The 56,404-nt window shown below is 67.9% G+C and carries 56 protein-coding genes, 2 pseudogenes and 1 CRISPR repeat array (2 of these 59 only partly in view); of the genes and pseudogenes, 28 read left to right on the top strand and 30 right to left on the bottom strand.

Features of this window, described 5'->3' with window-relative positions; genetic code table 11:
- From EDC82_RS04015 to typA, 5 genes are all read right to left on the bottom strand, one after another.
- A protein-coding gene (locus EDC82_RS04015) for a VanW family protein (protein WP_062255819.1) crosses the window boundary here: on the bottom strand, nt 1–962 show its 5' portion. Its footprint begins 793 nt before the window's first position; 962 of the gene's 1,755 nt are visible here — the first part of the coding sequence; it begins with the start codon at nt 960–962; the stop codon falls past the left edge of the window.
- A gap of 87 nt (nt 963–1,049) precedes the next feature.
- Complete coding sequence (locus tag EDC82_RS04010) at nt 1,050–1,553, bottom strand: flavin reductase family protein (protein WP_131940680.1); 504 nt, start codon at nt 1,551–1,553, stop codon at nt 1,050–1,052.
- Complete coding sequence (locus EDC82_RS04005) at nt 1,550–2,479, bottom strand: PIG-L family deacetylase (protein ID WP_131940678.1); 930 nt, start codon at nt 2,477–2,479, stop codon at nt 1,550–1,552. Before EDC82_RS04005 ends, EDC82_RS04010 begins: the two co-directional genes overlap by 4 nt.
- A 70-nt stretch (nt 2,480–2,549) precedes the next feature.
- Entirely contained in the window at nt 2,550–2,750 is a 201-nt protein-coding gene (locus EDC82_RS04000) for a hypothetical protein (protein WP_062255822.1), read from the bottom strand.
- A gap of 82 nt (nt 2,751–2,832) precedes the next feature.
- Entirely contained in the window at nt 2,833–4,746 is a 1,914-nt protein-coding gene (typA, locus tag EDC82_RS03995; protein ID WP_040015152.1) for a translational GTPase TypA, read from the bottom strand.
- A 212-nt stretch (nt 4,747–4,958) separates the two neighbouring features.
- Between typA and EDC82_RS03990 the strand changes: the two genes are divergently transcribed.
- A complete protein-coding gene (locus EDC82_RS03990) occupies nt 4,959–5,684 on the top strand; it encodes a VIT family protein (RefSeq protein WP_131941992.1) in 726 nt (241 codons plus the stop codon).
- 145 nt (nt 5,685–5,829) lie between these two features.
- Here EDC82_RS03990 and panD read toward each other — a convergent pair whose 3' ends face one another.
- Nucleotides 5,830–6,240 (bottom strand): aspartate 1-decarboxylase, encoded by a 411-nt coding sequence (gene panD, locus EDC82_RS03985; RefSeq protein ID WP_006947480.1) that lies wholly within the window; start codon nt 6,238–6,240, stop codon nt 5,830–5,832.
- A gap of 171 nt (nt 6,241–6,411) precedes the next feature.
- On the opposite strand from panD, the gene EDC82_RS03980 reads away from it, so the two are divergent.
- Together EDC82_RS03980 and EDC82_RS03975 are read left to right on the top strand one after the other, a co-directional pair.
- Nucleotides 6,412–7,101 (top strand): HAD family phosphatase, encoded by a 690-nt coding sequence (locus tag EDC82_RS03980; protein WP_074040382.1) that lies wholly within the window; start codon nt 6,412–6,414, stop codon nt 7,099–7,101.
- A gap of 264 nt (nt 7,102–7,365) precedes the next feature.
- Entirely contained in the window at nt 7,366–8,307 is a 942-nt protein-coding gene (locus EDC82_RS03975) for an L-lactate dehydrogenase (protein WP_006947407.1), read from the top strand.
- Between the two features lie 97 nt (nt 8,308–8,404).
- On the opposite strand, the gene fumC is transcribed toward EDC82_RS03975, so the two are convergent.
- Both fumC and EDC82_RS03965 read right to left on the bottom strand, forming a co-directional pair.
- Complete coding sequence (gene fumC, locus EDC82_RS03970) at nt 8,405–9,802, bottom strand: class II fumarate hydratase (RefSeq protein WP_006947470.1); 1,398 nt, start codon at nt 9,800–9,802, stop codon at nt 8,405–8,407.
- Nucleotides 9,803–9,944: 142 nt separating this feature from the next.
- Complete coding sequence (locus tag EDC82_RS03965; protein ID WP_006947435.1) at nt 9,945–10,967, bottom strand: magnesium transporter CorA family protein; 1,023 nt, start codon at nt 10,965–10,967, stop codon at nt 9,945–9,947.
- A 221-nt stretch (nt 10,968–11,188) separates the two neighbouring features.
- Between EDC82_RS03965 and EDC82_RS03960 the strand changes: the two genes are divergently transcribed.
- Nucleotides 11,189–11,590: an SMI1/KNR4 family protein gene (locus tag EDC82_RS03960; RefSeq protein WP_006947443.1), complete on the top strand. Its 402-nt coding sequence runs from the start codon at nt 11,189–11,191 to the stop codon at nt 11,588–11,590.
- Nucleotides 11,591–11,820: 230 nt separating this feature from the next.
- Here the strand turns inward: EDC82_RS03960 and EDC82_RS14480 are convergent, their stop codons facing one another.
- On the bottom strand, nt 11,821–12,795 hold the full coding sequence (locus tag EDC82_RS14480) for a DUF664 domain-containing protein (protein ID WP_074046208.1): 975 nt from the start codon (nt 12,793–12,795) through the stop codon (nt 11,821–11,823).
- A gap of 37 nt (nt 12,796–12,832) precedes the next feature.
- Between EDC82_RS14480 and EDC82_RS03950 the strand changes: the two genes are divergently transcribed.
- Nucleotides 12,833–14,053 carry an MFS transporter gene (locus EDC82_RS03950; protein WP_231729349.1) on the top strand — a complete coding sequence of 407 codons (1,221 nt, stop codon included), beginning with the start codon at nt 12,833–12,835 and terminating at the stop codon, nt 14,051–14,053.
- Nucleotides 14,054–14,071: 18 nt separating this feature from the next.
- On the opposite strand, the gene EDC82_RS03945 is transcribed toward EDC82_RS03950, so the two are convergent.
- Both EDC82_RS03945 and EDC82_RS14475 read right to left on the bottom strand, forming a co-directional pair.
- A complete protein-coding gene (locus EDC82_RS03945) occupies nt 14,072–15,454 on the bottom strand; it encodes an MFS transporter (RefSeq protein WP_062255834.1) in 1,383 nt (460 codons plus the stop codon).
- 81 nt (nt 15,455–15,535) lie between these two features.
- Nucleotides 15,536–15,685: a hypothetical protein gene (locus EDC82_RS14475; RefSeq protein WP_156444873.1), complete on the bottom strand. Its 150-nt coding sequence runs from the start codon at nt 15,683–15,685 to the stop codon at nt 15,536–15,538.
- Between the two features lie 340 nt (nt 15,686–16,025).
- Between EDC82_RS14475 and EDC82_RS03940 the strand changes: the two genes are divergently transcribed.
- The 8 genes and pseudogenes from EDC82_RS03940 to EDC82_RS03905 all read left to right on the top strand — a co-directional run bounded on the left by EDC82_RS03940 (nt 16,026) and on the right by EDC82_RS03905 (nt 22,118).
- The gene (locus EDC82_RS03940; protein ID WP_062256098.1) at nt 16,026–16,319 is read left to right on the top strand and encodes a transposase; all 294 of its coding nucleotides are present in this window, start codon (nt 16,026–16,028) and stop codon (nt 16,317–16,319) included.
- On the top strand, nt 16,316–17,278 hold the full coding sequence (locus EDC82_RS15235) for a DDE-type integrase/transposase/recombinase (RefSeq protein ID WP_131940465.1): 963 nt from the start codon (nt 16,316–16,318) through the stop codon (nt 17,276–17,278). Before EDC82_RS03940 ends, EDC82_RS15235 begins: the two co-directional genes overlap by 4 nt.
- Nucleotides 17,220–18,419, top strand: coding sequence for an IS30-like element ISPfr14 family transposase (locus EDC82_RS03930; protein WP_083803176.1), 1,200 nt, complete (start codon nt 17,220–17,222; stop codon nt 18,417–18,419). Before EDC82_RS15235 ends, EDC82_RS03930 begins: the two co-directional genes overlap by 59 nt.
- Before the next feature lie 4 nt (nt 18,420–18,423).
- Nucleotides 18,424–18,717: pseudogene (locus EDC82_RS03925) on the top strand (IS3 family transposase); the annotation flags it as partial.
- A gap of 30 nt (nt 18,718–18,747) precedes the next feature.
- A pseudogene (locus EDC82_RS03920) lies at nt 18,748–19,716 on the top strand (IS21 family transposase); the annotation flags it as partial.
- Complete coding sequence (gene istB, locus EDC82_RS03915; RefSeq protein ID WP_131940676.1) at nt 19,713–20,534, top strand: IS21-like element helper ATPase IstB; 822 nt, start codon at nt 19,713–19,715, stop codon at nt 20,532–20,534. The pseudogene EDC82_RS03920 and the gene istB, both read left to right, overlap by 4 nt.
- A 106-nt stretch (nt 20,535–20,640) precedes the next feature.
- A complete protein-coding gene (locus EDC82_RS03910; protein ID WP_006945485.1) occupies nt 20,641–21,099 on the top strand; it encodes a MerR family transcriptional regulator in 459 nt (152 codons plus the stop codon).
- Complete coding sequence (locus tag EDC82_RS03905; RefSeq protein WP_006945543.1) at nt 21,096–22,118, top strand: aldo/keto reductase; 1,023 nt, start codon at nt 21,096–21,098, stop codon at nt 22,116–22,118. Before EDC82_RS03910 ends, EDC82_RS03905 begins: the two co-directional genes overlap by 4 nt.
- 52 nt (nt 22,119–22,170) lie before the next feature.
- Here the strand turns inward: EDC82_RS03905 and EDC82_RS03900 are convergent, their stop codons facing one another.
- The 7 genes from EDC82_RS03900 to EDC82_RS03865 form a co-directional block, all read right to left on the bottom strand.
- Nucleotides 22,171–22,707, bottom strand: coding sequence for a DinB family protein (locus tag EDC82_RS03900; RefSeq protein WP_006945548.1), 537 nt, complete (start codon nt 22,705–22,707; stop codon nt 22,171–22,173).
- Between the two features lie 1,522 nt (nt 22,708–24,229).
- Nucleotides 24,230–25,237 carry a cytochrome d ubiquinol oxidase subunit II gene (locus tag EDC82_RS03890; RefSeq protein WP_006945483.1) on the bottom strand — a complete coding sequence of 336 codons (1,008 nt, stop codon included), beginning with the start codon at nt 25,235–25,237 and terminating at the stop codon, nt 24,230–24,232.
- Complete coding sequence (locus EDC82_RS03885) at nt 25,234–26,634, bottom strand: cytochrome ubiquinol oxidase subunit I (RefSeq protein WP_006945486.1); 1,401 nt, start codon at nt 26,632–26,634, stop codon at nt 25,234–25,236. Before EDC82_RS03885 ends, EDC82_RS03890 begins: the two co-directional genes overlap by 4 nt.
- A gap of 248 nt (nt 26,635–26,882) precedes the next feature.
- Complete coding sequence (locus EDC82_RS14865; RefSeq protein ID WP_040014686.1) at nt 26,883–27,248, bottom strand: DUF3817 domain-containing protein; 366 nt, start codon at nt 27,246–27,248, stop codon at nt 26,883–26,885.
- Nucleotides 27,249–27,501: 253 nt separating this feature from the next.
- A complete protein-coding gene (locus EDC82_RS03875; protein WP_006945531.1) occupies nt 27,502–28,230 on the bottom strand; it encodes a DUF305 domain-containing protein in 729 nt (242 codons plus the stop codon).
- Nucleotides 28,231–28,243: 13 nt separating this feature from the next.
- Nucleotides 28,244–28,909 carry a DUF3105 domain-containing protein gene (locus EDC82_RS03870; RefSeq protein WP_006945497.1) on the bottom strand — a complete coding sequence of 222 codons (666 nt, stop codon included), beginning with the start codon at nt 28,907–28,909 and terminating at the stop codon, nt 28,244–28,246.
- 238 nt (nt 28,910–29,147) lie between these two features.
- Nucleotides 29,148–29,465: a zf-TFIIB domain-containing protein gene (locus EDC82_RS03865; RefSeq protein ID WP_040014676.1), complete on the bottom strand. Its 318-nt coding sequence runs from the start codon at nt 29,463–29,465 to the stop codon at nt 29,148–29,150.
- Between the two features lie 85 nt (nt 29,466–29,550).
- On the opposite strand from EDC82_RS03865, the gene EDC82_RS03860 reads away from it, so the two are divergent.
- Both EDC82_RS03860 and EDC82_RS03855 read left to right on the top strand, forming a co-directional pair.
- Entirely contained in the window at nt 29,551–29,955 is a 405-nt protein-coding gene (locus tag EDC82_RS03860; protein WP_231729517.1) for a helix-turn-helix transcriptional regulator, read from the top strand.
- A 3-nt stretch (nt 29,956–29,958) separates the two neighbouring features.
- Nucleotides 29,959–30,867: a cation diffusion facilitator family transporter gene (locus tag EDC82_RS03855; protein WP_006945553.1), complete on the top strand. Its 909-nt coding sequence runs from the start codon at nt 29,959–29,961 to the stop codon at nt 30,865–30,867.
- 45 nt (nt 30,868–30,912) lie between these two features.
- Here EDC82_RS03855 and EDC82_RS03850 read toward each other — a convergent pair.
- A protein-coding gene (locus tag EDC82_RS03850) for an IS3 family transposase (protein ID WP_131940674.1) occupies nt 30,913–32,099 on the bottom strand; the annotation gives its coding sequence in 2 pieces (ribosomal slippage) (nt 30,913–31,812 and nt 31,815–32,099; 1,185 coding nt in all).
- Between the two features lie 152 nt (nt 32,100–32,251).
- Between EDC82_RS03850 and EDC82_RS03845 the strand changes: the two genes are divergently transcribed.
- Nucleotides 32,252–32,734: a hypothetical protein gene (locus EDC82_RS03845; protein ID WP_160126184.1), complete on the top strand. Its 483-nt coding sequence runs from the start codon at nt 32,252–32,254 to the stop codon at nt 32,732–32,734.
- Nucleotides 32,731–33,309 carry a recombinase family protein gene (locus tag EDC82_RS03840; protein ID WP_131940669.1) on the top strand — a complete coding sequence of 193 codons (579 nt, stop codon included), beginning with the start codon at nt 32,731–32,733 and terminating at the stop codon, nt 33,307–33,309. The genes EDC82_RS03845 and EDC82_RS03840 overlap by 4 nt, the downstream gene beginning before the upstream one ends.
- A gap of 6 nt (nt 33,310–33,315) precedes the next feature.
- Nucleotides 33,316–33,646: a CRISPR direct-repeat array (repeat unit 29 nt; unit sequence GGGCTCATCTCCGCGTGCGCGGGGCCGAC).
- A 29-nt stretch (nt 33,647–33,675) separates the two neighbouring features.
- On the opposite strand, the gene EDC82_RS03835 is transcribed toward EDC82_RS03840, so the two are convergent.
- The gene (locus EDC82_RS03835) at nt 33,676–34,647 is read right to left on the bottom strand and encodes an RNA-guided endonuclease TnpB family protein (RefSeq protein WP_131940667.1); all 972 of its coding nucleotides are present in this window, start codon (nt 34,645–34,647) and stop codon (nt 33,676–33,678) included.
- Nucleotides 34,644–35,432 (bottom strand): NAD-dependent deacylase, encoded by a 789-nt coding sequence (locus EDC82_RS03830; protein ID WP_131940665.1) that lies wholly within the window; start codon nt 35,430–35,432, stop codon nt 34,644–34,646. Before EDC82_RS03830 ends, EDC82_RS03835 begins: the two co-directional genes overlap by 4 nt.
- A gap of 130 nt (nt 35,433–35,562) precedes the next feature.
- Between EDC82_RS03830 and EDC82_RS03825 the strand changes: the two genes are divergently transcribed.
- From EDC82_RS03825 to EDC82_RS03800, 6 genes are all read left to right on the top strand, one after another.
- Complete coding sequence (locus EDC82_RS03825) at nt 35,563–36,441, top strand: siderophore-interacting protein (protein WP_131940663.1); 879 nt, start codon at nt 35,563–35,565, stop codon at nt 36,439–36,441.
- A gap of 116 nt (nt 36,442–36,557) precedes the next feature.
- On the top strand, nt 36,558–36,842 hold the full coding sequence (locus tag EDC82_RS03820) for a hypothetical protein (protein WP_062258653.1): 285 nt from the start codon (nt 36,558–36,560) through the stop codon (nt 36,840–36,842).
- Nucleotides 36,843–36,863: 21 nt separating this feature from the next.
- A complete protein-coding gene (locus EDC82_RS03815) occupies nt 36,864–37,175 on the top strand; it encodes an MBL fold metallo-hydrolase (protein WP_062258651.1) in 312 nt (103 codons plus the stop codon).
- 17 nt (nt 37,176–37,192) lie between these two features.
- A complete protein-coding gene (locus EDC82_RS03810; RefSeq protein ID WP_156445010.1) occupies nt 37,193–37,366 on the top strand; it encodes a hypothetical protein in 174 nt (57 codons plus the stop codon).
- A 121-nt stretch (nt 37,367–37,487) separates the two neighbouring features.
- Nucleotides 37,488–38,648: an acyl-CoA dehydrogenase family protein gene (locus EDC82_RS03805; RefSeq protein ID WP_006946290.1), complete on the top strand. Its 1,161-nt coding sequence runs from the start codon at nt 37,488–37,490 to the stop codon at nt 38,646–38,648.
- A 3-nt stretch (nt 38,649–38,651) separates the two neighbouring features.
- Entirely contained in the window at nt 38,652–39,716 is a 1,065-nt protein-coding gene (locus tag EDC82_RS03800) for an acyl-CoA dehydrogenase family protein (protein ID WP_131940661.1), read from the top strand.
- 133 nt (nt 39,717–39,849) lie between these two features.
- On the opposite strand, the gene EDC82_RS03795 is transcribed toward EDC82_RS03800, so the two are convergent.
- From EDC82_RS03795 to EDC82_RS03770, 6 genes are all read right to left on the bottom strand, one after another.
- A complete protein-coding gene (locus tag EDC82_RS03795; RefSeq protein WP_083603929.1) occupies nt 39,850–41,130 on the bottom strand; it encodes an amidohydrolase in 1,281 nt (426 codons plus the stop codon).
- Entirely contained in the window at nt 41,123–43,222 is a 2,100-nt protein-coding gene (locus EDC82_RS03790) for a prolyl oligopeptidase family serine peptidase (protein ID WP_062258645.1), read from the bottom strand. The genes EDC82_RS03795 and EDC82_RS03790 overlap by 8 nt, the downstream gene beginning before the upstream one ends.
- Nucleotides 43,223–43,311: 89 nt before the next feature.
- On the bottom strand, nt 43,312–45,081 hold the full coding sequence (locus EDC82_RS03785) for a circularly permuted type 2 ATP-grasp protein (RefSeq protein WP_131940659.1): 1,770 nt from the start codon (nt 45,079–45,081) through the stop codon (nt 43,312–43,314).
- Nucleotides 45,082–45,171: 90 nt separating this feature from the next.
- Complete coding sequence (gdhA, locus tag EDC82_RS03780; protein ID WP_131940657.1) at nt 45,172–46,521, bottom strand: NADP-specific glutamate dehydrogenase; 1,350 nt, start codon at nt 46,519–46,521, stop codon at nt 45,172–45,174.
- A 100-nt stretch (nt 46,522–46,621) separates the two neighbouring features.
- Nucleotides 46,622–46,741 carry a HepT-like ribonuclease domain-containing protein gene (locus tag EDC82_RS15230; protein WP_131940655.1) on the bottom strand — a complete coding sequence of 40 codons (120 nt, stop codon included), beginning with the start codon at nt 46,739–46,741 and terminating at the stop codon, nt 46,622–46,624.
- 14 nt (nt 46,742–46,755) lie between these two features.
- Nucleotides 46,756–47,064 (bottom strand): nucleotidyltransferase family protein, encoded by a 309-nt coding sequence (locus tag EDC82_RS03770; RefSeq protein ID WP_131940653.1) that lies wholly within the window; start codon nt 47,062–47,064, stop codon nt 46,756–46,758.
- 457 nt (nt 47,065–47,521) lie between these two features.
- On the opposite strand from EDC82_RS03770, the gene EDC82_RS03765 reads away from it, so the two are divergent.
- Nucleotides 47,522–47,821, top strand: a complete 300-nt coding sequence (locus EDC82_RS03765; RefSeq protein WP_006946179.1) for a hypothetical protein — start codon at nt 47,522–47,524, stop codon at nt 47,819–47,821.
- 13 nt (nt 47,822–47,834) lie between these two features.
- A complete protein-coding gene (locus tag EDC82_RS03760; protein WP_131940651.1) occupies nt 47,835–48,995 on the top strand; it encodes a cation:proton antiporter in 1,161 nt (386 codons plus the stop codon).
- 153 nt (nt 48,996–49,148) lie between these two features.
- Here EDC82_RS03760 and EDC82_RS03755 read toward each other — a convergent pair whose 3' ends face one another.
- Nucleotides 49,149–51,194 carry a DUF262 domain-containing protein gene (locus EDC82_RS03755; protein ID WP_006946302.1) on the bottom strand — a complete coding sequence of 682 codons (2,046 nt, stop codon included), beginning with the start codon at nt 51,192–51,194 and terminating at the stop codon, nt 49,149–49,151.
- Nucleotide 51,195: 1 nt separating this feature from the next.
- Nucleotides 51,196–52,536 (bottom strand): DUF262 domain-containing protein, encoded by a 1,341-nt coding sequence (locus EDC82_RS03750; RefSeq protein ID WP_160126183.1) that lies wholly within the window; start codon nt 52,534–52,536, stop codon nt 51,196–51,198.
- 428 nt (nt 52,537–52,964) lie between these two features.
- On the opposite strand from EDC82_RS03750, the gene EDC82_RS03745 reads away from it, so the two are divergent.
- Both EDC82_RS03745 and EDC82_RS03740 read left to right on the top strand, forming a co-directional pair.
- Nucleotides 52,965–53,531, top strand: coding sequence for a TetR/AcrR family transcriptional regulator (locus EDC82_RS03745; RefSeq protein ID WP_006946191.1), 567 nt, complete (start codon nt 52,965–52,967; stop codon nt 53,529–53,531).
- The gene (locus EDC82_RS03740) at nt 53,528–54,472 is read left to right on the top strand and encodes a DMT family transporter (RefSeq protein ID WP_131940647.1); all 945 of its coding nucleotides are present in this window, start codon (nt 53,528–53,530) and stop codon (nt 54,470–54,472) included. The genes EDC82_RS03745 and EDC82_RS03740 overlap by 4 nt, the downstream gene beginning before the upstream one ends.
- A 97-nt stretch (nt 54,473–54,569) precedes the next feature.
- Here the strand turns inward: EDC82_RS03740 and ychF are convergent, their stop codons facing one another.
- Complete coding sequence (gene ychF, locus EDC82_RS03735; protein ID WP_006946293.1) at nt 54,570–55,643, bottom strand: redox-regulated ATPase YchF; 1,074 nt, start codon at nt 55,641–55,643, stop codon at nt 54,570–54,572.
- A gap of 84 nt (nt 55,644–55,727) precedes the next feature.
- Between ychF and EDC82_RS03730 the strand changes: the two genes are divergently transcribed.
- Nucleotides 55,728–56,404: the 5' portion of a DUF389 domain-containing protein gene (locus EDC82_RS03730; RefSeq protein ID WP_062258639.1), read on the top strand. It continues 340 nt past the right edge of the window; 677 of the gene's 1,017 nt are visible here — the first part of the coding sequence; the start codon lies at nt 55,728–55,730; its stop codon lies off the right edge, out of view.

The following is a 56,404-nucleotide window of genomic DNA, read 5'->3' as shown; positions in this document are numbered from 1 at the left end:
ACCTTCGAGGCGTCGATCTGCTGGCCGGCCTTGCCCGGCTGCACGCTCGGCTTCCCGTCCTTCCACACGACCTTCGCGTCCGTCGCGATGTCGTTCTGCATGTCGGTGCTGCGCTCGAGGACGTGGGCGAGCAGTGCGTCCGCGTCGACCTTGATGGAGGGCTTTCCGTGCGCGTCCGTGTCGGAGGAGATGACCTCGGAGACATCGGAGGGTTTCATCGTCACGGTCTCGCCATTGGCCTTGACCTGCAGCGGCTCGGACATCGCCTTCTTCGCATCGCCCGCCGCGAACGCGGTGACGGCGTCCTGCGTCGCGTCGGCCTGCTTGTCGACGAGCTTCGTGGTGTAGGCCGTGGTGCCCGGCCAGTGCTCGGCGACGTCCTTCGCGACCGCCTTCTCGTCGACGCTCTTGCCCGGCGCGCCCTTGACGACGACGACCTCACCGTTGATGAACTTCACCTTGCCCTGCGTGGGCGCGCCCTTGATCGAGGTGCCCGCCGAGCTTTTGACGAGACGCGCCAGCGCCGCTTCGTCGACCGTGTACCGCGGCGTGACGGCGCCGCCGTCACCGCTGATGTGATGGATGAGGCGGGTAGGCGACAGGCTGAACCCGGTGACGCCGTCGAGCGTGCGCGCCACGTCCGGCTTCCATGCGCTGGACGGCTCGAACGCGAACTTCTGCCCGTCGGCCGTGACGGTGGCCTGCTGCTGCGCCCCCGGGCCCGGCAGGCCGGAGACCTGACGCGAGGCCTGTTCCATCGTCATCCCGCCGATGCTGCGGCCCGCGACGGTGGTACCGCCCGCGATCGTGTCCTTGTAGTGGTAGCAGGCCCCGACGTAGCCGATCGCCGCCACGGCGAGTACACCGGCGCCCCCGAACCAGGCCAGATGCCTGCGCCGACGCGTGCCGTCCGGCTGCGTCGCCTGCACCTGCTCGTCGTCCGCCACGGTGACCTCCTGCATGTCTCGAACCCGCGAAAACCCCGCGCCACGGGTCGCACCATTGCACCACGAACGGCGGCGTCCGACGATCTGGGCACGAGCGACGCGTCAGCGCAACCGGCCGAATGCGCCCCGGTAATACGTGAGGGCGTCCTCGGGAGCGTCGCCGACGGCGAGCGTCAGCACCTCACCGACGACGATCGTGTGGTCGCCCGCGTCGAGGGTCGAGACCGTGCGGCACTCGAACTCCGCGAGGGCGTCGTCGACGAGGGCGAGGCCCGTCGCGTCACCGCGGTGGTGCGGCACGCGGTCGAGCTGGCCGTGCAGCGGACGCCCGCGCGTCGCGAGGCACGACGCGATCGGCTTCGCACTGGCACCGAGCAGGGAGACCGCCCATTCGCCGCGCTCCATGACCGCCTCGAAGAAGCGGGCCTCGCGTTCGACGCTGATGAGCATGAGAACAGGGTCGAGCGAGACGCTCGTCAACGAGTTGATCGTCATGGCGTGGTCGATGTCGCCGACGCGCGTGGTCACGACGCTGACGCCCGTCGCGAGACGACCGATGGCCTTGCGGTAGTGGTCGGGGTCGACCGGTTCGTGGTGGGAGGTCATGCGATCAGCTCCGGGCGGGTCGCGCTCGGCGTGGCGTTCTCGGCGCCGACGATGCGGCGGCGAGCGCGGGCGTCGTACTCGGTGAACCCCTCACGTCCCGAAAGACGTGAGGCGACGTCGTTGGAGAGCGCGTAGACCTCGTCGGCGACGCTGACCTGCGTGCGGTGCTCGCGCAGCGCCTTGATCTGGAGGCTGACGGCCGCGTCATCGACGACCGCGTGCGTCACCTCGTCGTCGGGCACGACGGACGGCGGGTAGGCGTCGTCGCGCTCGGGGACGACGAAGCCCGTCTCGTGGAGGAACTCGGGCGAGCACATCGCGTGCAGCCAGGCGCGATCCTCCTGTGCCCACGACTGCGGCGTCAGGGTGATGAACAGCCTCGGACGCGCGGTCGATGCGGCGAGCGCGGCGACCGTCACCTCGTGCGTGCGGATGTGGTCGGGATGGCCGTAGCCACCCTGCTCGTCATACGTGACGACGACGTCGGGCGCGAGCGCGTCGACGTACGCGGCGACGTCGGCAGCGACGGCCTCGATGTCGGCGCCCGTGAACGCCCGGGGGTGGGATGCCGACGGCGTGCCTGCCATGCCCGAATCGCGGTACGTGCGCGCCTCAGGGCGGTTCGCGAGGGCGCGGAAGGCGTCGTCACCGAGGACGACCGACGACGTCACCCCCATCGCCGTCATCGCGCGGCGCAGTTCCTCGCGACGCACCGGAGCGAGCTCGTCCGCGACGTCGTCGGGACGCGCTGCGCCGGCGGGCAGTTCGAGGTGCTTGAGGTCGTCAGGGATGACCTCGCCCTCCTCCCCCAGCGTGCACGTGAGCACGTGCACCTCGTCACCCCGCGCGACGTGATGCGCCATCGTCACACCCGTCCACAGCGATTCGTCATCAGGATGCGCATGCGCGAAGAGAAGCCGAGCCATGAGGTCAACCTTCGTCCTCCACGCGCCGAAACGCAAAGAGCGCAGTGGCTGCAGGCCTGGGGTCGAAGGCTCAGCGGCGGTACCGCACCGCCCCGTCCTCGAACCGGAACCCGATCGGAAACTCCGTGGTGATGACGCCGTCGGCGTCGTTCACATGCACCGCGTCGGCGTACTCTGCCGCCTCCTCGGCCGTCGCGAACACCCCGAGGACGGTGTTGTGGGGCGTCTCGTCGTGCTGAACGATCCAGACGCTCTCCCGGTTCTTCTTCATGGCCCTACTCTGCCGCACGCGAAACGGCCGGCCACCCTCGTTCGAGAGTGGCCGGCCGTTCGTCGATCGTCAGCTGATCAGGTCAGCTCTTGTTCGCGTTGCGAACACGCGACGCGGTGCGCGCGCGCTCACCGGCGTTGAGCACGACCTTGCGGATGCGCACGGCGGTCGGGGTGACCTCGCAGCACTCGTCCTCACGGCAGAACTCGAGGCTCTGCTCGAGGGAGAGCTGACGCGGCGGGATGACCTTCTCGAAGTTGTCGGCGGACGACGCGCGAACGTTCGTCAGCTTCTTCTCCTTGGTGATGTTGACGTCCATGTCGTCGGCGCGGCTGTTCTCGCCGACGATCATGCCCTCGTACACCTCGGTGCCCGGCTCGACGAACAGCGTGCCGCGCTCCTGCAGGTTGACCATCGCGTACGACGTGACGGGGCCCGTGCGGTCGGCGACGAGCGACCCGGCGACGCGCGTCGTGATGGTGCCCGCCCACGGCTCGTAACCCTCGGACGTCGAGTGCGCGATACCCGTACCGCGCGTCTCGGTGAGGAACTCGGTGCGGAAGCCGATGAGGCCACGCGCCGGGACGACGAACTCCATGCGGATCCAACCGGTGCCGTGGTTCGTCATCTGCTCCATGCGGCCCTTGCGGGCAGCGAGCAGCTGCGTGATGGCGCCGAGGTACTCCTCGGGCGTGTCGACCGTAAGGCGCTCGAACGGCTCGTGCAGCTTGCCGTCGATCTCACGCGTGACGACCTGCGGCTTGCCGACGGTCAGCTCGAAGCCCTCGCGGCGCATCTGCTCGACGAGGATGGCGAGCGCCAGCTCACCGCGGCCCTGCACCTCCCAGGCGTCGGGACGCTCGGTCGGCAGGACGCGCAGCGACACGTTGCCGATGAGCTCCTTGTCGAGGCGGTCCTTGACGAGACGCGCGGTCACCTTCGTGCCGCGCTCCTTGCCGACGAGCGGCGAGGTGTTCGTTCCGATCGTCATCGAGATCGCGGGCTCGTCGACCGTGATGAGCGGCAGCGGCTCCGGGTTCTCGGCGTCGGCGAGGGTCTCGCCGATCGTGATGTCGGGGATGCCGGCGACGGCGATGATGTCGCCGGGGCCCGCGGCCTTCTCGGACGGCTTGCGCTCGAGGCCCTCCGTCATGAGCAGTTCGGTGATCTTCACCTTCTGCTGCGTGCCGTCGGCCTTGCACCACGTCACCTGCTGGCCCTTGGCGATCTCACCGTTGAACACGCGCAGCAGCGCGAGTCGGCCGAGGAAGTTGTCCGAGTCGAGGTTCGTCACGTGCGCCTGCAGCGGCGTGCCCTCCTCGTACGTCGGGGCGGGGATCGTCTCGAGAATCGTCTTGAACAGCGGCTCGACGGAGTCACCCTCGGGCAGGCCACCGTCGTCGGGACGCACGGTCGAGGCGATGCCGTTCTTCGCCGACGCGTAGACGATCGGGAACTCGATCTGGTCCTCGTCCGCGTCGAGATCCATGAACAGTTCGTAGACCTCGTCGATGACCTCGGCGATGCGGCTGTCGGGACGGTCGACCTTGTTGATGCACAGGATGACGGGCATCTTCGCGTCGAGGGCCTTGCGCAGCACGAAGCGCGTCTGCGGCAGCGGACCCTCGGAGGCGTCGACGAGCAGGACGACACCGTCGACCATCGACAGACCGCGCTCGACCTCACCACCGAAGTCGGCGTGACCGGGGGTGTCGATGATGTTGATCGTGACGAACTCACCGTCGTCGAGGCCCGCGACCTCCTTCGCGGCGGGGCCCGCGTAGTGGATCGCGGTGTTCTTCGCGAGGATCGTGATTCCCTTCTCACGCTCGAGGTCACCGGAGTCCATGACTCGCTCTCCGGTGGTCTCGACGGTGGCGCGCTCGGCGAACACGCCGGCCTGCCAGAGCATCTTGTCGACGAGGGTGGTCTTGCCGTGGTCGACGTGGGCGACAATGGCGACGTTGCGAACGTCGTTACGAGACTTCAAAGCCATGCTTGCCATTGTCGCAGGGTTTTCGACCTGCCGGGGACGCGGTCCATCCGAGGGTCCGCAAGGCCGCGCCCTCGGGGTGCGGATGATGGACGCACCTGATGGTTCGACCGGCCGCAAGGCCGCGCCCTCGGGGTACGGGCCGAGCCGAAGCCAACGTGACCGGACTCATCGAAGCCTCACCTACGTGGCGCTCGCATCGTCGATCGCGCACGATGCGCGTCATGACGACCACGACTCCCCACAGCGGCGAGGCCCACGATGCCGGGCATGCCGCGAAGCTCAACTGGCTGCGCGCCGGCGTTCTCGGAGCCAACGACGGCATCGTCTCCGTCGCCGGCCTCGTCATGGGTGTCGCCGGAGCGACGGCTGAGCGCACCCCCATCATCATCGCGGGTGTCGCGGGCATCGTCTCTGGTGCGCTGTCGATGGCCGTCGGCGAGTACGTCTCCGTCTCGACGCAGCTCGACAGCGAGAAGGCGCTCCTCGCCAAGGAGAAGCTCGAGCTCGCCACGATGCCCGACGAGGAACTCGCCGAACTGACGCAGATCTACGTCGACAAGGGTCTCGATGAGACCCTCGCTCGCGAGGTCGCCGTCCAGCTCACCGAGAAGGACGCGCTGCGTGCGCACGCCGACGCCGAGCTCAACCTCGACCCCGACGACCTCGCGAACCCGTGGACGGCCGCCGGTGCGTCGTTCGTGTCGTTCGCCCTCGGTGCTCTCATCCCGCTACTCGCGATCCTGCTGCCGTCGCCGTCGCTCAGGGTGCCGGTGACGGTCGTCGCCGTCGTCATCGCGCTCGCGATCACCGGCTTCGTCAGCGCCCGCATCGGCGGGGCGAAGCGTGGACGCGCCGTCGCCCGCAACGTCGGCGGCGGCGTACTCGCCATGGCCATCACCTTCGGCGTCGGTTCGCTCGTCGGCACGGGCGTCGCCTGAGCTGTCTGACCTGAGCGGCTGTCTGACCTGTACGACCGGCGGGTCTGCCCGGGTGTCCGCATCTGCCCGGCTGACGCTGCAGCTGCAGCTGCTCGGCCCGCCGGCCGCACGTCAGGGTCGGGCCTATGTACCGGCCGCGGGGGCTTCAGCCGTCGCGCGGGTCGACGAGACCGGAGCCCTCGGGCGCGTGGGCGGGGTCGGTGCCGCGTTCGACGATACGGTTGTCGCCGTCGACGAACACGACACGCGGCTCGTGCGTCGCGACCTCGTCGGGACCGAACATTCCGTACGCGATGAGGATGACGGTGTCCCCCACCCCGACGAGGTGAGCGGCGGCACCGTTGATGCCGATGCGCCCCTCACCCGCAGGGCCGGCGATGACGTAGGTAGTGAGTCGGTGGCCGTTGTCGACGTCGACGATGTCGATCTGCTCGCCCTCGACGAGGTCGGCGGCCTCCATGAGGTCGGACGAGATGGTGCACGAGCCGACGTAGTGCAGGTCGGCGTGCGTGACGGTCGCGCGGTGAATCTTGGCTCGCATCAGGGTGCGCAGCATGAGGGCCTCCTCCTCGAAAACGGCCTCAAGCGTACGTCCACGAGGCGTCGTCCCCCAGGAAGCGGAGGACCGCCACCCTGCGGCAGGCGATCACCGACGTCTCGACAGGTCACCCCAGAGGCGGAGGCCTACGGACTCGCACGTCGCGTGGCGGCGTGATGGGATCGAGGCATGCCCCGACTCGGTGACCTCTCCGCCCTGGCCGGCCGCTCGTTCGCGGCCGTGCTGTTCGACAACGACGGCACGCTCGTCGACTCGACGCCCGCCGTCATCCGCTCATGGGTCGCGTGGGCGCGCGAGTACGACATCGACCCGCACCTGCTCGGCCAGCATCACGGGGTGCCGGCGTCGGGCATCATCGCGCAGATCGCGCCGCATCTGAGCCCCGGCGAGGCGGAGGTCGCGCTGGCCCGCATCACGGCGATGGAACTCGCAGACACGGACGGGGTCGTCGCGCTGCCCGGAGCCGTCGACGCGGTCGCGGCGCTGCTGCCCCGTCGGTGTGCGGTCGTGACGTCGGCGACGCATGAACTTGGGTTGGCGCGCCTGCAGGCCGCGGGCATCCCGCTCCCGGACGTGGTCGTGACGTTCGACGACGTCGAGCACGGCAAGCCGCACCCCGACCCGTTCCTCGTGGCTGCCGAGCGTCTCGGGGTCGCCGCCGAAGAATGCCTTGTCGTCGAGGACGCACCAAGCGGTCTGCGCGCGGCGAAGGCCGCAGGATGCGCGACGCTCGCGCTGACGTCGACGACGAACGTCGCCAACCTCGACGCGACAACGGACGCCGACGCAATCGTCGATTCCCTTGCTGCTGTTCGCTTTTCAGTGACGAACTCTACGGTGCAGATCGCGACACCTTGACCCTGCGGGGCGGCGCGGCACCGCACCCCCGCGGGCTCCTGTCGAGGCAGTACAGCCTGAATACACGCGGCGGAAACTCCCAAGCTCGGGCCCCGGAGGCCCGCGGGGTCGCGGGTCGGCTGCCAAACTCCCAAGCTCGGGCCTCTGAGGCCAGCGGTCACGTGACGAGCCCTCCCCGCCTGTCATTCGATGTTCATGTTCACTGCACCGGCAAGGTGCTCCACACGACGGAACAGACCGGGCCGGCGGCGTAGCGTTGAGGTCATGAGCGATCGCGTTGTTCTCATCGGTGCCGGTGACGTCGGGGTGGCGTACGCGTACGCCCTCGTCAACCAGGGTCTCGTCCACGAGTTGTCCATCATCGACATCAACACTCAGAAGGTGACGGGCGAGGTGATGGACCTCAACCACGGCGTCGTGTGGGCGCCGTCGCCGACGCGCGTGACGGTGGGGTCATACGACGACTGCGCCGACGCCGACCTCGTCGTCATCACCGCGGGTGCGGCGCAGCGCCCGGGTGAGACGCGGCTCGACCTCGTCGGGCGCAACGTCGAGATCTTCCGCTCGATCGTCGGCTCCGTGATGGATACGGGTTTCGACGGCATCTTCCTCGTCGCCAGCAACCCGGTCGACGTGATGGCCTACGCCACCTGGAAGTTGAGCGGTCTGCCGTCCGAGCGTGTCATCGGTTCGGGCACGACGCTCGACTCGGCGCGCCTGCGTTTCATGCTCGGCGAGCTGTACGACGTCGCACCGTCGAGCGTGCACGCGTCGATCATCGGTGAGCACGGCGACACCGAGGTGGCCGCACTGTCGTCCGCGAACGTCGCGGGCGCGCCGCTGTCACGTGACCTCGAGAGCGTGCCGGGGCGCCGTGAGGAGATCGAGCGTGTCTTCACCGACACGCGTGAGGCGGCCTACCGCATCATCGACGCGAAGGGTTCGACGTCGTACGGCATCGGCATGGCCCTCGCGCGCATCACCCGCGCCATCCTGCGCGACGAGTACACCGCGCTGCCGGTCTCGACGAAGCTGCACGGCACGTACGGCATCGACGACCTGTTCATCGGTGTGCCGACGGTGCTGGGGCGCAGCGGAGTCAAGAGCGTCGTCGAACTCGACCTGAACGACGCCGAACGCGACGCCCTCGCCCACTCCGCCAAGGTACTCAGCGGCGTCGTCGACTCGACGGGGCTACGCGACTGAACGCTCCGAGACGACGACAGACGACGAAAGGGGTTGTGGAGGTTTGCGCGTCTGAGCGCACGAACCTCCACAACCCCTTCGCCGGTGGGAGGGCTCGTCAGGCGGACGGGTGCGTCATGTCGGCGGGCACGACCCAGCGGTCGAAGTCCTCGCCCGTCACGTCGCCGGACGCGAGCGCCGCTTCGCGCAGCGTCGTGCCCTCCTTGTGCGCCTTCTTAGCGATGGCGGCGGCCTTGTCGTAGCCGATGTGACGGTTGAGCGCCGTCACGACCATGAGGTTCGAGGCGAGGTTGGCGTCGATGCGCTCCCGGTTCGGCTCGATGCCACGTGCGCAGTGCGCGGTGAACGAACGACACGCATCCGAGATGAGGCGGATGCTCTCCAGCACGGCGTGCGCCATGACGGGCTTGAACACGTTGAGCTGGAAGTTGCCCTGCGAGCCGGCGAAACCGACCGTCGCGTCGTTGCCGAACACGCGGGTGGCGACCATCGTCATCGCCTCGCACTGCGTCGGGTTGACCTTCCCCGGCATGATCGAGCTGCCCGGCTCGTTCTCCGGGATGACGAGTTCGCCGATGCCGTTGCGCGGCCCGGACGCGAGCCAACGCACGTCGTTCGCGATCTTCATGAGCGCCCCGCCGAGCAGCCTGAGCGACGAGCTGACGGCGACGAGCTCGTCGTGCGCCGACAGCGACGCGAACAGGTTGTCGGCCTGGTGGAAGCTCTCGCCCGTGATCTCGGAGATCTTCTGCGCGGCGAGCATGCCGAAGTCGGGGTGCGCGTTGAGCCCCGTACCGACGGCGGTGCCACCGATCGCGAGCGCCCGCGTCGCCTGCTCGGCCTGACGCACCTGCGACAGCGCGAAGTCGAGCTGCGCGACCCAGCCGCCGATCTCCTGACCGAGACGGATCGGCGTCGCGTCCTGCAGGTGGGTGCGCCCGACACAGATGACGTCGTCGAACTCCTTCGCCTTGGCGTCGAGCACGTCACGCAGCTCGGTGACGGCCGGATAGAGGCGCTCGACGAGGTCGAGGACGACGGCGATGTGCATCGCCGTCGGGAACGTGTCGTTCGACGACTGACCGCGGTTGACGTGATCGTTGGGGTGAACGGGCTTCTTCGAGCCGCGCTCTCCGCCGGCGAGTTCGATCGCGCGGTTGGAGATGACCTCGTTGGCGTTCATGTTCGACTGCGTGCCGGAGCCTGTCTGGAACACGACGAGCGGGAACTGATCGTTCAGCTTGCCGTCGATGACGTCGTCCGCGGCCTTCTCGATGAGCTCCGCGACGTCCTTCGGGAGCTGCTCGAGATCGGCGTTCGCCTGCGCGGCGGCCTTCTTGAGGATGCCGAGTGCCCGCACCATGACGGGCCCCCACACGAACGTGTCACGGCCGATGTCGAAGTTCTCGATGCTTCGCTGCGTCTGCGCGCCCCAGTAGGCGTTCTCGTCGACCTCGATCTGACCCATGCTGTCGGTTTCGATGCGCTTGACCATGCCTCCAGCTTAGGCACGCCTCACCACGATCGCGAACGCCCGGAGGGGTGCGCGGCGAGGCCACCCTCGTCGTCAGCGCCCAGCCGTAACCCTCTGCGTCCTGATGCACCCGGGTGCACTTGGACGCAGGTGGGCGGGGAGGTCACAACCAGTCGTTGTGGCGGAAGATCGCGTAGAGCCCGCCCGACAACGCGACGATGACGACGACGCTCATGACGAGCCCCGAATGCGCCTGGAAACCGGGGTAGGGCACGTTCTGGCCGAACCAGCCCGTCACGGCCGTCGGCACCGAGATGATCGCGGCCCACGCTGCGAGTTTCTTCATGATCGTGTTGAGCCGCGCGTCCTGCAGCGACAGGTTCGTCTCGAAGACGGTGCTCACCATGTCCCGCAGCGACTCGGTCCACTCCGAGGCACGCAGCACGTGGTCGTACAGGTCGTCGTACCAGGCGTCGAGCGGCCCGCCCGTGCGCCCGCGGTGACGCATGAGCGCGTTGACGACCTCACGCATCGGCAGGACGACGCGGCGCAGCGCGACGAGATCCTTGCGGATCGCGTACGTCGTGCGGACGAACTCGCTGCCGGTGCGCCGCTCCGCGAACAACGTCTCCTCGAGGCCCTCGAGAGCGTCGTCGAGCGACTGGATTGTGTCGAAATGGCCGTCGACGACGTAGTCGAGCAACCCGTGCACGAGCGCGCCGCTGCCCTGCGTCATGAGTGAGGCGGAATCATCCCAGCGCTTCACGACCTCACCCATGTCGAACGCTTCGCAGTGCGGCGAGCTGACCCTGATCGTGATGAGCGCCCGCGGCAGCACGATGCCGCTGATGCGCGTGACGCTGAGGTGGCTGCGCCCGTCAGCGTGCTCGGCGAGGGTGTCGGTCGCGAGCTGCGTGGCGTACACGGTGAAGAACAGATGGTCGGCGTGAGCCGTCACCTTGGCGCGCTCGTGCGGAGCGAGAGCATCCTCGACCACAGTCCCGCTCACGCCCAACCGCAGGACGAGCTGACGCAGTTGCTCCGGCGACGGGTCGAGCAGGTCGACCCAGACGAGGTTCTCCTCGTCGCGCATCGCGTCGGCGAGCGCACCCGCCTCGATGGAGCGCGCCTTCGTCTCTTTCCTGCGCCACACCCGCGCGTCAGCGATATCGAGACCCTCGATCATGACGGCTCACCGGCGCGCGGGGGGTTCGAGCGAAGCGGAGCAGGACGAATCATGAGCGCATTGTGACGCATCGCCCCGACAAGACGCTGTGGATCGCGCCGACAGGACGCTGGGATCGTCGCGGCCCGGTTCACGGGGCGGAAGCACCCACGGACCATCGCGCTACTCGCTTCGTCGTTCGTCGCGGCCCGCTCACGGGTCGCAGGCCCTAGGCTGACGGCATGTCCTTCACGGAGTACTTCAGCCCTGACCGTTTCGACTCCCCCGCCACCGAGGACGACCTCACGCACGCCGAGAAGAAGCTCGGCGTTACCTTTCCCGACGACCTGCGCGCCTTCTGGCTGACGACGGCGACGTACAACGGCAACGTCCACATGGCCGACGGCACCGACGGGCCCTACCTGCGCGTGCTGCACCCGAGTTCGGTGACCAAGACCGGCGACATCGTCGTCTTCGGCCGCGGCGAGGACTGGGACTTCGGCGTCGTCCCCGGTCACCCGACGCGCTGGGTCGACGTCGAGCGCGACAGCGGCGAGGAGCTCAGCGAGCTCGGCGCCACGTTCGTCGGCTTCCTCGAGTCGCTTCGCAACGAGCACGCCGAGCAGGACGACCTGTTCGCCTGAGGGCGGCGATCAGGGCGCTATGACGCGCCCACGCTGACCATGACAACCGGGCGTCAGGCGTGATGACGGCGCCGGGCGCGGCGCGTGGTGCGTCATCACGACGCATCGGCGGGGCGCTGCTCCGTCGTCACTGCGCCTCGAACCACTCGGTCCACGAGCGCCCGCGGTCCTCGGAATGGCGGGCATCTCGACACCGGCGAACCTCCAGTGCCACCGCGCCGGCACACCCGTCAGAGCGTCTCGACGAGCCGGATGCGCTGCAGCACGACGGGCGTCGCATCGTCGACGACGAGGTCGGGGTCGCCGAGCTCGGCCCGCATCGCGTCGGAGGCCCAGAAGCGCTCGTGCGCCCCGCGCCATTCGTCGACGCTGCGGTACCCCTCCCCCTCGTCGACGGCGTGCTCGAGGTCGACCTCTCCCAGCGGGACGACGCGCACCTCGACTGTCTCGGTGACGCCGACGGGCATCCCCGCCGACGAGATGAGCACCTCGCGCTCACCGACTCGCGGCAGTTCATCGTCCACTGAATACGCGGCTGCCAGGGATGATGTCGCCGTCTTGGCACCGCGAAGGATCGGCGCGAGCAACGCGTCCCGTTGCGGGCCCGCGAACCCGTACAGACCGGGTCGGGCACCGGGCCACTGCGCGTCGATCGCGATCTGACGAAGCCTCTCCACGTAGCTCTCCCAGGAGAACTCGTCGCTCCACGGCAGGTTGGGGTTCGCCTCACGCATGCCGACGCGTCCGTCGAGCAGTTCGCGCAGGACGTCGACCTGCCCCGCGTGGCGGGCCACCTCCACACTCAGGTGGACGAGTACGCGGTGCAGGGTGACGTCGGGCTGCGGCCACCACGGCACGTGGCCGGCGGCGTCGAGGTCGAGGCTCGCGATCGTCTCGTCGGCGTGTGCGACGGCCCGGCGGTAGAGGCGCACGACGCTCTCCACGGTCTCGTCGGACGTCGCCCACAGGTCGGCGTTGGGCTCGGCGTCCTGCCCCATCCACGGCAGCTCCTCGCCGGGGCGGTCGAAGACATGCCCGAGGTAGCCGTACTCCATCGCTGCGAGGTGCTTGACGATGCCGAGCAGGTTCGACCCCGTCGACGTCATCGGCCAGCGCAGCTGCCACTCGTCGAGGCCCTCGAGCTTCCACAGGATCGCCGAACGCAGCGAGTCGAGGTACGTCTTCAGCGTGGCCTTGTCGTCCATTCGACCAGGGTAGGTGGCGGCGGTGACAATGGAGCGCATGCCCACCTCGACTCCCACGACGTCGTTCACCGCAGCGCAGAGCCACGCCCTCATCCGCTCGGTGTTCGGCATCTTTCTCGTCAACGGCCTGATGATCGGGGCCTGGGGCGGTTCGCTGCCCGGCCTCCGTGAACGCCTGCACACCGACGCGTCGGGGATCGGGCTCGTCCTCCTGCTGGCCGGGGGCTCCGCGATCGTGGCCATGCAGGTGAGCGGCCGCGTTTCCGACCGGTTCACACCGCGCCTGCCGTCACTCGTCGGCGGAGTCGGCCTCGCCATCGGGTTGCTGGTGGTCGCGTTCGCCCCGAACTACCCCACCCTCGTGGTCGGCGGCGTGATGATCGGCGCGTGCAACGGTGTCATGGACGTCGCGATGAATGCCCTCGGCGTCGACGCCGAGCGGGCCTCCGGTACGGCGATCATGAGCCGGTTCCATGCGTTCTTCTCGCTCGGAGGTTTCCTCGGCGCCCTGCTCGTCATGGGCTCGGCGAAACTGCAGGGCGGCGACGGGGCTGATCCGAGGTGGGCCCTCGTCGCGGCAGCGATCTTTGCCGGGGCGGGGCTCACCGCACTGTTCGCTCTGACGCCGCAGGCACCGCATGTCGAGGACAGCACGGACGACGCCGCGCCGATCAGCCCCAGGAGCGGCGACGCACCGCCGCGACCCGGCATCCCGCCGCAGGCGTGGCTGCTCGGCGTCATGGCCTTGTTCTTCGGGTTCACGGAGGGCACCGCGATCGACTGGGCCTCGATCCACGTCACGGACGTCGCGCACGTCGACCCGGGGGTCGGCGCGGCCGGTCTCGTCTGCGTGTCCGCGACGATGGTCGTCATCCGGCTGCTCGGCGACTCACTCGTGGCACGATTCGGGCGCGCCGCCGTCGTGCGCTTCGGCGCGCCCGTCGCGGTGGCCGGGTTCGGCGTCGTCATCACCACGTCGTCGCTGCCGCTCATCCTCGTCGGCTGGCTGCTCGTCGGGTTGGGTGTCGGCATGATCGCCCCGCAGATCTACGCCATCGCCGGCCACATCGGCGGCGGCCGCGTGCTCGCCATCGTCACCGCTTTCGGCTATACCGCGTTTCTCGCCGGGCCCGGCATCATCGGCTTCCTCAGCAACCACTTCGGCATCCAGCGCGCGATGATCCTGCCGTTCGTCGCGGGCCTGCTGTTGACGGGGCTGACGTTCACCGCGGCGTTGCGCGACCCACAGGAGAGCTGACGCCTCGTCCCCGCCGGGTCAGTCGAGCGCCTGCCCCCGACGTTCGGGCAGCGCGAGCGCGGCAAGCGTCGCGACCGCGAAGGCTGCGGCGATGACACCGAACGTCCAGCCCTCGCCGTGATGGGTGAACACCCAAGGCACGACGAGCGGCGCCACGATCGAGGCGATGCGCCCGAACGCCGTCGCGCCGCCGGCGCCGCCCGCGCGCATGAGCGTCGGGTAGATCTCGGGCGTGATGGCGTACAGCGCACCCCACGCGCCGAGGTTGAAGAAGCTGAGCGCGCACCCGGCGGCCATGATCGTCGTCTCCGACGTGGCCTGACCGAACAGCAGCGCCGACACCGTCGAACCTGCGAGGAAGAGCGCGAGCGTCGGTCGGCGTCCGATCTTCTCCACGCACACCGCAGCCACCGCGTATCCGGGCAACTGTGCGATCGTGATGACGAGGGTGAAACCGAACGACTTCGCCACCGGGAAGCCGTTCGCGACGAGGAATGTCGGGATCCACAAGAAGGCCCCGTAATAGGCGAAGTTGACGCCGAACCACGTCGCCCACAGAGCGGCCGTCCGCGTTCGATACGGCGCGGAGAACGGGCTCGCGGGCTCTGACGTTCTGGTCGTCTCGCCGTCGACGGTGGTTCCCTGCGCGCCCGCGTGGGTGTCGGCAGCGTCGTCGAGGTGCGCGCCGTCGCTGCGCTGCGCCGGACCCGCCGCGGCCTCGAACGAGCGCACGATGCGCTCGGCGTCGTCGTCGCGGCCGGCCCTTTCCAGGAAGCGCACCGACTCAGGCAACCCACGACGCACGTGGATCGCGTAGAGAGCGGGCACGAGCCCGAGCGCCATCGCCCAGCGCCACCCGTTGTCGTGCGGCACGATCGTGAATCCGATGACGGCCGCGAGCAGCCACCCGAGCGCCCAGAACGACTCGAGGGCGACGACCATCCGTCCACGCAGGCGCTTCGGGGCGAATTCGCTCACCAGGGTCGAGGCCACCGGGAGTTCCGCGCCGAGGCCGAGCCCGACGACGAAGCGCAGGGCGCACAGGACGAGGAAGCTCGGTGCGAGCGCCGACAGACCCGTCGCGAGGCCGTAGACGACGAGTGTGCCCGCGAACACGGTGCGGCGCCCGATGCGGTCGGCCAGGGCGCCGCCGACACCGGCGCCGATCGCCATGCCGACGAAGCCGATCGAGGCGAGCACCGACAGGTCGCCGGTCGTCAGCCCCCACTCCTTCTTGACCGCCACCATGAGAAAGCTGATGAGCCCGACGTCCATCGCGTCGAGCGCCCAGCCGACGCCCGAACCGACGAGCATCGAGCGATGACGCGCCGTGAACGGCAACCGATCGAGCCGCTCGGTTCGACTCGCGGGAGCCGAGAGTGGGGTGGGACGGACCGTCATGGCGCCGCTCTTTTCGTCACATGGGAAAGAAAGGAATGACGTTCACCCTAACGCCTTTGTGTCATGACGATGAATAAAACGTCACGCCGACTTTCGGCGGGGCACGAACGCGAGCAGCGCAACGGCTGCGACGACGGTGAGGCAGCACAGCGTCGCGTAGGTCGTGGCGCCGGCGACGAAGCCTGCGCCGATGCCGCGCCCGCTCCGGCAAGCGAGACGAGGACGTCGCACGTGCCCTGCGTGCAGGCGCGGGTGGCGCTGGAGGTGGCGTCGACGAGCATCGTCGTGCCGGCCAGCAATCCAGCGTTCCAACCCAACCCCAGCAGCACGAGCGCCGCGATCATCACATCCCCTTGGCCGCCGCCCTCCCCGGTGAACTCCCCCTGCTGCGTGGTTGGTGCTGGCCTCGTTGGATTCGCGGGTGGGTCTGGCGGTCGAGGATGTGGCGCTGAAGGCGCAACTGTGCCCCACCCCTGGTGAGGTGTCGGGGTGGACGCGACGGGGACTGCTGCACGGATAGGTGACATCGACTCTGTGGTGCCGTTCGGTGCCGCAGGAGAGGATGTGCACCATGCCCAAGCCGTACCCCAAGGAGTTCCGCCAGAACGTGATCGAGGTCGCTCGCTCTCGTGAGGCCGGGACGACGTTGAAGGAGATCGCGAAGGACTTCGGGATCTCGGAGTCCTGCCTGACGAACTGGATCGCCATCGCTGACCGGCAGGACGGGAACAAACCCGCCGCCGCGGTGAGCGACTCTGGTGAGTTGCGTGAGGCTCGCCGTCGGATCCGGTTGCTCGAGCAAGAGAACGAGGTGCTACGCCGCGCTGCGGCGTACCTCTCGCAGGCGAACCTGCCGGGAAAATGATGTACCCGCTCGTCCGTGAGCTGGCCGCCCAGGATGCCCCGATCAGGGTGCCTGTGACGGTGACGTGCCGGGTCCTGAAACTTGCCAGGGCGCCGTACTACCGGTGGCTGGCCAACCCCGTGACCGACGCCGACTGGGTGGAAGCGCACCGCGCGAACGCGTTGTTCGATGCACACCGTGACGACCCGGAGTTCGGGTACCGCCTCCTAGCTGACGAGGCCCGCGACGCCGGGCAGGAGATGTGCGACCGCACCGCGTGGGCGATCTGTTCGAGCAACGCGTGGTGGAGCGTGTTCGGGAAGAAGCGCGCGAAGAAGGGCCGGCCCGGCCCGCCGGCGCACGATGACCGCGTCCAGCGTGACTTCACCGCGACCGGCCCGAACCAGCTGTGGCTGACCGACATCACGGAGCACCGCACCCGTGAGGGCAAGGTGTTCATGTGCGCCGTCAAGGACGTGTGGTCCAACCGGCTCCTCGGGTACTCCATCAGCTCGCGGATGAAGGCCCGCCTGGCCGTGCAGGCGTTGGAACACGCCGTGGACACCCGCGCCCGAGCGGGCGTCGACGTGGCCGGCTGCATCGTCCACAGCGACCGCGGGTCCCAGGGCGGATTCAACTGGTCGTCGCAACACCTTGACGTGGAAGGTGTTGGCGATGGCAGCGAACGACAGGGACCAGAGCACGAGGGACGCGCCACAGGTGTTGCGGCGCCAGTGGCGTGCAGATCGAGCGTTGCGCCCACCGATGCGTTCCCCTGGGCGCCCACGCCAGTCACCTTCGCGGCGAGTCGAACGGCAGTTTTGGCGCCAGATCGCCACGGGCGTCACAACGGCGGAAGCCTGCCTCGCGGTCGGCGTGTCGTGCCCCGTCGGTGCGCGCTGGTTTCGACACGCTGGCGGCATGCCACCGATCAGCCTGGCCGAGCCGTCCGGGCGCTATCTCAGTTTCGAAGAACGTGAAGAGATCGCGATCCTGAACGCCAAAGGCGTCGGCGTCCGCGCGATCGCTCGCCAGCTGGGGCGTGATGCAGGCACGATCAGCCGTGAACTACGCCGTAACGCCGCCACCCGTAGCGGCCGAATCGAGTACCGGGCCACGGTCGCGCAGTGGAAAGCGCAAGAAGCAGCGAAACGCCCGAAGATCGCGAAGTTGGTTAGGAACGAGCGTCTACGCGACTACGTCCAAGACCGCCTCGCCGGCGGGGTCACCCATCCTGACGGCACGCCCGTGGCAGGCCCGGCCGCGCCGGCGTGGAAGGGGTTGAACAAGCCGCGCAGGCAGGATCGGCGCTGGGCCAGTTCGTGGAGCCCGGAGCAGATCAGTCATCGGCTGCGGTTGGACTTCCCCGATGATGAGTCCATGCGCATCAGCCATGAGGCGATCTATCAGTCGTTGTTCATCGAAGGGCGCGGCGCGTTGAAACGCGAACTCGTCGCCTGTCTGCGCACCGGCCGCGCGTTGCGTGAACCGCGGGAGCGTTCACGGAACAAGCCCCAGGGCCATGTCAGCGCTGAGGTGGTCATCAGCCAGCGGCCCGCCGAAGCGCAAGACCGTGCCGTGCCAGGCCATTGGGAAGGCGACCTCATCATCGGTACCGGCCGCTCCGCGATCGGCACGCTCGTCGAGCGTCGTAGCCGCACCACGATCCTCGTACATCTTCCTCGACTTGAAGGCTGGGGTGAGCAGCCGCAGGTAAAGAACGGCCCGTCGCTGGGCGGCTACGGCGCGCAGGCGATGAACAAGGCGTTGAGCGCGTCGATCACGTCGCTTCCGCAGCAAGTGCGTCAGACGATCACGTGGGATCGGGGTAAGGAACTGTCCGGGCACGCCCAGTTCACGCTGGAGACCGGCACGCGCGTGTTCTTCGCCGACCCGCACTCGCCGTGGCAGCGCCCGACGAACGAGAACACCAACGGCGTGCTGCGCCAGTACTTCCCCAAGGGCACTGACCTGTCCCGATGGAGCGCGAACGACCTTGAAGCTGTCGCTCACACCCTCAACAACCGGCCACGCAAAGTCCTCGGCTGGCGAACCCCCGCAGAGGTCTTCGACGAGCAACTACGATCACTCGAACAAGCCGGTGTTGCAACGACTGGTTGAACCTGCCCAGTTCCGGTCCCGCAAGTACCTGCGCGCCCTGTCCCGGCACGACCTGCTCGGATCCATGGGACAAGTCGGCTCGAGCGCGGACAACGCCGCCATGGAGAGCTGGTTCGCACTCCTGCAGAAGAACGTCCTGGACCGCCGAACCTGGGACACCCGCGACCAGCTGAGGCTGGCCATCGTCACCTGGACCGAACGGACTTACCACCGCCGACGACGCCAAGCCCGCCTCGGCAAGTTGACCCCCATCGAGTACGAGACCATCATGACCACAGCGGCCACCCAGGCCGCATGACCAACATGTCACCTATCCGTGCAGCAGTCCCGCTCCCACTACGGCTTCGACGCGTTCTACTGCCAGCCAGGCATCGACGGCGCCCACGAGAAAGGTGGCGTCGAGGGCGAGGTCGGCTGGTTCCGCCGCAACCACCTCACCCCCATGCCCGACGTCGCCACCCTGGACGAACTCAACGACAAGATCCGTGCCTGGGAACACGATGACAACACCCGCCGCATCACCGGCCACGCCAACACGATCGGGCAGGACTACCACGCCGAACTCCCACACCTGGCACCGTTGCCAGCAGACGACTTCGACCCCGGCCTGATCCTCCACCCCCGCGTCGACCGCTCCGCCCTGATCACCGTCCGCATGGTCAAGTACTCCGTCCCCGCACACCTGATCGGGCAACGCGTCCGCGTCAGCCTGCGGGCCTCGTGCGTGGTCGTCTTCGAAGGCCGCACCATAGTGGCCACCCACCCACGCCTCGGCACCCGTGGGGTGACCCGAGTCGAGCTGGACCACTACCTAGAAGTCCTACGCCACAAGCCCGGTGCGTTCCCAGGCTCCACCGCCCTGGCCCAAGCCAGAGCGGCGGGGGCATTCACCGCAGCCCACGACGCGTTCTGGGCCGCAGCCCGCAAGACCAGCGGTGACGTCGCAGGCACCCAAGAACTCATCGACGTGCTCCTGCTCCACCGCTCCCTCCCCGCCGAGGCGGTGATCGCCGGCATCACCAGCGCCCTGTCGGTCGGCGCGATCAGCCCCGACGTCGTCGCCGTCGAAGCCCGCCGCCACGCCACCACCCACACACCCATCCCTACCACCCCGACCAGGCGGGGGACGGTCGTGAACTTGCCACCACGACGCCCCACCGACCCGCACCAGGTCATCGCGCACCTACCCGAGGACACTCGACCCCTGCCCACCGTCACCGCCTACGACGAGCTGTTGCGACGTCGCCAACCGGCCACGGATCCCGCCACCACCGCACCCAAGACAGGAACCCCATGACCACCACCAGCACCCGCCCGACCGGTCTTCGTCGTCGTCAGGGCCTGACCGAACAGGCCGCGCAGGCCGCGATCGACCAGGCCTGCCGCCGGCTCCGGCTGCCCACCATCCGCGCCGTCGTCGACGACGCCGTCGCGGTCGCCACCAAGGAACAACTCACCTACCAGGGCTTCCTCGCCGAACTCCTCCTGGCCGAGGTCGACGACCGCGACCGCCGCTCCACCCTGCGCCGCATCAAGAGCGCCGGCTTCCCCCGCGAGAAATGGCTTGCCGACTTCGACTTCACCGCGAACCCCAACATCAACCCCGCCACCATCAACGAGCTCGCCACCGGCGACTGGATCCGCCGCGGTGACCCGCTGTGCCTGATCGGGGACTCCGGCACCGGCAAATCCCACCTGCTCATCGCACTCGGCACCGCCGCCGCCGAGCAGGGCTACCGCGTCCGCTACACCCTCGCCACCCGCCTGGTGAACGAGCTCGTCGAAGCCGCCGACGAGAAACAACTCACCAAGACCATCAACCGCTACGGCCGCGTCGATCTCCTCGTGATTGACGAACTCGGCTACATGGAACTCGACCGGCGCGGCGCCGAGCTGCTGTTCCAAGTCCTCACCGAACGCGAGGAGAAGAACGCCATCGCGATCGCCTCCAACCAGTCCTTCTCCGCCTGGACCGACACCTTCACCGACCCCCGCCTGTGCGCAGCGATCGTCGACCGCCTCACCTACAACGCCACCATCATCGAAACAGGCACCAACTCCTACCGCCTCGCCCACACCCGAGCCCGGCACCGGACCCCCGCAACAGGCGCGTGACATCACTACTTTGCCGATGTGCGGACCTTCCTTGCGAATGCGGCACCGGAGGTCTCCGCAAGCGGGTGTTGCGTTCGAGCGCGCTCGAAGCCGTAGCGTCACCGACATGAACCTCGAGCTGGAACAGGCCCTCCGCCTCGCCACCGACCCACCCGGCGGGATCTCGGTCGAGGCACTGAAAGATCTCGTTCGCGACGACCCCACGACGTGGTGGGACATCGCCGAAGCAGCCGACCACCTGGACGTCACCGTCCACACGCTGCGCTACTACGAACGCATTGGCATGGTCGCCGTCGCCAGAGACGACGTCGGGCACCGCCGCTACGACTCACCCGCCATCCGCCGCCTGATGTTCATCACGCGCATGCGCACCGCAGGAATGACGATCGCCGACCTCAAGGAGTACCTGAACCTGGTCGACGCGGGACGACAGACCATCCCCCAACGACTCGACCTCATGCTCGAACACCGCGACACCCTGCGCCGCCAGATCGGCCAACTCCAACTGGCCCTCGCGGCGACCGAATACAAGATCGCCACCTACCAGGAAGGCCCGACACCATGACCACCCTCGGCACCCTCACCGCGTCCCCGATCGGGTTCGGCTGCATGGCCCTGAGTCACATCTACGGCGGCACCACCGACGCCCAGGCCCGCCGGACCCTCGACGAGTCGATAGACGCGGGCATCACGTTCCTGGACACGGCCGACGTCTACGGGGAGCCCCGTGCCGGCAGCAGCGGCCCAGCCGGGACGAACGAGGAGATGCTCGCACCCCTGCTCGCCCGCCGCCGCGACGGAGTGCAGCTGGCCACAAAGTTCGGCATCACCGGCATCACCCTTGGTGAGGACCACCGAGGGCAGAAGTCCACCGACGGACGTCCCGAGTACGTGTCCCAAGCCTGCGACGCGTCGCTGCGCCGCCTCGACGTCGAGACCATCGACCTGTACTACCTGCACCGCACCGACCCCGACATCCCCATCGAGGAGACCGTGGGCGCCATGGCGCAGCTCGTGACCCAGGGCAAGGTACGTCACCTCGGCCTGTCAGAGGTCACCGCGGACGAACTGCGTCGAGCCCACGCGACGGCCGCGATCACGGCCGTCCAGTCCGAATGGAGCCTGTGGTCGCGTGATGTCGAGGCTCACGTGGTCCCGGCCTGCGCGGAACTCGGGATCGGATTCGTGCCCTACAGCCCCTTGGGACGAGGCTTCCTCACCGGCACCCTCACCCCCGCGCAGATCGCGACCGACCTCCGCGGCCGCACCGAACGCATGGGGGCCGGGTGGGATGCCAACCAGCAGGCTCTCGCGATCGTCACCCGCGTTGCCGCCGAGATCGGAGCCACCAACGCCCAGATCTCCCTGGCGTGGCTGCTGCAGAAGGCAGAGCAGTTCCGAGTCGCCTGCGTCCCGATCCCAGGTTCACGCACGGCATCCCGCATGATCGAGAACCTCGGCAGTGCAGACATCGACCTCACGCCGACCCAGATGGACCTCCTGGACCACATCGCACGCACCGTGCACGGTGATCGCAACATCTCCGACGATCCCCGCTGGATCAGCTCCGGACGGGAGCAGTGACGCGCCAACATCCGCTTCTGCCGCGACGAGATCACTGACCTCATCTCGCCATTCAGTCTCCGGTGTTGCCGTCGATCTGTTCGCGCAGGAGATCGAGGTGGCCCAGGTGGCGGGCGTACTCCTCGATGAGGTGAACGAGAATCCAACGCAGGTTGACGTGCGCCGGGGTGGGCGCCCCCCAGGCCCGGACGCTGAGCTCATCTAGTGTCGGGGCAGCCGAGTAGGTGCTGTTCGCGTTAGCGATGGCCTTGTCGAACCACGCACGCAGGTCTTTGCCCGAGTCGGCGTCCGCTTCCCACTCCCAGTCACCCTCAGCCTGCTGCCAGCCCGAGCGCCACGGCTCGTCCAGCTCCCCGACATCCTGCCCGGCGAAACAGCCGCGGGCCCACCATGTCTCGCAGCTGGCCAGGTGCTTGATGATCGCGCCGATGCTCATCATCGATGGATGCCCGGCCAAGCGGGTGCGCAGCTGCTGGTCGTCCAAGCCCTCAGTCTTACGGCGCGCGACACTGCGCTGGAAGTCGAGGAATGACGTCAGGGTTGATCGTTCGTCACTCGCGGGGGCGATGTCGGGCAAGGGCGTCGTCACAGCCAGGAGCCTACCGAACGAAGCCGAGAGAGGCCCGCGCTCAAGGGCCCAGGCGCTCAGCCCGTCAGCTGGCATAATGCGCCCGGCCGACACGCTCTCCTGCCGCGTTGGGTCACTGCTCCAACATTCGGTGTCCCAACGACATCTGGAGGCGCACCAGGTAGCCGTCGGGGTCCTGCACGAGGAACTGGCGAACACCCGCCTACTCGCTCGGACTGAGGCGGTACCACTTCACTTCCGGCTCCATGAACAAGGGCCAGGCCGCCTCACGGAGCTGCCTGAGTTGCACGGCAACATCGGGCACGGAGATCTGGAAGTTGATCCCGCGCCCCAAGGGAAGGTCGAAGGGCGCCGTTCGCCGCGTCCTGCCGATGTCGGCCTGGTCGAGCATGAGGTGAGCGCCGCCGAGAGCGCGAGGTAGGCGAAGCCCTCCTCGGCCTGCGGTAAAGCACGGCGAAGCCCAGCAGGTCACACCAGAACCGGACGGACACGCTGCAGTCGGTCACGGCCAGTTCGGGCACAAGAGACGGTTCAGCACTCATGATCACCAGCCTCCCAGAGCGCATTCCCGAGCGCCCTGCGCTACCGCTGATCTAGCGCCAGATGGGGCCACGTGGGGCCGTCATCCCGGGGCCGGATGAAGTTGACATAGCCAGTAGAGGCTCTGGTGTGCCCCGGGGCGATTCAGTCCGGGCGGATCCGCGGTCGTCGACCTTGGTCATTCGCGGGGACCAGAGTTTGGGCTTTACGAGGAGGTATCCTTAGCGCGAATGAAGGCCACTTCCCGCAGAGCTGTCAAGCCCGCAGCGGTCTCGATGCCTTCAAGGACGGTCGTAGCCCTAAAGGCATCCGGCCATCGTCTCGACCGGGTTCCTGTGCCCAGCCCCTCGGTCGCCTCAGGGCGGCGGCAACCAATGGATCTTGACCTACCGATTCTCCAATTAGTCGCGACAGGGACATCGTCGTCTTATGAAGGACGCTTCACCGTGCAGCGGGGGCGTGGGCCCTGGAGCGAAAGGTGGTCGTCCTAGCCCCCGCGATACTTCGCGGGCAATAGTCTTTCGATCTCAGGCACGTTCGCCGGGGCGCACGGCCTGAGCTCGTGCCAGACCACCACCATGAGGGCCAGGGTGGACCCTGGCTCGTCGTCCATCTTGAAGCCACCGCTGGGGTAGTCAGCGGCAAACCTTTCGATAACATCGAGCGGCAACCGAATCTATTCAGACTTCCGACTGAGCATTGGCGTCTCGCAGGCTCGACCCAGCGCATGAAGTGCCTTGTGAACCTGGTCCACGCGAAGCTGAGGTGGGTGCTGCCTTGGAACTGGAAGCCTGTACGGAGCGAGGTTGCCTTCACTCGACGAGGTCGGTGGGGTCATTTGAGGCTCGTGACGAAGGAGCAACTGCGCCGCTATCGCCGTCACTGAGAACCTGGCCTCCGTATTCAACGGTCTCCGCCGCGCCGCGGGACCTCGCCCGGGCGACCACTCGACTGGCTCTGACGAGTCATGTCCTACGGTGAATCAGGATTCTGACTTCGTCCACGGCTCGGACTGTGTGAGTGAGTACAGGTACGCCATCGCGGGGACGACGATGATCGCGGCTAGGACGACGACGCCGAGCAGTGCGGCGAGTGTGGCTGGTGACCCGGCGGCATCGGCAATGCTGACTTGGTCGACAAGTAGCCAGGGGTACTGGGCTATGCCCCAGCCGAGTACCACCGCCGCGCCGGCAAGCACCGCGGTGAGGCGCGCCGCCGGGAAGCGGCGCGCGACCAGGAGCACCAGTGTGGCGAGACCCGCCACGGCCGAGATGCCGATCAGGGGTGCCGCCTTCCCGGTCAGACCGGCGTAGAGAGTCGGGGCGTCGTGCTTGATGGGCACCAGAGCGACGAACACGATCAGCCCGGTCGTGACGCCCACGGCCAGGGACCGGATCCGTAGCTGTGCCGTGAGCACGAATGCACTGGCGCGGGCGGCGTCGGCCACGAGGAACACCCCGGCCAGGAAGGTGCAGGTGCCGACCGCGATGAGGCCCCCGAAGATCGAGGTGGGGTTGACCCAGGAGTCGATCAGCGGGCCGCGTCCGGTCGCCGGCACCCGGCCCGACGCGATCGCCCCCGCGACACAACCGAAGAAGAACGGTGTGATCAGCGAGGAGGCAGCGAAGAACGCGCCGAACAGCCGTGCCTGGGCGAGGGTGGCGGCGTACTTGCGGAAGGCGAACGAGGCTCCGCGCAGGACGATCCCGAGCAATGCCAGCAGCAGCGGGATGATCAGGGTGCTCATCATGGCCGCGAACGAGACTGGGAACGCAGTCCACCAGGTCACCAGGCAGAAGATCAGCCACACGTGGTTCGCCTCCCATACCGGCCCGATGCTGTGGTCGATGAGGGTGCGCAGCTCGGCTCCCGACGCGGAGCCACCCGCGGTCAGGTCGAAGAATCCGGAGCCGAAGTCGGCGCCGCCGAACAGCGAGTAGGCCAGCACGCCCACGAAGAGCGCGGCGGCAGCGGCCAGCGCGAGGGTCATCGGTCGGTTCTCTGAGTGTCGGAGAGTCGCGCTTGCGGTCCGTAGGGGCTGGGCAGGTCCAGCTCACCCGAGCGCCAGCGGCGCGCCATCGACCGGAGCACGACGTAGGCGCCCACCGTCATGGCGGCGTACACCAGGAACGTGACCCCGAACAGCCACCACAATCCGGAGTTGCTGCCCGCCGCCTCGGTGGTGCGCAGCACGCCGAACACCGTCCACGGCTGCCGACCCACCTCCGTCGCGATCCACCCGGCCTCCAGAGCGATGATCGCGAGCGGACCCGCCGCCGCGGAGAACCGCAGGAACCAGCGGTTCTCGAGCAGGTCACGATCGCGCCAGCGAGTCCACCAGAACAGCACCACGGCCAGCGCCAGCAGGGTGCCGATCCCGACCATCGACTGAAAAGCCAAGTGGGCAATGTTCACCGGCGGCTGGTCTGCGACCGGGATCGTATCCAGGCCCTGGACCGGGGTGGTGAAAGAGTTGCGAGAGATGATCGATCCGAGCAGCGGGATGTCGATCGCCCCCCGGACCTGACCATCGACCAGGACACCGCCCAGACGCAAAGGGGACGGGCTCTCGGTCGTGGTCGCGAGCTCGAACGCCGCCAGCTTCGAGGGTTGGGTGCCACCGAGCCGTAGCCCCAGCAGGTGCCCGATGAAGGGCTGCACCAGCGCTGCCGCGCTAGCGAAGACGAACGGGACGCTGAACCCGAGCCGGTGGTGCGCATCGACGCGGCCGCGGAGCATGCCCACCGCGTACACACCCGAGACCAGGAAGCCCACGACCATGAACGCGCCCACCCACATATGCGCGAACTGGCCCCAGACCCCGTCGTTGAAGAACGCACGCCACGGCTGGACGTCGGTGACTTCACCGTTGACCATCCGGAAACCCGTGGGGTTGTTCATCCAGGCATTGACCGCGATCACGCTGAACGTGCCGACGACCCCCGAGATGGCCATCGGAATCAACATCAGAACGTGCCGATTCGGGGGCATCCGGCCCCAGCCGTAGAGGTAGATGCCGAGAAAGATCGCCTCAACGAAGAAGGCCAGCCCCTCGACGGCGAACGGCAACCCCAACACGTCGCCGAAGCGACCCATCAGACCGGGCCACAGCAGCCCCATCTCGAAACTCAACACGGTGCCGGAGACCGCACCGATGGCAAACAAGACCGCCGCTACCTTCGACCAGCGCTGCGCCAGGCCCAGTGCCACCTGGTCGTCGCGGCGGATCCCCCGCGAGTGCATCACCAGGATCATCGCGGGGAACGCCACCCCGAAGCAGGCCAGGATGATGTGCCATCCCAAGGTCATCGCCATCTGCTCGCGCGCCGGCAGCAACCCGGCAGGGTCGGCAGTAAGTACCTGGAGCAGCGCGTCGCGGGTGACCACGGTCCCGACGGTACGTGCGCACAGCCGCGAACCGGTCACCCATAGCGCTACTTGTGAAATGTTTCACAAGTCTAGAATGCTCCTCAAGCGCAGCCCCGGGCGCGCTCAGTCGTTCGAGTAGATGCGCTCGTCACCGGCTACCTCGGCTCGCCGTTCAGGTGCCGGCCGCCCTCGAGCACAGGGCTGGTGGGCTGCTGCCTGATCGTGCTCCGGCAACGATCAGGTCGCCGAACCCGCGTGCCCGTGGCTCAGACGCGACCGCCGGTAGTCGCTCGGCGGGGGAGGGGCTCGTCGGGGGAACCAGTCGTGGGCGTCATAAGCTGGCCACTTCGTTGCGCCCACACCTCGAACGCCAGTGTGGCGAAGGGCGGCACCGAACACGCCAGCCCCACCAGGGTGGTCCAACGACCCCATCCGAGCGCGCGTGAGACCAGGAATGTGATCAGCACATACGCGACGAAGATGCCGCCGTGGATGGGTCCGAAGATCCGTACCCCGAGGTCCCCCGCATCCGTGAGGTACTTGAAGTACATGCCGGTCAGCAGACCCGCCCACGAGATGGCCTCGGCCGTGGCGACGATCCGGAACAACTGCGCGTAGGTTCGAGGGGACACTCGGGCAGTGTAGGAGGAGCCGAAAGTCAACCAGACTTTGCATCCGTCGAACCAACGTCGAAAGCCACCAGATGGAATGATCGGCGAGATCGGGCCTTCGACCCGCAGCACAACCCGGGCCGGCACCCGCGTGTGTACGTCGCGGGCCGGCGGGTCTGACGATTCCAGCTCGGCGTGTGCTTTGCGGGCGGTGCGGCCCCCGTGAGGTGGATGGTGGCGAGCGCGTCGGCGGCCAGCAGTTGGAGCGCCGGTTTCACGAGCTCCTCTCGACCCCGTCGCGTTCCTTGAGCATCTGGCGCATCTGGTCGATCTCGGCGAGCTGGGCGGTGCGGATGGCATTGGCCAGCTTGACTACCTGGGGATCATCGGATTTCTGGATCACTGCCTCGGCCATCATTACCCCGGCCTGGTGATGCGGGATCATCAGCTGCAGCCATAGGACCTCGGCGGCCCGACCGCTCGCAGCTTTCAGCCGCGCCAGATCCGCGGCCGATGCCATCCCGGGCATCCGACCGTCCGGCAACATCGTCATCGAGCCGGATCCGGACGGCATGCCAGCCATCCCGGCATGATCCATCCCCGACATCCACGCCATCGACGTACGGGGGGAGGTCTGCGGGAGTCCCCAGCCGTCCAGCCAGGCGTACATCTGGCCGATCTGCTGCTGCTGGCTGGTGATCACGTCGTAGGCCATCGCCCGCAGGCCCGGGTCAGCGCTCTTCTCCCGCACGATCAGGGACATCTCAACGGCCTGGGCGTGGTGGACCTGCATGTCCCGGGCAAATCCAGCCTCGGGACTGTCATCGGCCGGTGGCGAGGCAGGACGGCCCACGAGGTACCCGACCCCGCCGGCCACCACCAAGCCGACTACCAGCAGCACCGCCACCACCGGCAACCAAGGACGGTGTCGGTCGGGGCGGGGGCGAGCGGCAACTTCGGCGTACTCCGCAAGATCCTCTGGCAGAGACGGTTCTTTGGTCATCGAGATCCCCCGATCAGGGCTGCGTGGTCGGGGATGGTGCGGGCATACCGCCGCCGGCGTTCAGTGGCAGGGTGCCGTCGGAGCCGCCGGTGCACGCGGCGCCGCTCTCGGGCGCTTGAGCACCCTGCCGGTACTCCCGGATGAAGGCCGCGAGACGGGGATCGTCCGCACCGTCGAGGGAGAGCTGTTTACCCCACGCCGAGGCGACGACCGGAGCCTTCAGCCCGGGAAACGGCGAGAGCACCGCGTAGGTGCTCGGGATCGCGGCCTTCAGAGTCGCGACCTGAGCGGCCGGCAGATCGGGTCGATACGTGACCCAGACGGCTCCGTGCTCCATCGAGTGCACCGCGTTCTCGTTGGGCACCGGGGTGGGATAGGTGGCGCAGTTGAGCCAGATGGGGTTGTGCTTTCCGCCCGCGGGCGGAGTCTGCGCATACGTAACCGGGGTCTGCACGTGCTCGGGGGTGACCTTGTAGCTCTTCACGGCCGCCAGGTCGGGCTTGTTCGCCTCGGTGCGGATCAGGCTGACGGCGACGCCGCCGACGATGAGCAGCACCGCGGCTGCGGTGACGGAGTAGATCAGCAGAGCACGCCGACGCTCCTTGCGCTTCTGCTCACGCCGCAGTTGCTGGACCCGCGCGGCCCGCTGTGTGTGGTCCTTGCGACCCTTCGAAGACATCTGCTGTCTTGCCTTTCGTTGTTCTGTCCCCTGGCCCGTGCCGGTTGCAGGTGGGAACTGTTTCGGTGGCTGACCTGACGGCTGCCGGGCGCTTGCGACGGGAGCCACAGGCACCCGATGGGAGGTCGGCCGAGGGCGCCTGCCCGCACCGCGGCGATTGCGACGCTCGCCTTGCCCGACGACATCGGGGTCGGGCCCGCAGCGGGTCAACGCCGCGCGGCGCGGTCCTCGCGGCGCGTCAGTCGAAGAGCTCGCCGAGGAAGCCCTTCTTCCGCTTGCCGTGGTGTCCGCCGTACTGGGGCTTGCCATGGTGTCCGCCTTGGTCCCAGCCGTAACCCGGAGGCTGGTTCGCCTGGGCGGGCGGCCCGGGGACCGGGGCGCCGCGGCCCTGCTGGGCGGCCTGGGTGTAGGCCGCCTCGGCATCGATCAGCTGCTCCAGCTCACCGCGGTCGAGGAAGACACCGCGACACTCGGTGCACTGGTCGATCTGAATGCCGTTGCGCTCGTAACTACGCATCGCGCCGTGACATTTGGGGCAGGTCAGCTCGGTTGTCATTGCTTCAGACTCCTTGTGGGGGTCGGTCGGATCCAACGTCGACTACTGTACATATGACAACTCGTTCAACTGTTCAGGAGTTCCCGTGACCCGATCCCAAGATGCCCAGGTGGTGGGCCTCGATGCCTGCACCTCGACCCAAGTCGACGAAGGCCGAGTGGAGGCCACGAGGCCTCTTCTGGTCACCCCAGCGGAGTCGAGCCGGATCGCGGACGCGTTCGCGCTGCTATCCGATCCAGGCAGGGTGCGGGTGCTGTTCGCGTTGCTGGAGGCAGGCGAGACCTGCGTGTGCGACCTGGCAGAGATGGTCGACATGTCCCCCTCCGCGCTGTCCCACGGACTGCGACTGCTCCGCACTGCAGGCGTCGTCACCAATCGCCGCGACGGCCGGATGGTCCGCTACCGCCTCGCGGATAGTCACGTACGCCTTCTCCTCGACGTCACGCGTGAGCACCTCGACCACGCCGTCCACGGCACCCCGGGGGTCTGAGGGATGGGACACGACCACGGCCACAGCCACGCCAGCGCAGCCACCGCCGGGGCCCGACACCGCACACCCCTACTGATCGCCTTCGGCCTGACCGCGGCCTACATGCTCGTCGAACTCACCGTGGGCTTGACCACCGGCTCCCTGGCTCTGCTGTCGGATGCCGCACACATGGGCACCGACGTCCTCGGCCTGGGGATGGCGTTGGCCGCGATCACCCTGGCCCAAGCCTCCGGGAACCCGCAGCGCACCTTCGGCACCTACCGACTCGAGGTCCTCGCTGCCCTGACCAACGGGGTGCTGCTGTTCGGAGTGGCCGGGTACGTGCTGTACGAAGCCTGGCAAAGATTCTCCTCCCCACCCGACGTCCCAGGGCTGCCGATGCTGGCCGTGGCAGTGGTGGGTCTGATCGTCAACCTGATCAGCTTTCGGCTGTTGATGGCCGGGGCTAAGGAATCCCTCAACGTCAAGGGCGCCTACCTCGAGGTGTTCTCCGACATGCTCGGCTCGGTGGGTGTCATCGTCGCCGCCATCATCATCTTCACCACCGGCTGGCGCTACGCGGACCCCCTGATCGGGGCCGCGATCGGCTTGTTCATCCTCCCCCGGACATGGAAACTCATCGCGCAAGCCTTGAGAATCTTGATGGAGGTCGCCCCGCCCGGACTCGACGTGGGCGAGGTCGAGGCCCGGATCAGGGCGCTGCCGGGCGTCGCGGACGTGCACGACTTGCACATCTGGACCGTCACCTCCGGACTGGACACCGCCACCGGGCACGTGGTGCTGGCCGACGACGCCGAGCTACACGCCGTCCTCGACCGGGTCACCGCGTTGCTCGCCGAGGAGTACCACGTCACCCATGCCACCATCCAGTGCGAACCAGCCAGCCACGAAGAACATGTCAACCCCATCTGACCTCCATAGCTGCCGGGACTGCTGCACGGATAGGTGACATGTTGGTCATGCGGCCTGGGTGGCCGCTGTGGTCATGATGGTCTCGTACTCGATGGGGGTCAACTTGCCGAGGCGGGCTTGGCGTCGTCGGCGGTGGTAAGTCCGTTCGGTCCAGGTGACGATGGCCAGCCTCAGCTGGTCGCGGGTGTCCCAGGTTCGGCGGTCCAGGACGTTCTTCTGCAGGAGTGCGAACCAGCTCTCCATGGCGGCGTTGTCCGCGCTCGAGCCGACTTGTCCCATGGATCCGAGCAGGTCGTGCCGGGACAGGGCGCGCAGGTACTTGCGGGACCGGAACTGGGACCCGCGGTCGCTGTGGACGATGCAGCCGGCCACGTCGACGCCCGCTCGGGCGCGGGTGTCCACGGCGTGTTCCAACGCCTGCACGGCCAGGCGGGCCTTCATCCGCGAGCTGATGGAGTACCCGAGGAGCCGGTTGGACCACACGTCCTTGACGGCGCACATGAACACCTTGCCCTCACGGGTGCGGTGCTCCGTGATGTCGGTCAGCCACAGCTGGTTCGGGCCGGTCGCGGTGAAGTCACGCTGGACGCGGTCATCGTGCGCCGGCGGGCCGGGCCGGCCCTTCTTCGCGCGCTTCTTCCCGAACACGCTCCACCACGCGTTGCTCGAACAGATCGCCCACGCGGTGCGGTCGCACATCTCCTGCCCGGCGTCGCGGGCCTCGTCAGCTAGGAGGCGGTACCCGAACTCCGGGTCGTCACGGTGTGCATCGAACAACGCGTTCGCGCGGTGCGCTTCCACCCAGTCGGCGTCGGTCACGGGGTTGGCCAGCCACCGGTAGTACGGCGCCCTGGCAAGTTTCAGGACCCGGCACGTCACCGTCACAGGCACCCTGATCGGGGCATCCTGGGCGGCCAGCTCACGGACGAGCGGGTACATCATTTTCCCGGCAGGTTCGCCTGCGAGAGGTACGCCGCAGCGCGGCGTAGCACCTCGTTCTCTTGCTCGAGCAACCGGATCCGACGGCGAGCCTCACGCAACTCACCAGAGTCGCTCACCGCGGCGGCGGGTTTGTTCCCGTCCTGCCGGTCAGCGATGGCGATCCAGTTCGTCAGGCAGGACTCCGAGATCCCGAAGTCCTTCGCGATCTCCTTCAACGTCGTCCCGGCCTCACGAGAGCGAGCGACCTCGATCACGTTCTGGCGGAACTCCTTGGGGTACGGCTTGGGCATGGTGCACATCCTCTCCTGCGGCACCGAACGGCACCACAGAGTCGATGTCACCTATCCGTGCAGCAGTCCCGTTGGGCCGCACCTGCGGATGCGGGGGATTGCCGCCGGGCTGGGTGGCGGGAATCGACCGATTATCGACAGGGGTGTACGTGATGGACCGTAAGACATGGCTGCGTGAGCACAGCGTGTGGGTGGCTGGCGGGTCGGCGGGCTCAGCGATGAGGAAGCACATGTGCATGGTGGGCCTCGCGGTGATGGCGCTGGCGGGATGCGGTAAGGACGCGCCGACGACTGGCACGGTCGAGGTGCGCGGATCGGGGCAAGAGTGGTCTGTGGCGTCGAGCAAGGCTGAGACTTCGAAGGACGGTTACAACGTCAAGGTGCTCGTGAAGCTTGACCCCAAAGCCGAGCATGGCGAGTACCTGCCTTGGGGTATTGGGGGCGACCTGACAAGCAAATACGACGGCGATGAGTCTGGGCAGGGCACGTTGAAGAACTGGTGCCACTCTGATGTGCGCCATGCTCGTCGGTGGTCGACTACGGCTGATGACAACGCTGTGATGCTGACATGCCGGGGCACGGTGGTTGAGGACATGATCTTGGTCGAGCTGCATGACAAGGCGGGCGCGTCGTGACGACGTACGGCTATGCGCGGGTCTCAACCGCGAAGCAGGCAGCGTCGCTCGACGCGCAGCGTGAGACGTTGATCGCGCGCGGTATTGACGCACGGCACGTGTACGCCGACATGTGCAGTGGCGCGAAGAAATCGCGTCCGGAATTCGACGCGCTCGTGCGTGCGGTTGATGACGGGGATCGGATCGTGTGCTCGAAGATCGACCGGTTGGGGCGCACGATGTTCGAGACGATGGGGACCGTGCTCGACCTCGCGCAGCGCGGAGTCACGGTCGAGACCGGTGACATGGGCGTGCTCGATCCGCACTCGGCGGCGGGTGAGGCTCAGATCAACCTCATGCTCGCGTTCGCCCAGTTCGAGCGCCGCCGACTGATCGAGCGCACGAATGAGGGTGTCGCGCGGGCGCGCGCTCAGGGCAAGAAGCTTGGACGCCCGGCGAAGGTCACGCCGTCGCTGCGTTCGGCGATGGTCGCGGCGTACGAGTCGGGCATGAGCATTTCGGAGATCGCGCGCCTGCACGGAATGTCGCGGGACACGGTGCGGCGAGCTCTAAGCGGGTCCCGACCGACGCCCTAAAGCGCGCTGGCTCAACCGGTGTGCGCGGGGCCGCCAGCGCGTCGAAGTCACTGGCCTGCTGCGCGGGCTCATCTCCGCGTGCGCGGGGCCGACACCCTCACCGGCCACAGCGGACGGTGACCCCGGGGCTCATCTCCGCGTGCGTGGGGCCGACCTCGGCACGAAGGTCATCCCTGCGATGGAGAAGGGCTCATCTCCGCGTGCGCGGGGCCGACCAGAACGGGCCCGACGCGGCGAACATGATGGCGGGCTCATCTCCGCGTGCGCGGGGCCGACTGGCGCGTCGTCGTCACCGAGGACGAGACCACGGGCTCATCTCCGTGTGCGCGGGGCCGACCCTTGCGGGGTGCTGTGTTTGCGCGCTTTTCAGTTGGTGGGGGAAGCGTTTGCCTTCACTTTCGCTTCCCCGTTGGGGGGAGATGACCGGACGCGATTACTCGGCCGGGGTGGCCCACCTCGCGGTGGGTCTTCCCGCTTCGCAGAACGTAGCGCGACAGATGTCTCGATACGCACTCCACGGGCGTTTTGCGACTCCTCCATGCCGGGGGCGTCGTGGGATGCGAGAGCGGCGCGAAGGATGTTCTTGGCCGCGTTGACGTCACGGTCGAGCACCGTGGCGCAGTTCTCGCAGTGGTACACGCGTTTCGACAGGGGCTGATTGGCTTTCTCTGCCCCGCACGTCGAACACGTCTTGCTCGTGGGAACGAAGCGCCCTGAGGGCAGGAGCTGCGATCGGTACCACGAAGTCTTGTAGGTGAGTTGTCGCCGCATCTCGGCGAAGCTCGCGTCGAGGATGGAACGGTTGAGGCCCGCTTTCGCGGCGACGTTGCGGCCAGGCTTGTCGATGCTGCCTCGTGCGCTGCGCGTCATGACGGCGACGTTGAGGTCGTCGACAGCGACGACGGCGTGCGAGGTCGCGAGCTGCTCCGTGATGGCGTGCAGTGTGCTCGCGCGGTGCTGGGCGACGGCGGCGTGCTCTCGCGCGAGACGGGCTCGAGCCTTGATGCGGCCCGTCGTGGGCGTGCCGTGCTGGCCACGCGCCGCGAACGAGTCACCGGGCGCGACGGCGGCGAACAGCGCCGCAGCCGCGAGGATGCCGCCGGACGCCCACGCCATCGGAATGGGGCCGACCCTGTCGACGAGGCGACCCGTCAGCAGCGACGGCAGATACGTCGCGCCGACGTGCAGGCTGATGACGAGCCCGACGTGCGCGAGGTCGTGATGGTGCGCCTTCAGGTGGATCGAGCCCGCCGACGAGCACGCAAGCCTGCCGCGTGGCCCGCGACGCGCAGCGTCGGCACGGCCCTGCACTGACCAGCGGGCGCCCCGACGCGTCACGCCTTACCCCAGAGTGCCGAGACGAGCGCGGGCAGCGCGGCGGCGGCGGGCGCACGCCAGACGAGCGTCGCGTCGTCGCTCAGTTCGGTCTCGGCGGGGTTGATCTCGACGACGGGCACGCCCCGCGTCAACGCCCGGTACGGCAGACCGGCGGCGGGTTGCACAACCCCGGACGTGCCGACGCTGAGGACGAGATCAGCGCGCTCGAGTGCGGCCTCGGCGTGCGCGAACGGCTCGTGCGGCAGTTCTTCGCCGAACCACACCACGCCGGGGCGCACCGCTGCGCCACACACCGGGCAACGCGGCGGGGCCAACCGCTCGACGGGGTCGGACGGCAGCGCGAGTGCCGGGGCGTCGGTTTCGTCGAAGGGGGTGTCGCACTCAGAGCAGCGCAACGCGAAGATGCTGCCGTGCAGGTGCGCGAGGACGCTGCTGCCCGCGCGTTCGTGGAGGTCGTCGATGTTCTGCGTGACGATCCACAGGTTCGCCCGCTCGGCGTCGGCCCAGTCGGCGAGTGCGCGATGGCCGACGTTGGGCTGGACATCGCGAATGAGCTTGGCCCGCCAGCGATACCAGGCCCAGACGAAGTCGGGATCGCGCTCCCACGCGTCGATCGTCGCGAGCTCCTCCGGGTCGTGGCGCTCCCACAGGCCCGTCTGCGCGTCGCGGAACGTGGGGATGCCGCTCTCGACGCTCATCCCCGCGCCCGTGAGGACGACGACGTCACGCGCGTCGCGCGCCAGGTCGAGGAAGGCGTCGAGGGGTTCCGAAGCTGGCGTGGGCATGCATCAGCGTAGGCGCCACCCCAGCTGCGAGGTCGCCCGCGCCGCCGAGACGCCCGACCGAACGTGCCCCAGACCAGACGATCGCCTAGGTTAGGTAGACCTCATTCATCGCGACGACGCGGAGGCTCTCATGCCACTCAGGACGATCGAACGCGGGCTGCAAGCCGCGTACTCGGCGGCCGCCTCGCTCACCATGGCCCTGCCACCGGAGCGCGAGACCTGGCCGACGACACCCGCCGAGGTGCGCGCCATCGAAGCGCTGTGCCCGGCCTTCACCCGCGTCACCCTGCACGCCGAGATGTTCCGCACGCTCGAACTCACCGGCCCCGACGAGTACTTCGGCCTCTTCATGCCGCCGGCCGGCGCACCCGTCGTCACCCCGCCTGACGACGAACGCGACCCCCGCAGCGCCGTCGCCGCCATGGACGATGCCGTGCGCCCCCAGCTGCGCTGGTACACGATCCGGACGCTGCGCCCCGAGCACGCCGAGATCGACGTCGACATCGTGGACGTCGGCCACGACGGGCCCGGCGCGCGCTGGCTGCGCGACGTCAGGGTCGGTGACGAGGTCGGGGTGCGCGTCCAGTCTGCGCTCTACAGCGCGGCGCCCGCGGGCGGGCATCACGTGCTCGTCGCCGACGAGACGGGCCTGCCGGGCATGCTCGCCATCGTCGACGCAGCCCGCGAACGGGCGACTGGAAAAGGTGAAGACTCGCAGAACACGCAACCCCGCCTCACCTGCGTCGTCGAGGTCCCTGATGCGACATACCTGCACCCGGAGGTCGCCGACGCCGGCATCACCGTCGTGCAGCGCGGCACGGATGCGTCCGGTTCGGCCGCCGTCGCGGCACTCGCAGACCTCGACGTCGACGACGCCGACTACGCGTGGGTGTGTGCGGAGGGCGGCGCGGTGGCCGCGATCAAGCGTCACCTGACGAAAGAGCGCGGCCTGTCACGGCGCGCCATCACGGCGAGTGGCTTCTGGTCGGTGGGCCGCCCGCGCCCGTGAGGCCTCGCCCATGCGGCCGGCGCTGGGCATCTCATCATGTGGGGCGACATAGCCATGCACACCGAGCGCGACGACCATGATGTGAGCAACACCTCACACACTCGGATGCAGACCCCATGCGCGACACTCGTCGCACTGCTTCAACCCTGGTCCTCATCGGCGGGCTCACCCTGGCGGCCTGCGGAACGAACGCGGCGGATTCGTCGCCCAGCAGTGCGTCCCCCAGGGCTGCGGCTGCGTCGTCGCTGCCCGTCACGCCGGCGATCAGCGCGTCGAGCACGAACAAGCAGTCGGCGTTCACCGTCACGCAGTTCGACAGCACCAGCGATGCGGGCTGGACGGCCACGTTCCAGGTGCTCAGCTCGCCGGCCGGCAACATCCTCGTCGACCCCGGCATGTAAGACGCGGAGGTCGCCGACTACGTGAAGTCGATCGGCGGCGTCGACGCGATCATGATCACCCACGGGCACTGCGACAAGCTGCGCGGCCTCGCCGTGGAGATGAAGACGAATGCGAAGGCCGTCGCGTTGATCCACGAACTCGACCAGCCCTACCTGCACGATCCGAAGCGCAACTGCTCCATCGCGGAGGGCACCTCGCGCACGACCGACGCGAAGACCTCCACCTTCAAGGAGTCCACGACGACGATCGCCGGCCACCGCGTCCCGCCCATCCACCTGCAGGACACACCGCGGGCAGCACGATCTTCTGGTTCCCGGACGACAACACGATGATCGGCGGCGACACGGTCATGAGCACGCAGATCGGCAGCGCCTCGCACCCGGGCGGCATCGAGGCCTCACGCACCGCGCCGATCGCGAAGTTCAAGAAGCTGACGTTCCCCGCGGATGCGCGCAGATACAACGGCCACGACGCCTCGACGACGTACGCCGAACTCATGAAGTCGAACTCCGACCTCGCCTGAGCCCCTTCTCCGACACCGTAGGTCTGGCACCGCTGAGCCCCGCCCTATTGAGCGATGCTCAACAAGAGTGATAGACAGGGTGAGGCGCGTCACGCGCCACGTCCCCGAGCAAGGAGCCACGGTGCAACGGACACTACGAGACGAGGACAAGGCCCTGCAGCGCGAGCTGCGCGCCTTTGCCGAGAGCTTCCCCGACCACATCAAGACCGGATACATCGCTGACGGCGAGGTCGTGCCCGAGTTGCTGCGCGAAGGTCAGCGCATCCTCGACGACGCCGACCTGGCCGCACCCCACTGGCCGACCGAATGGGGTGGGCGCGGCTGGGACGAACTGCAGCTGCACATCTACCGTTCCGAACTGCAGCGTGCCGGCGTGCCGATGCCGCTCGCGTTCAACACGAGCATGGTCGGCCCCGTCATCGCCGCGTTCGGCTCGCAGGAGCTCAAGGAGCGTTTCCTGCCGAAGACGAAGAGCTGCGAGATCTGGTGGTCGCAGGGCTTCTCCGAGCCGGACGCCGGCTCCGACCTCGCGTCCCTGCGCACGACGGCGGTGCGCGAGGGCGACGAGTACGTCGTCAACGGACAGAAGACGTGGACGACGCTCGGGCAGTTCGGTGACTGGATCTTCACCCTCGTGCGCACCGACCCGAGCGCCGACAAGCCGCAGAAGGGCATCTCCTTTCTCCTCATCGACATGTCCTCCCCCGGCCTCACGGTGCGCCCGATCAAGCTGATCGACGGCCGTCACGAGGTCAACGAGGTGTTCTTCGACGACGTCCGCGTGCCCGCCGACCAGCTCGTCGGCGAGGAGAACCGCGGCTGGGACTACGCGAAGTTCCTACTCGGCAACGAGCGCACGAGCGCCGCGCCCGTCGGCTCGATCAAGGCGGCGCTCGCCGCGGCGAAGGAGCACGCGAAGGCCACACGCAGCCCTCACGGCACCGCGCTCGACGAGCCGCTGCTCGCCGCGCGCTTCGCCCAGCTCGAGGCCGAGGTCATGGCGCTCGAACTGACGGTGCTGCGCGTCGCGGGTGACTCGCGTGACGGGCGCCCCGACCCGGCGTCGTCGATCCTCAAGCTGCGCGGCAGCCAGCTGCAGCAGGACGTCTACGAACTCATGGTCGACGTGGCCGGCGTCGACGCCCTCACCTGGTACACGGGCGAGTGGGGCAGCGAGACGCTGCCGCGGTACCTCAACTATCGCAAGGCGTCGATCTACAGCGGTTCCAACGAGGTTCAGCGCAACATCATCTCCGGCGGCATCCTTGGACTGAAGGGCTGAATCATGGACTTCACACCCACCGAAGAACAGCGCGCGTTGCAGAGCGCGGTGCGCGACCTTGCCTCGAGCCTCACGCCGAAGGACACCGGATCCGGCGCCCCCGCCGGCCCGCAGCCGTTCGACGCGGACGCCTGGGGCAAGTTCGCCGAGATGGGCCTGCTCGGGCTCGCCTTCGCCGAGGAGAAGGGCGGTTTCGGCGCGTCGGCCATCGAGGTGACGCTCGCCGCCGTCGAGCTCGGCGCGGCTCGCGTCACGCTCCCCTACGCCGATGCGATGGCGGCTGCGACGGCCCTCGACGCGGCGAACTCGCCGCTGCTCGCCGACGTCATCAGCGGCGAGAAGCTCGTGCTCACCGCGTTCGGCGAGTCGGGTGCGACGTGGTCACGGGCCGCGAGCGCCCGCACCGCGTCGGGTAGCGAGCTGGCGGGTGAGGCTCGCGGCAACACCGACCTGTCGTCGGCTGACGCCATCGTCACGACCGCCGGCACGGGCGACGACGTCGGGGTCTACCTCGTCGAATCCCCCACCGTCGACGGCCCGAAGGTGACGCTTGACGGCGCTCCCGCGACGCGGCTCGGCGGCCGCGAGGTGCTCGAGGCCGCGCTCGCACTGGGCAACGTCGGACAGTGCGGCGAGGCGCTCGGCGCGATGGGGGCCGCGCTCACGCTGACGGTCGAGTACCTCAAGACGCGCAAACAGTTCGGCGTGCCGATCATGCGGTTCCAGACCCTCACGCAACGCGCCGCCGACATGTACGTCGGCGTCGAGCTGACGCGCAGCGCCGTGCTCTACGCCGCGATGGCGCTCGCCGACCCCGGTGAGGGCGACGACGCGCTCGACCTCGACGCCATCGTGTCGCGAACAAAGTACCTCGTCGGCACCTACGGCCGGCTCGTCGGCCAGGAGGCGATCCAGTTGCACGGCGGCATCGGCATGACGGCCGAGTACGCCGTCGGCCACTACACCTCGCGCCTCGCGACGATCGAGCGGACCTTCGGCGACACCCGTCAGCACCTCGCGGCCCTGGCAGCCGGCGTCGGCGATCACACGTCGGTCGACGTCGTCTGAGACTGCTCGCACGACGGCGGCCGACGACGAATGACGAACGGCGGGACGAGCATCCAAGCTCGTCCCGCCGTTCGTGTGTCATGCGCTCGTCGCCGACAAATCCGGCCCGCCGCGCAGCGTCAGCCGCGCGTCATCACGACGCGTTCGACGACTCGTCGCTCGCGGCATCGCGGTCGAGTCGCGCGAACCGGTCGAACACGGCCGCACCGATGGGCAGCGCGCGCTCGTCGAGCATGAACGCAGGGTGGTGCAGGTCGGTCTCGTCGCTGTCGCCGTCCCAGACGCCGAGGCGCAGGTAGATGCCGGGGATCTCTTCGGTGTACCAGCCGAAGTCCTCGCCACCGGACGACTGGTCGGCCTCGCCGACGCCGTCCTCGCCGAGGACGTCGGTGACCGCCTGGGCTGCGAGCTGCGCGCACGCCTCGTCGTTGACGACCGGCGGCACACCTTGCACGTAGTTGACCTCGGCCTTCACGCCGTACAGCTCGGCGATGCCCGAGATCGCGGGCGGCACGACGTCGGGCAGCTGCGCCCACGTGTCGCGGCTCGCGGAGCGGACGGTGCCGACGAGCGTCCCCTTCGACGGGATGACGTTCGCGGCGCTGCCGCCGGCCTCGATCGAGCCCCACGTCATGACGGTGCCCGAGCGCGGGTCGATGCGGCGGTCGATGACCTGGGCCGCGCCCGTCGCGATGCTCGCGAGCGCGTAGATGAGGTCGCCGGTCTCGTGCGGACGCGCGGTGTGCCCGCCGTCGGAGGTCAGCGTCACCTCGATCTTCGCGTTCGAGGAGGTGATGGCGCCCGCGTGCACACCGACGTCACCGACGACGCGGTGCGGGTCGCAGTGAAGCGCGATGATGCGGTCGACGCCCTCGATCGCGCCGTCCTCGACGCAGTCGACGGCGCCGCCGGGCATCTGCTCCTCGGCGGGCTGGAAGATGAGGCGGACGGGGCGCGGCGGCGGGTTCTTCGCGAGCAGCGTCGCGGCGCCGAGCAGCATCGCCGTGTGCGCGTCGTGGCCGCAGGAGTGGCTGACGCCCTCGTTCGTCGAGGCGAACTCGAGGTCGGTCTCCTCATCCATCGGCAGCGCGTCGATGTCGGCGCGCAACGCGACGAGGTCGTCGGCCGTCGCGTCGTCGGCGGCGGGCACGTCACAGATCAAGCCGGTGCCGACGGAGAAACGTCGCACCTCGAACCCGAGACCTTCGAGCTGTTCGGCGACGTAGTCCGTCGTCGCCTTCTCCTCATAGCTCAGCTCGGGGTTGGTGTGCAGGTGGCGGCGCCACTCGACGAGCTTGTCCCGCAGGTCGTCGTCGATGCCGTCGTACGCCATGGCGGCCTCGTGTGCCGCGTCGACGTCGGGCTCGGAGTTCTTCCCACCCGTGTTCGCGTCGTTCTTGTCGAAGTCACTCACCGAAGATCCTTTCGCAGAAAGCCAAGACCCGCTGTTCCATGTCCCAGCGGTTGTTGAGACGTTCGAACTCGTGCCCCTCGTCGGGGAACAACAGCATCTCCGCCGGCACGCCCCGCGACGCGAGCACGCCCAGCGCCTGGTAAGCCTCGGAGACGGGGACGTTCGAGTCGAGCTGGCCGTGGATGAACATCACGGGCACGTCTACGCGGGAGAACTGACGCAGCGGGGAGGCTTGCGCGAGCAGGTGCCGGTCGAGCTTGGGGTCGCCGTATTTGGGCATCGCCGCGGAGGCGATCCACGGGTCGGTGTCACGGTAGAACGTCTCGAGATCCGACATGCCGCACGCCGCGATGCCGCCGGCCCAACGCCCGGCGTGCCGGGTGAGCGACGCGTGCACAAGGTATCCGCCGTACGAGCGGCCCATGATGACGGCCTGGCCGTCGCGGGTGATCCCTGCGTCGATGAGGTGGTCGAGCGTGTCCTCGGCGTCGTCGATCGCCGCGAACCGGCCGTAACGGTCGTCGGCCTGCGAGAAGCGCCGCCCGCGTCCTGCTGAGCCACGCACGTTCGGCAGGAACACCGAGTGCCCGGTCGCCGCGAGCTTGCGCAGCACGTTGTTGTAGTCGGGGCGCGCCTGTCCCTCGGGGCCGCCGTGGAAGTAGACGATCGTCGGGGCGGGCTCGCTCGGCGCAGGCCCGACGGCCCGGTAGAGCCACCCGGACAAGCGCATGCCGTCGCGCGCCTCGTAGTGGAGCAGCTCGGGGATGATGTCCGCTTCGCCCCACGCGGACAACACCGGCCGGCCACGTTCGTCCGTCGGGCGCGCGGGTGACATCGTGTCGAGGCCGTCCTGGTCGGCCAGTGCGTCAGCGCCGCTCGCGCCGACGTCGTCACCGGTCGCTGCGTGCCCGGCCGTCTCGTCGTCCGAGCCGCTCTCACGGGGACGGTTCTCGGCCACGCTCTCACCGACGGCGTCGCTCACCGCGTCGTCGACCGCCGTTGCGACAGCGCGGAACTCGTCGCCGACCCAGCGTCGGGCGGCCACGTCGTAGACGACGACGGTGGGCGGAAACTCGGGTCCGGCGACGGTGAGGGCGAGCAGCGACCCGTCCGCCGTCAGCGACGGCGTCGTCGCGATGAGCGACGGCAGCTCGGGCAGGTCGACGACGCGGGCGCGCCCACCCGTCAGGTCCACGATCTGCAGGTCGCACCACCCCTCGTCGTTCCACAGGACGGCCGCCACGGAACCGTCGAGGGAGACGGCGAACTCCTCGACGTCGGCGTCCTCACGTTCGAGGAGCACCTCGACGTCGTGGGCGTGCTCGGTGGGTGTGAGCCGCAGCAGTCGGAAGCGTTCGGCGCTGTGGTCGCTGCGCACGATGAAGCTGGGGCGATCCCCGTCGAACGTGACGAATCCGCGGTCGGTGGTCGAGCCGTTGTCGACCGGCATGAGGGGGCGCCAGGTGCCGTCGTCGTCGATGGCCAGGAGCTCACGGTTGCCGCGCGAGCCGACGCGGAACAACGAGACGTTGCCACGCGAGTGCGTCAGGGCGCCGCCGGTGCGCCGGTCGACGACGCGCGTCTCCCCCGTCACCGGATTGAACAGGCGGCCCTCGACGGTGCCCTCGCGGTCGAAGACGGAGACGGCGACGAAGTCGTCGTCCCAGCTGACGAGCTCGACCGTCTCGTACGCGGCGAGGTCGACGGTGTACGAGTTCGCGTCGTCCGGGTCGGAGGTGACGAACCAGATCTGCTCGCGGTCACCACCGTCGGGTGCGACCTCGCAGGCGAGCCAGTGCCCGTCGGGTGAGTACAGGACGCGCCGCACACCACCTTCGACGGGAAGACGCACCTCGCGCTCCTCGCCGACGATCGGAACCCCGTCGTCGTCGAGCGGCATCTGCAGTGCGAAGGGAAAACGGTCCTGTTCGACGACGACGCACGCGAGCAGCCGCCCGTCGGGCGAGAGCGCAGGGTCCTTGACGTAGCGGTCCAGCGTGCGCGGGCGTGGCGGGGCGCGGTGCTCGGCGGGTGGCGCGTAGGAGGTCAGGACGTGGGCATGCTCGGGTTCGGGCGGGCTGACGTCGTTCACGTCAGCCGATCCTAGGCGCCCGGGGGGCCAGACCTCCAGAGCGAGCGCGCCTGGTTCGTCTCCGGATGCCGGAGAACCGACCTCGCGGGTCATGATCGACGTGGTGCCGCGGAGTCGTCGGGGCCAGGAACATCACCTGACGCGGCCGTGGCAGCGTCACCGCGATCGGCGCCCACCGCGGTCTCGGATGGGGTCTGCGACGAGGCTGCAGCCGGCGCTGTCGGTGCAGGTGAGCGCAGGATCCACGTGTCCTTGCCGCCACCGCCGCGGGAGGTGTTGACGATGAGCGAACCAGCCGGGGCCGTTCGGGTGAGGGCGGCAGGGACGGTGTGGGCGCTCAGCTTGCGCGCATCGAGGACGCTGGGTTCCCCCGACTCGCCGGGCGCACTCCCGGGCTGCTTGGTGGCGCGAACGTGCACGAACGCCCGCAGGTCGACGTGCCGCGGGTGGATGCAGGTGCGTCCGCTCTCGTCGGCGGCGTAGGTGGGCAGCGTCGACAGGCGCACGATGTCCTGCGCGATGAAGTGGTCGGGATGCGCCCGCAGCTGCTCGGCGCGTTCGTCGAGCTCGGCTGGGGAGCACTCCGGCCCGATGGTGATGCCGGCGCCGCCGTAGCCGTCGACGGGTTTGACGACGCGTTCGTCGAGCCGTGCGATGACCTCCTCGACCTTGCCGGGTTTGTGGCACAGATCGGTGGGGACCTGTTCGAGCAGGGGCTCCTCGTCGAGGTAGAACCGGATCATGTCGGGCACGAGCGCGTACACGGCTTTGTCGTCGCCGACGCCGTTGCCGAATGCGTTGACGAACGCGAGACGGTGGTGGGCGAGGGCGTCCTCGAGTCCGGGGCCGAGTGGTTGACCGTCGCAACCGAGGGCTGCGAACAGTTGATCCTTCTCGATGCGCGCGTAGACGACGTCGAGTGGGCGCAGCGTCGTCGCGTCCTGCAGGTGCAGGCGCCCGTCGACGACGCAGAGGTCCGCGGGCGTGCAGACGGGCATGCCGACGAACTCGGCGATGCGGCGGTGCTCGAACCAGGCGGAGTCGCCCTCGCCCGTCGAGACGAGCGCAAGCCCTGGGTCGTCGGGGTTCGCGGCGTGCGCAGGTGCCGCGGCCTGCAGCGTCTCGCGCAGCATCGCGAATCCGTCGCGGGGCTCGAGCAGGTCGTACTCGCTGATCACGTCGGCGAACGTGTCGTTCGCCATCGCGCGAAGGAAGTGCGAGAACACCACGCCGGAGGGAACACGAAGGTTGTCCTCGAGGACGAGCCATCGCCCGTCGGCGCACACGAGATCCATGCCGCAGATATGGGCTCGCACGGACCCGGAGGGTTGGAGGCGGCCTTCGTCGACGTAGCCCGGTGAGCGTTCGATGTCGTCGGCGTCGACGACCCCAGCCTCGATGATGCGTCGCGGCCCGTAGATGTCGTCGAGGAACGCGTTGAGGGCGCGGGCGCGTTGTTCGAGGCCCGCGCTCAGGTCGGCCCACGTATCAGCGTCGATGATGCGGGGGATGAAGTCCGTCGGGAAGATCCGGGGTTCGTCCTCACCGCTGACGCGGAAGGCGATGCCCTCAGCCGTCTCCATGGCCTCTGCTCGTTCTTGCCGGGCCGCCCGCTCGTCATCACTGAGCGCAGCGATTGCTGCCAGGGCTGCGACGTAGGCGAGGCGGGGCGCGCCGTCCGCGTCGACGGCTTCGTCCCAGGCCTTCGCGACCGACGTGAGGCCGGCTTCGGTGGCTTCGAGCGTCTGCGTTTCGGCGTTCGCGCCCGGGTGCACGTCGGTGGGGCCGTTGTCGTGCAGCCCGAGCAGCGCGCCCTCGTTCGACAGGCCTGACGACGGGTCGTTCTCAGAGGCGGGCATGCCTCGTTTATACGCCGCCGCCGGACCGCGCAGACCCCGAATCGGCTTTTCCACCACACCGATTCGGGGCGTTCGATGCTCGGACGACGATCAGACGACGCCGAGCGCGAGCATCGCGTCGGCCACCTTGACGAAGCCCGCGATGTTGGCGCCGCGCACGTAGTCGCCCGGCACGTCGTAGGCGTCGGCCGTCTCCTCGCAGGTGCGGAAGACGCCGTTCATGATGGCGCGCAGGCGTTCTTCGGTGTGGTCGAACGACCACGAGTCGCGGGAGGCGTTCTGCTGCATCTCGAGGGCGCTCACCGCGACGCCGCCGGCGTTCGACGCCTTGCCGGGCGCGAAGAGGACGCCGGCCTCCTGCAGCAGGGCGGTCGCTGCGGGCGTCGTCGGCATGTTGGCGCCTTCGGCGACGGCGATGCAGCCGTTCGACACGAGGGTGCGCGCCGCGTCGTCCGGGAGCTCGTTCTGGGTGGCGCAGGGCAGGGCCACGTCGCACGGCACGTCCCAGATGCTTCCTTCGGAGACGAATCGGGCGCCCTCGTGCTCGTCCGCGTATTCGCTGATGCGTCCGCGCCTGGATTCCTTGAGTTCGCGCATGGCGTCGATGTCGAGGCCCCGCTCGTCGACGACGTACCCGCCGGAGTCGCTCATCGCGACGACGGTGCCGCCCAGCTGGGTGACCTTCTGTGCGGCGTAGACGGCGACGTTGCCGGAGCCGGAGATGACGACCTTCGCGCCGTCGAAGGAACGGTTCTGCGTCGCGAGCATGCGTTCGGTGAGGAACACGAGGCCGTACCCGGTGGCTTCGGTTCGCGCCTGGGCGCCACCCCAGGTGAGGCCCTTGCCCGTGAGCACTCCGGCCTCGTAGCGGTTGGTGATGCGCTTGTACTGGCCGAAGAGGAAGCCGATCTCGCGGCCGCCGACGCCGATGTCGCCGGCGGGCACGTCCGTGTATTCACCGATGTGGCGGTACAGCTCCGTCATGAACGACTGGCAGAAACGCATGATCTCGGCGTCGGAGCGGCCCTTCGGGTCGAAGTCGGAGCCGCCCTTGCCGCCGCCGATGGGCATACCGGTGAGCGCGTTCTTGAAGACCTGTTCGAAGCCGAGGAACTTGACGATGCCGAGGTAGACGCTGGGGTGGAAGCGCAGGCCACCCTTGTACGGTCCGAGCGCCGAGTTGAACTCGACGCGGAATCCGCGGTTCACCTGCACGCGGCCGTCGTCGTCGACCCACGGCACGCGGAAGATGATCTGACGCTCGGGCTCCGCCAGACGCTCGATGATGCTCGACTCGACGTAGTCGGGGCGACGCTTCAGCAGCGGGCCCAGGCTGGCGAGCACCTCGTCGACGGCCTGGTGGAACTCGGCCTCTCCGGGGTTGCGGCGCAGGATCGTCTTGCGCACGGTTTCGAGCTGGGGTTCGAGCCGCTCAGGCATGTGTTCTCCTCATCGTGGTGTCCCGCCACCTTACGAGCGGATGCCTGCGACGGCCATGTGACGTTGGCCCGGTTCGGAACTCCACTCGAGTGTGGGCGAGTCACGACTCGCCGAGGAGCCTTGCCAGCTTCTGCGCTAACGCAGTGAGACGCGAATCGACGACCGCCCACACGATCGCGTGATCGACCACCCCGTACTCATGGGCACGGATGTTTCGCATCCCATAGATGCGCCCTAGACGTCGGCAACATAGACAACCTCCGCCTGCGCGAGAGCTGAGTCACGGAAATACGGGTTGCGGATGGCGCGCTTCGCCACGAGGTCAACATCGCGTTCCAGGATCCTGCTCAGGTCGTCACGGAGGGCGCAGAAGTCCTCCAGCGGATCGGGGCGATCAGGGAGGAAATCGACCAGAGAGTCTACGTCGCTGTTGTGATGAGAAGTCCCCGCAGCAGCTGAGCCGAACAGGGACAACTCGGCCACGCCGTGACGTTCTGCGACGCGGCTGATCGCCTCGTGGTCCAGGCTCACGACGGAAGGCATGCCCTGCGTATCGCACCGCAGGCTGGATCAACCACAGCACCGGTGACGCCCGCGACGGGTCGCCTGCGTCCACCACAGGGATCGAGTCAGTCCGTGTAGCCGATGCTCATGTCGACGTCGTCGATGTCGCCGAGTGTCAGCAGTTGCACCCTCTGCCGGCGCCGCAGCTTGCGTGCGAACGCCTGCCGGATTTCGCGGTTCTTCCCACGCCTGCATTGGGGGCAAGAATAGCCCGTGTGGATTCTCTGCCTAACCATTCTCCCGCTCCGCCCACCATCGTCGAGCGCACTCCTCAGAGACTCGTCCTCGCCGATAGAAGTGAGGTGCGCAGCCAACTCACGACCGATATCGTGTGACACCGCACGATGAAACGGGGAATCGGACGTGTACATGCTCAGGCTGGCCCCGAGGCACGTCGGCGGCGGCGTATCTGTCGCTGCTCGCCGGTGAGGCGACGATGACGACGACCGTCGAGGCGTTCGAGAACGTCGAATCGGCGCACTTCAAGGCGAAGGACATTCTGGGCGCCTCGCGCTTCGCCCTGCTGCCGACGGACAACCCGCACGTCACGTCGGATCTGAAGAAGATCGCCGACGGCAGGGCGCTCAGCCCGGTGCTGCTCGTGCGTGGTGACGCGACGAGCGGACGCGACGCCATCATCGCCGACGGTTATCACCGGGTCTGCGCGAGTTATCACACGGACGAGAACACCGACGTGCCTGTGCGCATCGTCGACCTCGCGCACCGTTCCGCCTGAGGTCGCGACGGACGTGAACTTCGCGCAACTCGCTCTCATCTGTCTCGTCGCGGTGCTCGGGCCGCTGTTGTCGTTGCCGCGCGCGGTGAGGTTGCCGGTCGTCATCGGCGAGCTTGTCGTCGGGCTCGCGCTCGGGCAGACCGGCGCGCGGGTGCTCGACCCGCATGACGGCACGTTCGCGTTTCTCGCGGACGTCGGGTTCGCGCTCGTCATGTTCGTCGCCGGCACGCACGTGCCGGTGCGCGACAAGGCGCTGCGCACGGGTGCGTCGATCGGCGTGGCGCGGGCGGTCGCCGTCGGGGTGCTCGCCGCGCCCGCAGGATGGGCGATCGCGCACGTGTTCGGCACGGGGCACGCGGGGCTGTACGCGGTGCTGCTGGCGAGTTCTTCGGCGTCGATCGTCATGCCGGCGCTGCAGGGTATGCCGCTGACGGGGCCCTCGATCGTCGCGATGCTGCCGCAGTTGGCGCTCGCGGACGCGGCGTGCATCGTCGCGTTGCCGTTCGCGATCGATCCGTCGCACATGTCGCGGGCGGCGATCGGCGCTGCGGCGGTCGTGGCGGTGTCGCTCGTCGTGTTCTTCGTGCTGCGGTTCGTCGAGCAGCGCGGGTATCGACGGCGGGTGCACGAGGTGTCGGAGAATCGCGGGCTCGCGCTCGAGCTGCGGGTGACGCTGACGATCCTGTTCGCAGTCGCGGCGCTCGCGCAGTGGCGGCACGTGTCGATCATGCTCGCGGGATTCTGCGTCGGGTTGGCCGTTGCGGGGGTCGGTGAGCCGAAGCGCGTCGCGAAGCAGGTGTTCGCGCTGACTGACGGGCTGTTCGCGCCGATCTTCTTCGTGTGGCTCGGGGCGTCGCTCAATCTGCGTGACCTCGCGGCGCATCCGGATGCCCTCGCGCTCGGTCTCGCCCTGGGGTTGAGCGCTCTTGTCGTGCACGGCGCGATGGCGATGACGAAGCAGCCGTGGCCGGTCGCCGTCACGACCGCGGCGCAGATGGGGGTGCCCGTGGCAGCCGCGACGACGGGGACGCATCTCGGGTTGCTGCGACCTGGCGAGGACACGGCGATGCTGCTCGGCGCGCTCGTGACGATCGTCGCGACGGCGGCCCTCAGCGGTCCGCTGGCGAAGGTGGCGCAGCAGGACGACCGCGTCGATCCGCCACCCACCCCTTAAACATTGAAGCGTGACTCGACCACGTTCCGTAGCCGAATAACCTCTCGACCCACCGCTCCACATCATCCCCGAGCGGCACCCAATGCCGTAGCTCGGTCCAGACCCCGTTACCATTCTTCGACCTGACGTACTTCTCACGGGGACAGGGGGCGATCAGATGTCAGAATCTGATCGCGCTCGCTCTCCTGCAAGCGCCCGGCGCAACAACTCCACCATCTCCTCATGATGAGTGCGCACATCTGCGTCGTTCCAACTCCCGGTCTCCGCCCGCCGTGCCATCAGCTCGAGTTTCAGGCTCTGCCGGCGAGCATCGTGGTTGTTCGCCTTCTGCGCTGGGAGGTAGTTGCTGAACTTCGAGTTGGTGCTCACAGTGACCAGCGCCAAGTTCCCGAACCAGTCGAGAAGGTGCGGATCCTCCAGGCGGTATGCGAAGGAGGAGTGCTCGATGTCCTCGGTGCCCGGGGAGAAGTGCTCCACGGAGGTGCGGTAGCTGAAGGTGAAGTCCCATTGGTTCATCTCCTCCACCAGCAGGTAGTCCAGGTACGTGAACACGATGCGCGGGATGGCGAAGCCGAGCGCCATCCCATCCGGGCCGGTCTCCTCCTTGTCCGGGTCCGGGGTCACCGCCTCGCGCAGGCGCTCGTGGGCATGGGACTCGAGACAGTGGAGGAAGCCCTGAGCTGTGATCGGCTCATCGTGATCGGTGAGCTCGGTGACGTAGCGAAGTGCATCGGTCATCCAGTGCATCGTGCGCGGGGAGGTGTAGGTGATGCGCAGCGCCGACTGTAGCAGCAGGATCCGTCGGTGCAGGCTGCGCGGGCCGGCACCGGATTCGTCAGCGGCGAAGGTCGAGGGGTACCGGGGAGTGTCCTGCCCGTTGTTGCCGCGACGGGACGATCCTCGCGCGAGCCGGTACAACGACCAGCTGCCAGGTTCCTCGTCCGTGGTGGATTCGTGCCCGGTGGTCAGCGTCGCATCACGCTTGAGAATGAAATGATCGAACAGGTAGCGGATGCGCAGCAGGTCCGTGGTGAACTTGCGCACCCAGTCAATCCGCTCCGGCGGCGGTAGTGAATCGACGCGTGCAGAGAAGCGCTGCACTAGCAGTTTGTCGTCGAGCTGACGATCATCCTCCCGTGCGGAGCCCCTGCCTGCTCCCTCCACCGCGAGAACCTGCAGCAGCAGAGTCGGGAACGTGATCTGCGATGTGAATCGCTCGCCGCCGTCGGCATCTTCCGACTCGGTCCTGACCGTGGTCTGGGAGTAGGCAGCCACCGCATCGTCGAGGGTCAGCGCGGTGGATTCGGGTGTGTTCGAAGCGTCGTCGGCGGCGGGCGAGGCCGCTTCGGAGGTGGTGTCGATGAGTTGTGCACGCAAGCGGGAGAAATCTGCTGTCGGCATCTGGTCCCAGTCGGGGCCGAAGACTTCTGCGCGTTGGGAGGTGTTTCCGGCAGTGGCGCTCATCCCCACGTAGTGCTCCATGTCGGAGCATGCTGTCCAGACGCGGTTCAGCAGGGCGCGATCGAGGGGGTCAGACAGGTATCGGAGGAGTCGCGCCTTGACGATGTCCACGGGACTGAGCTGCGCACCGCGCGTATTCATGATCTCGAAGTACCGATTCAGATCGGTGCTCCGGTCGATCGGCATGCGGACGACGAGGACCCTGGTGAGCAGATAGTCGATCACCTGGGGAGTCTGTAAACGGTCACCGTCGGCCCCGCCGTCCAGTAGCTGTTCGATAATCATCGATGCGCGGAGGATGCCGGAGTCCTCTCGATCCTTCTCATCCTCCGCCGGCTCATCGATCGTATCGGCGACGCCGCGGAGAGCGCGGGTGGCCTTCTCCCGAGCCTCGTAGGTGAGCGGCCGAAGCGGACCGATGCGGTCCTTCAAACCCGGCCGGGAAGAGAGCTTGACCAGCAGGATATACAAGGTGGTCAGGCGCTGCTGTCCGTCGATCACGTCGAGCGGCTCATCGGCCCGTTGCGGAGGGGCGACCACGAGGTTGCCAAGGAAGTAGTCCTTGGCCTCCTCCTGCTCGGCCTCGTCGAAGACGTCGTGGATCAGGCGGTGTATCTGCTCCTCGCCCCAGGTGTAATTGCGCTGGTAGAGGGGAATCGAATAGCTGGGAGCGTCCGGGCTGAAGAGCTGCCCGACGGGGATGGCCTGGACGTCATCCTGAGCGATGGTCTGTGTCATCTCAGCGGGACTCCTTCAGCAGGGTGAGGAGCCGTGCATCCTCCGGGTTGTCAGTCCGCGCCGTGCGCGGGGCGCTCATGTTCTCCAGCTCGATCTCCCGCGGATCGAGACTGTCGCGGATGGCGGAGAACAGGTTCACCTTGTTCAGGCCGTCCATATTGGTGCTGATCCCTCGTGCGTAGTTGTCCGTGGTTCTCCAGCCCAGACGCTCGTACGCCAAGCGGAGGGAGTATGCCCAGCGGAAGAGGTGGCGTCGTACCTGCGGCATATCGGCCTCGGAGTACTTGTTCGTGTAGTACAGGACCGCGGCGACGTACAGCTCCCGGCAGTACCTGAATCGCGCCCCGTCGTGGAAGACCGTGCGATCCGCAGTCGTGAGACCGGCTGTGTTGGCGTCGGAGAAGAGTTCCTCGTCCAGCCGCTCATACTCCTCGAGCATGAACGCGGCGTAGTCGAAGAAGGACTTACCCGCAGCGACCGGAGCATCGAGCTGGTGCTGGGCCCGCTTGAGATCTCTGCGGGTCACCGAGTCGGCATCAGGATAGGACCACTCCTGCAGGCCGGGAAGCACCGCCTTGGCAGCGCGATGGTATTCGGCCCCCGGCAGGCGGCGAGTGGATCTGCCGACTCCCTTGAAGAGGTCGAGGTCATCGGTGGTATATGCATGCGCTGGCATGTTGCGGCTCCACCAGTGGATGCGGGCCAGGTAGGTGCCGAAGAGCCGGTCCAGCTCGTTCTCGTCGGCCTTCTCCCATTGCTCGACCACGGCGCGCTGCTCGGCAGTGCTGGCATCTGCCATTTCGCGCAGGTGGAAGGCCTTGAGCAGGTCGTGCGGGCGCAGTGATTTGCCTCGGAAGTTCTGCGAGTCGAAGAACTGGAATGCCTCATCCTCGTCATCGGTGACGATCTTCAGAACTTTGGCTTCGGCGTCGAGGAATTCCCGGTACCTGTCGAGGCGCCCCGGAGAACGTTCGAGGTCGGCGACCCGTCGCGAGAGTTCCTGATGGACGTGGTGGATCGGGGTGTCCCCTGATTGGAGATGGGGGATTCTCTGGCCGCGCAGAAGCGCCCGCAGCAGATGGAGGGTCAGGATTCTCTGCTGTCCATCGACCACCTCGAAATGCGACTCCTGGGGACGCCTCAGGAGGATGACGGTGCCCATGATGTACGAATGCTCCGGCCTGCTATCGAGAGCCTCCGCGACATCCGTGAACAGCTGTGCCGCGATGCGTGGGGACCAGGAGTACGGGCGCTGGAAATCCGGTATGCGCAGGTCGGGACCTTGAGTGCCGAGCAGTTCGCCGACGGAGACGAACTGCAGCATCTCGGTGTTGATCGTCATGGTGTCGACGGTAATCGATAGGTAGGACGCTGTACCAGGGGTCGGGATCCGAAATTGCATCGTGCAGTCAGTGCTGGAGTGCATGCAGGAGCATGGTGTGCGGGCAACAACGACAAAACGGTCAAGATCGCAACTGCGATAACACTCCAGAGCTGGATCACTGAGCCCCCTTAGGTTAGACCGGAACTCGACTACACATTGAACCTAAATTCCACCACGTCGCCGCACATACCAACCTCTGCGCGTGCACAGCTTCCTGGACCCCGTCATGCCGTCTCCCCACAGCCCAGTCGCGAAGAACGATCCCCATCTCGGGCTCACGCAGGCTGTTAGGACCTCGCGCCCGTGCTCGTAAGCATCCAAGCGCACAGAGATTGAGACAACTCTCGGTAGTAGGTAGACTGACCTACCTACTACCGGAGGGCGACATGAATCAAGGATCAGCGCGAGAGCGGCTGCTCGATGCCGCAGCGAGACGCTTCTACGAGGACGGCGTGCACGCGACAGGGATCGACACGATCACTTCTGAGGCCGGGGTCGCGAAGAAGAGCCTCTACAACAACTTCTCGTCCAAGGCAGAGCTCGTCAGCGCTTATATCGATTCCCGCCACGAGGAGTGGCTCGGCCTCCACCAGGCACGTGCGGTGAAGGCGTCTACGGCAGCAGACCGAGTGCTGGCAGTGTTCGACGCCTACATCGACCACGCGAACGATGCCTACGGCAAGGGCTTCCGGGGATGCGGGCTGCTCAATGCGGCCGCCGAGTTCCCGGCCGGACACCCTGCTCGCTCGGCCGTGCGCGCGCACAAGGAGCAGGTGGAGCGGATTCTCGTCGAGAACCTGGAAGTCATGGCCACCGACGCCGAGGCGCTGGAGCTGGCCGAGCACTTCAGCTTCCTCCTCGAAGGAGCCGTCGCACGGGCAGGTCTCGAGGGCACCCCGGCGCGCCTGGAGCACGCCCGAGCCATCGCATCGCGGATGCTGGCCGCACTGTGAAGCGAGGCTCCCCCACCGGCATCTTCGCGGTGCTCGCCGCCGCCCTCCTGTGGGGTACCACGGGGACTGCGGCGACGTTCGCACCGACAGTCGGCCCGCTGGCCATGGGCGCGGCCGCGCTCGGCATCGGCGGGATCCTGCAGGCAGCCATCGCGGCCCCCTCGCTCCGCCGGGAACGACCCGCACTGTCTTCGCAACGTGGGACAGTGCTCGTCGGAGCCGCAGCCGTGCTGATCTACCCGCTGGCCTTCTACAGCTCGATGCATCTGGCTGGCGTCGCGGTCGGCACTGTTGTGTCCCTCGGCTCTGCCCCCATCGCCTCGGGCCTTCTGGAACGAGTGATCGAGCGACGCAGACTCAGCGGCTGGTGGATGCTCGCCGTAGCGCTCGGCATCGCGGGCAGCGCAGCACTGTGCGCTGCGAAGATGCACGACTCGCCGAGCGAGACGCTCCCCACGGTCGCCGGCGTCATCCTCGGCCTGGTTGCTGGCGCAACCTACGCCATGTACTCGTGGAGCGCTCACCGCCTCATGAACCGCGGCGTCGGGCGCGCGGCAGCGATGGGCGCTGTCTTCGGTCTGGGCGGCATTGCGCTGATGCCCGTACTCATGCTCACCGGCGCACCACTCATCGCTTCCGCCCAGCCCATGATGGTCGGGCTCTACATGGCAATGGTCCCGATGTTCCTGGGCTATCTGCTCTTCGGGTACGGCCTCACGCGCGTCACTCCAAGCGCCGCGACAACGCTCACCCTCGCTGAACCCGCAATCGCCGCCCTCCTGGCGGTGGTCATCGTCGGTGAGCGCCTCCCCGCCCTCGGCTGGGTTGGACTGGCGGGCATCTGCGCCTCGCTCCTGGTCCTCTCGCTCGCACCTGCGACACAGGCGCGTGCCGCCGAACCGTCGCGTTCTAGCGAGCTCCCGATAGGTCAGGAAGTCTGAATCAGTCGGCCTGAGATAGACATCGGGCAAGACCTGGAGATCCGCCCAGGACCGGGATCAAATCACTTGGTGCGGCCCAAATAGCTCTGTGGAGAGGCTAAAGCGCAAATCTAAATTCCACCACGTCGCCGTCCTGCATGACGTAGTCCTTGCCTTCCATGCGGGCCTTGCCCTTCGCGCGAGCCTCGGCCACCGAACCACACTCGACGAGATCGTCGAATGAGATGATCTCAGCCTTGATGAAGCCCTTCTGGAAGTCGGTGTGGATGACGCCGGCGGCCATGGGCGCCGTCCAGCCCTTGCCGATCGTCCAGGCGCGCGTCTCCTTCGGCCCGGCCGTCAGATACGTCTGCAGCCCGAGCGTGTTGAAACCCTTGTGCGCGAGCTGCTCCAGGCCCGGCTCGGTGATACCGACCGACTCGAGCAGCTCCTTCGCGTCGTCCTCGTCGAGCTCGGCGACCTCGGACTCGAGCTGCGCATTGAGGAAGATCGCCTCCGCCGGCGCGACGAGCGCCTGCATCTCGGCCTGGAACGCCTCGTCCGTCAGCTGCGACTCGTCGACGTTGAACACATAGATGAACGGCTTCGCCGTCAGCAGCCCGAGCTCGCGGATCTCGCTCGTGTCGAAACCGACGGAGCTCAGCGTCTTGCCCTCCTCGAGCACCTTCTGCGCGGCCAGGGCAGCGTCATAGACCGACTTCTCGGTCTTCTTGCCCTTGACCTCCTTCTCCAGACGCGGCACAGCCTTCTCCAGCGTCTGCAGATCGGCGAGGATCAGCTCGGTGTTGATCGTCTCCAGATCCGAACTCGGCGACACCTTGCCGTCGACATGGTGCACGTCGTCATCGACGAACGCGCGCACGACCTGGCAGATCGCGTCCGCCTCACGAATGTTGGCGAGGAACTTGTTCCCCAGCCCCTCCCCCTCGGACGCACCCTTGACGATGCCCGCGATGTCGACGAACGACACCGTCGCCGGCAGGATCGCCGCCGAACCGAAGATCTCCGCGAGCTTCTTCAACCGCGGATCCGGCAACGGCACGACACCGACGTTCGGCTCGATCGTTGCGAAGGGATAGTTGGCAGCGAGCACGTTGTTCTTCGTCAGAGCGTTGAACATGGTCGACTTGCCGACGTTGGGGAGACCGACGATTCCGATGGTAAGAGCCACGAGAGAAGAGTCTACGTGCCACCGCCCGCGCCGGCTTCATCCGACGGACGCCTTCGACATCAGCGGCGCTGACACAATGACGCCATGCTCGTGCACCTGCGTCTCAACGTGCCGACGGACCTCACCGACGCCGTCCGCGACACCCTGAGCGACGACGCCCGCCTCACCAACCTCACCCACCTGCGCGGCGCGTCCCTCAAACCGGCCGGCGACGTCTTCGAAGCCGACGTCGCCCGCGAAGCCGCCACCGCCGTCCTCGACGACCTCAACGCCGTCGGCCTCGGCCACCGCGGCGGCATCGTCATCGGCCAACCCCTCGGCACCCCGTTCGACGCCGCGCACGACGTCGAAGAAGCCGCGCACGGCGACCCGGACGACGCCGTGATCTGGCACCTCGTCGAACGAGAGGCAGAGAAGGCGAGCTCACCGACGGCGACCTACCTCGTGTTCCTCTGCATCGCAACGGCCCTCGCGAGCATCGCCGTCATCACCGACTCGGCCGTCCTCGTCGTCGGCGCGATGGTCGTCGGGCCCGAGTTCGCCGTCATAGCCGCGATCTGCACCGGCATCGCCCTCGGACGTTGGCGCCTCGCCGCGCGCAGCGCCGCCACCCTGCTGTGGACATTCGCGTTCGCCATCGTCGTCATCATGCTCGCCGCCCTGCTCGCGGCATCGCTCGACGTCGTCTCGGCCGCCGACGTGACACGCCCCCGCCCTCAGACGGGCTTCATCTGGCGCCCCGACCTGTGGTCGTTCATCGT

The sequence above is a fragment of the Dermacoccus sp. SAI-028 genome, assembly GCF_004346775.1.
GTDB lineage: Bacteria > Actinomycetota > Actinomycetes > Actinomycetales > Dermatophilaceae > Dermacoccus > Dermacoccus nishinomiyaensis.
This window is presented reverse-complemented; position numbering and strand designations above follow the sequence as displayed.

Bases quoted from the DNA above. Each gene is read 5' to 3' on its own strand.
- EDC82_RS03910 (WP_006945485.1), top strand. From the start codon at position 20,641: ATGAACCTCGAGCTGGAACAGGCCCTCCGCCTCGCCACCGACCCACCC.
- EDC82_RS03990 (WP_131941992.1), top strand. From the start codon at position 4,959: ATGCGCGTCATGACGACCACGACTCCCCACAGCGGCGAGGCCCACGAT.
- EDC82_RS03945 (WP_062255834.1), bottom strand. From the start codon at position 15,454: ATGACGGTCCGTCCCACCCCACTCTCGGCTCCCGCGAGTCGAACCGAG.
- EDC82_RS03830 (WP_131940665.1), bottom strand. From the start codon at position 35,432: ATGCCCACGCCAGCTTCGGAACCCCTCGACGCCTTCCTCGACCTGGCG.
- EDC82_RS03825 (WP_131940663.1), top strand. From the start codon at position 35,563: ATGCCACTCAGGACGATCGAACGCGGGCTGCAAGCCGCGTACTCGGCG.
- EDC82_RS15235 (WP_131940465.1), top strand. From the start codon at position 16,316: ATGATGTACCCGCTCGTCCGTGAGCTGGCCGCCCAGGATGCCCCGATC.
- EDC82_RS03765 (WP_006946179.1), top strand. From the start codon at position 47,522: ATGACGACGACCGTCGAGGCGTTCGAGAACGTCGAATCGGCGCACTTC.
- istB (WP_131940676.1), top strand. From the start codon at position 19,713: ATGACCACCACCAGCACCCGCCCGACCGGTCTTCGTCGTCGTCAGGGC.
- EDC82_RS03975 (WP_006947407.1), top strand. From the start codon at position 7,366: ATGAGCGATCGCGTTGTTCTCATCGGTGCCGGTGACGTCGGGGTGGCG.
- EDC82_RS03865 (WP_040014676.1), bottom strand. From the start codon at position 29,465: ATGACAACCGAGCTGACCTGCCCCAAATGTCACGGCGCGATGCGTAGT.
- EDC82_RS03785 (WP_131940659.1), bottom strand. From the start codon at position 45,081: ATGCCCGCCTCTGAGAACGACCCGTCGTCAGGCCTGTCGAACGAGGGC.
- EDC82_RS15230 (WP_131940655.1), bottom strand. From the start codon at position 46,741: ATGCGAAACATCCGTGCCCATGAGTACGGGGTGGTCGATCACGCGATC.
- EDC82_RS03855 (WP_006945553.1), top strand. From the start codon at position 29,959: ATGGGACACGACCACGGCCACAGCCACGCCAGCGCAGCCACCGCCGGG.
- EDC82_RS04010 (WP_131940680.1), bottom strand. From the start codon at position 1,553: ATGACCTCCCACCACGAACCGGTCGACCCCGACCACTACCGCAAGGCC.
- EDC82_RS03890 (WP_006945483.1), bottom strand. From the start codon at position 25,237: ATGACCCTCGCGCTGGCCGCTGCCGCCGCGCTCTTCGTGGGCGTGCTG.
- EDC82_RS03845 (WP_160126184.1), top strand. From the start codon at position 32,252: ATGGACCGTAAGACATGGCTGCGTGAGCACAGCGTGTGGGTGGCTGGC.
- EDC82_RS03930 (WP_083803176.1), top strand. From the start codon at position 17,220: ATGCCACCGATCAGCCTGGCCGAGCCGTCCGGGCGCTATCTCAGTTTC.
- EDC82_RS14480 (WP_074046208.1), bottom strand. From the start codon at position 12,795: ATGGACGACAAGGCCACGCTGAAGACGTACCTCGACTCGCTGCGTTCG.
- EDC82_RS03980 (WP_074040382.1), top strand. From the start codon at position 6,412: ATGCCCCGACTCGGTGACCTCTCCGCCCTGGCCGGCCGCTCGTTCGCG.
- EDC82_RS03875 (WP_006945531.1), bottom strand. From the start codon at position 28,230: ATGACCAAAGAACCGTCTCTGCCAGAGGATCTTGCGGAGTACGCCGAA.
- EDC82_RS03905 (WP_006945543.1), top strand. From the start codon at position 21,096: ATGACCACCCTCGGCACCCTCACCGCGTCCCCGATCGGGTTCGGCTGC.
- gdhA (WP_131940657.1), bottom strand. From the start codon at position 46,521: ATGCCTGAGCGGCTCGAACCCCAGCTCGAAACCGTGCGCAAGACGATC.
- typA (WP_040015152.1), bottom strand. From the start codon at position 4,746: ATGGCTTTGAAGTCTCGTAACGACGTTCGCAACGTCGCCATTGTCGCC.
- EDC82_RS03800 (WP_131940661.1), top strand. From the start codon at position 38,652: ATGGACTTCACACCCACCGAAGAACAGCGCGCGTTGCAGAGCGCGGTG.
- panD (WP_006947480.1), bottom strand. From the start codon at position 6,240: ATGCTGCGCACCCTGATGCGAGCCAAGATTCACCGCGCGACCGTCACG.
- EDC82_RS03950 (WP_231729349.1), top strand. From the start codon at position 12,833: ATGCCCACCTCGACTCCCACGACGTCGTTCACCGCAGCGCAGAGCCAC.
- EDC82_RS03870 (WP_006945497.1), bottom strand. From the start codon at position 28,909: ATGTCTTCGAAGGGTCGCAAGGACCACACACAGCGGGCCGCGCGGGTC.
- EDC82_RS03820 (WP_062258653.1), top strand. From the start codon at position 36,558: ATGCGCGACACTCGTCGCACTGCTTCAACCCTGGTCCTCATCGGCGGG.
- EDC82_RS03810 (WP_156445010.1), top strand. From the start codon at position 37,193: ATGAGCACGCAGATCGGCAGCGCCTCGCACCCGGGCGGCATCGAGGCC.
- EDC82_RS03965 (WP_006947435.1), bottom strand. From the start codon at position 10,967: ATGATCGAGGGTCTCGATATCGCTGACGCGCGGGTGTGGCGCAGGAAA.
- EDC82_RS03750 (WP_160126183.1), bottom strand. From the start codon at position 52,536: ATGACGATCAACACCGAGATGCTGCAGTTCGTCTCCGTCGGCGAACTG.
- EDC82_RS03755 (WP_006946302.1), bottom strand. From the start codon at position 51,194: ATGACACAGACCATCGCTCAGGATGACGTCCAGGCCATCCCCGTCGGG.
- EDC82_RS03745 (WP_006946191.1), top strand. From the start codon at position 52,965: ATGAATCAAGGATCAGCGCGAGAGCGGCTGCTCGATGCCGCAGCGAGA.
- EDC82_RS03770 (WP_131940653.1), bottom strand. From the start codon at position 47,064: ATGCCTTCCGTCGTGAGCCTGGACCACGAGGCGATCAGCCGCGTCGCA.
- EDC82_RS04000 (WP_062255822.1), bottom strand. From the start codon at position 2,750: ATGAAGAAGAACCGGGAGAGCGTCTGGATCGTTCAGCACGACGAGACG.
- fumC (WP_006947470.1), bottom strand. From the start codon at position 9,802: ATGGTCAAGCGCATCGAAACCGACAGCATGGGTCAGATCGAGGTCGAC.
- EDC82_RS03940 (WP_062256098.1), top strand. From the start codon at position 16,026: ATGCCCAAGCCGTACCCCAAGGAGTTCCGCCAGAACGTGATCGAGGTC.
- EDC82_RS03960 (WP_006947443.1), top strand. From the start codon at position 11,189: ATGTCCTTCACGGAGTACTTCAGCCCTGACCGTTTCGACTCCCCCGCC.
- EDC82_RS04005 (WP_131940678.1), bottom strand. From the start codon at position 2,479: ATGGCTCGGCTTCTCTTCGCGCATGCGCATCCTGATGACGAATCGCTG.